Source organism: Deinococcus koreensis, from assembly GCF_002901445.1.
GTDB lineage: Bacteria > Deinococcota > Deinococci > Deinococcales > Deinococcaceae > Deinococcus > Deinococcus koreensis.
Genome location: NZ_PPPD01000003.1, coordinates 114,709 through 172,379, shown reverse-complemented (window position 1 = coordinate 172,379; position 57,671 = coordinate 114,709). Strand labels below are relative to the sequence as shown.

The following is a 57,671-nucleotide window of genomic DNA, read 5'->3' as shown; positions in this document are numbered from 1 at the left end:
ACCCGAACGAGAGCGTGCCCCTGTACGTCAAGGTGAACGTGCCCTCCGGTGAACCCACCGAAGCGCTCAACCAGTCCACCCTCAGCGTCTCCATCACCAAGACCGACACGCCCGCCGGCCCCAGCGACACCGTGGACGTGCTGGACACCGTGGCGAACCCGGCCCGCGTGACCGACACGACCCGCGTGGTGGGCGGCAAGCTCAACGCCAGCAAGTCCGTGGTCAACTGCGGCGCCGACCTGCTGTGCGCGGCTCCGGTCAGCGGCGCCGACGCCTTCCCCAACGAGTACCTGCGCTACACCCTGAGCGCCCGCAACCTCTCCGCCGACCCGCTGAGCGAGGTGCTGTTCAAGGACACCGTGCCGGCCTACACCTCGCTGTACGCCGTGGGCGGCCCGGCCAACGGCTACTACCGCATCGACGGCGGCGCCTGGATCGCCGTGAGCACCCCGCTGGGAGCGCCGCGGCCCGCCGGCACGCTGCTGGAATTCGCCGCCGACACCGACGGCGTGGCAGGCATCACGCCGAACGACACGGTGCTGGCCCCCGGCGTCTCGCTGGACTTCACCCTGACCGTCAAGGTCAACTGATCCCGGTCTGGGAGGGGCGCGGAAGCGCTCCTCCCGGAACCCTATCGCCCCCCCAGCCCCTGAACCATCCAGCCCCTGAACCCCCAACAACAGACCCACGAACAGCAGACCCCCCTTTTGCGCTTCACCCCTTTGAGCCCGGCCCACCCACAGAGTTCACCCGGCAGCCCCCTGCCCCGGCCCCGCGCCGACGCCGTCGTCCCGACCCCCCCGCCTCCGGAGGCCCGTGTGCTCGTATCCCGCCTGATCCACTCTCTTCCCGCGCTGGCCCTGGTGCTGGGCGTGCTGAACCTGGGCACGGCGCAGGCGACCGGGACTCCGGCCGGCACCGTCATCCAGAACCAGGCGGTCGTCACCGTGGCCCGCGAGGCCTACATCTCCAACCCGGTCGAGACGACCGTGAACGCCATCTGCGGGGTCAGCGTGCGGCCCGACGGCACCTTCACGCGGCCGGCCTTCCGCGTGGGCGCCGGGCCGGGCACCGACACCGTGCTGCCCTACCGGGTGACCAACACGGGCAACGCCGCGTACACCCTGGCGCTCTCGTGGCTGATCGACGGCCGCAGCACCTTCACGCCCGATCCTGCCAGCGTCCGAATCTACCGCGACAGCAACGGCGACGGACTGCAGAGTGCCGGCGACCCGCTGATCTCCAGCCTGAACCTGGACGCCGACGGCGCGGCGGACGTGCTGCTGGTGGCCCGCACGCCGCTCTCGGCGACCGGCAGCGCGTTCATGTCGCTGGTGTCGGCCTGCCCGGGCGGCGGCGCGGTCGACAACGACAACATGGCGCAGCTGCGGGTCGGGCAATTCGCCGAACTGCAGCTGGAAAAGCGGTTCACGCCCGCCACGGTGGCCCCCGGCACGACCAGCACCGTGACCCTGCGGCTGCGGAACACCGGAGCGCTGGACAGCGCCGAGGTGCTCACCGAGGACCTGCTCGCCACCCCCGAACTGCGCGGCCTGGACTTCGTGCCCGGCAGCCTAAAGATCCCCTACGGCAGCGCCGAGTACCTGAGCGCCGGCGGCAGCAGCGCCAGCGAGCCGGCCCTCGTCTCCGGCCTGCGCTGGCGGGTGGCGGGCCTGGGCTCCGGGCAGACGGCCCTGCTGAGCTTCGAGGTGCGCCCCAGCGAACGGGCCGCGCCCGGCCCGCACGTCAACGTGGCGGTCGCCAGCGGCCTGGATCTGGATGTCCCCCTGCGCGCCGAGGCCAGCCTGACCGTGCTGCCCAGCCCCCGCCTGGAACTGGGACCCGCGGGCAACGCCCCGGCCGGCCCCGGCGGCGAGGGCAGCGGCGACGACCTCCAGCGCAGGGACGACGGCGTGGTCGGCCAGCCCAGCTGCTTTCGCCAGACCCTGCACAACGCCGGCAACGTGGCCGATTCGGTCGGCCTGAGCGGCGTCATGGAGGTGGGGCTGGGCAGCGTGGCCCTGCAGACCCTCGACGGACTGCCGCTGCCCCAGCCGCTGCCGCTGGCGGCCGGCGCCTCGCTGGACTTCCTGGCCTGCGTCACGGTCACGGCCGCCGACCCCTCGGGCGGCGCCCGCATCCGCCTGATCACCAGCAGCGCGGCCGGGGCCCTGCCCAACCTAACCCGGGACGAACTGGGCCGGGTGGACGCCCGGCTCCCGGCCCTGAGCAAGACCGTGAGCCCCGAGGGCACCGTGCCGGTGGGCACTGAACTGACCTACACGCTGACCGTGCAAAACCCCTACGCCTTCGCGCTCACCGATCTGGTGCTCGAAGACCGGCTGGACGCCTTCCTGGTCTTCACGTCCGCCAGCGCGGGCGGCCGCTACGACGCCGGCACCCGCAACGTCACCTGGCACTGGCCGAGCCTGCAGCCGGGCGAGACCCTGAGGGTGCTCCTGCACGCCACCGTCGACGACAGCGCGCCCGACGACACCCTGATCTCCAACCGCTTCTCGCTGGCGGCCCGCGAGCTGAACAATCCCGTGCCCAGCCTGCCGGTGACGACCCCGGTCTTCACCAGCGCGATCCTGGTCGCCAAGAGCGTGGCCGAGGCCTCGGTGACGCTGGGCGACCGCCTGAGCTACACCCTGAAGGTGCACAACACCAGCCGGGTCGCCACGGTGCACGACGTGCGCGTGAGCGACACCCCGTCCGTGGGCCTGGCCTACCTGCCCGGCACCGCGAAGCTGGACGGCCGGCCGCTGGGCGACCCGCAGATCGCCGGGCAGACCCTGGCCTGGACACTGCCGGATCTGGCGCCCGGACAGGAGGTGGCCGTGACCTACCAGCTCCTCGTGACCCCGGACGTCAGGGCGCCGCTGGAGAACGTGGTGGTCGTCTCGGTGCGCGGCGCCCGGGGCAGCCAGGTGCTCAGCGCCCGTGCCCACGCCCGGACACGCCTGGAACCGGGAATCTTCGCGCCCACCGCGGAACTGCTGGGTCAGGTCTATGTCGATCAGAACCGCGACGGCCGCTTCCAGGCGGGCCAGGACACCCCGGTCGCGCAGGCGCGGGTGCTGCTGGCCGGGGGCCGCAGCGTGCTCACCGACGCGCAGGGCCGCTACCACTTCTCGCGGCTGCCGCAGGGCGTCTATGCGCTGCGCCTCGATCCGGCCGGCCTCTTCAACCGGCCCCGCCCCGTGCCCCAGGACGGAGGCCAGCCCGGCACCCGCAGCCTGAACCTCAGCGGCCTGACCTCCGTGGACTTCCCGCTGGAGCCCCTGACGGGCGCGGCCAGCAGCCTGCGGGAGACGGAGGTCCGGTACGGCCCCGTGACCCTGGGCAAACGCATCGCTCCGGAAGGCCTGCAGGGCGGACAGCCCGTGTACCGCGTGACCCTGACCCTGAGCAGCCCGGAGGCGCAGCCCGGCCTGCGGCTGCGTGATCCCCTGCCCGAGGGCGCCACGCTGCTGGACGGCCAGCACGACCTGGATCTGGACTTCGCCGGTGGGAGCGCCACCTTCGGCTACCGCTTCACCTATACCGGTGCCCGAGAGAATGCTGTGACAGACCCCACATTAATGTGGGGGGAGCGATGACCCCCCCCCTGTCCCGTAAGGCCCGGCTGGCCCGCTCCGCGGCGCTGACCCTGGCCCTGACCGGAAACCTGGCCCTGGCCCAGACCGTGGCCCCCACAGTGCGGCCGGCCCCCGCCCTGGACAGCGCCGCGCCCGGTGGCTCCGACGCGGCCCAGACCCCCCGGCTGACCAGCCTGGGCCAGCGCCTGAGCTGGGTCGTGGGTGACCAGACCCTGGATCTGCACGTGGCGCGCGCCGGACGGGTCACGCTGGAGCTGTACAGCCCCGGCTTCGATCCGCAGGACTACCGCAGCGCCGACAGTTACGGCGACGAGCGCTACGGCGGCGCCGACCCCGAGACCACCTTCACGCTGCTGGCCGCAGACGGCGCCGTGCTGGCCGAACGCCGCTATCCGGCCGGCGCGCACGACTGGCAGGGGCTGATCGACCAGATCCTGAGTGCCGGCCACTACCGTCTGGCGGTCAGCACCAGCGGCCTGGGCAAGAACAGCTTCGCCGTGCGGCTGGCCGCCGACGAGGCCTCGCTGAGCGCTGCACGGATGAACGTCAACGTGCGCTCGGCCGAGTGGATGCCCGCCCTGGAGCTGGACGCGCAGGCCGGTCAGACCCTGCGCCTCTACGACGGCGACGGCCCCGCCGAACTCGAGGCCCGGCTGCGTGACGACCAGGGCGGGGTCATTCCGCTCGCGGTCAGCGGGCCGCTGGCCTGGGCCGACTGGACCCTGCCCGCTGGCGGCCACTTCCGGGTGGAGCTGCGCCAGCCCGCCGGGGCGCGGCAGTACAGCAACACCGTGGGCTTCGAACTCGTGCAGGGCACCGGCCGCCTGCCGATCCTGCTGGCCCGCGCCGACACGCTGGGCACCCTCAGGCTGCGCGCCGAGGGCCTGACGGGCGAGACCCTCCAGGTGCGGGTGGGCGGGCAGACGGTGAACCTGAGCGCCGTGAGCGAGCTGCGTCTGCCCGCCGGCCGCTACCCGCTGAGCGTGGGCGCCCTGCCCGGAACGACCCTTCAGGCGCCGGCCGAGGTCGAGGTGCGCCGGGGCGAGGTGAGCGAGGCGCCCGTCGTCGCCCGGCGCGAGGCCCTGGCCCTGCGCCTGGAGCGCGTGGACGGGGGCGGTCAGGCGCTGCCGGACCGCACGGTCTGCCTGAACGACACCGTGACGCTGCGGGCGACGGCGCTCGGCACTGGCAGGGCCGACCTGAAGGTGGAGCTGCCCGCCGGCCTGGAGGCCATGGGCCCCACCGAGGTCATCAGCGAGAGCCGCGCCGACGCTCCCGCCGAGCTGCTGGTGCAGGCCCGCGCCACCCAGGCTGGCCCCCAGCCGGTGAGCGCCCGGGTCGGCGGCGCCCGCGCCACACTGAGCCTGAACACCCTGTCGGGCACCGGCGCCCTCGATCTGAGCCGTGAGCCGCTGGGCGAGGTGCAGCCCGGCCAGACCTTCCGTGTGGGCCTGACCGTCCTCAATACCGGCGACGTGCCGGCCGACTACCGCCTCACCGACGATCCCGGAGAGCTGCTGGAAGCCCTGGAACCCACGGTCTTCGCGGGCACCCTGGCTCCCGGCGAGTCCCGCGCCCTGAGCTACCGCGCCCACGTCCGGCCGGACGCGTCGGCCCTCAGCGGCGAGCTGCGGGCGGTGCTGAGCGGCCAGTGCGGCCCCGAGGTGAGCCTGGACAGCGACCTGAAGGTGGGCGTGCTCACCACCGCGCCGGACGTGGCGAACGTGGCGGCCCCGCCGTTCCCCGCGCCCGTCCCCGCCGCGCCCGCCCCCACGGCCCAGCGCCACTCGACCGTGCGGATCAGCGTACAGACGCCGGCCAGCGCGCAGTCCCTGCTGGTGGCCCAGCAGCTTCCGGCCGGCGCCACCTACCTGGCCGGCAGCAGCCGCCTCTCGGGGACGGGCGCGGGGAACGAGACCGCCCTCGCGGAGCCCACCGTCGGCCCCTCGGGAACGCTCTACTGGACGCTGGACGGAACCGCGCCCCTGACCGGCGTCCTGAGCTACGAACTGAGCCACACCGGCCCCCTGGTGGCCACGGCTGCCCCCGCCCTGCTGGCGCTCTACCCCCAGGGCCGCACGCAGCTGCTGAGCGGCACGCTCGACACGGCCGACCGCGCGGCGGCGCGTCCCCTGGGCTCGGCCGGCCCGCGGGAAAATGCCGGCCAGATCAGGCTGCCCCTGAACGGCACGGTCTACCGTGACCGCGATCAGGTGACGGTGGTCGTGGAGGGGCCGGCGGATCAGCCCCTGGAGACCCGCCTGAACGGCGAGCTGCTCCCCGACACCCTGATCGGCCGGCGCAGCGTGGATTCCCAGAGCGGGCTGGCGCGCGTCGAGTATGTGGGCGTGCGCCTGAGCGCCGGCGAGAACGTACTGGGTGCGGGCCTATCCAGGATCCGGCTGGTGCTGGCCGGTACGACCAGCGCGGTGCTCGTGCAGCCCCTGCAGATGGTCGCCGACGGCGTGACGCCGATCCAGCTGCGGGTGCGGGCCGTGGACGAGCGCGGGGTGAGCACGGCGCTGCCCTTCGTCACCCTGCGGAGCGTTCCCGAGCCCACCGTTGCGGACGCCAACCCGCGCGAGGCCGGCTACCAGCTGCGCCTCGTCGACGGCGAGGGCGTGCTGACCCTGCCGCCCCAGACCACCCCGGGCACCGTGAGTGTCGAGACCGACCTGGGCGACGGCGCCCCCCAGCGCCACCGGCTGGCCCTGACGCCCGGCCGCGCCCGGGTGGGCGTGGGGCTGCTGAGCGTGACCGTGGGGCCTGTAGATCCGTTCTCCAGCACGCCCAGCCCCTTCGGCGTGAGCGTGACCGGCCGGGCCAGCCTGGAGACCCCGCTGGGCCGGGGCCGGCTGGTGGTGGCCGCCGACTCCAGCGGCCTGCCCACCAGCCGCGACACCACGCCCGGCTACCCGCTGTACGGCGACCGCAGCAGCGAACAGACCATGTTGCAGGGCCAGGATCCCGTGGCCTTCCAGTACGACCACCCGGACTTCACGCTGGCGTACCGCCAGGGGGCCGTGCCCATCCAGACCGTGACGGTGCCGGTCTCGCCCACCGCCCTGAGCGTGGTCAGCCGTCCCGGCGACGCGCCCTTCCCGGTCACGGCGAGTGCTTTCGCCACCCTGCTGCCGCTGAACAGCCGCGAGGAGCTGATCACGCCCGACGGCACCCGTCTGATCCGGCTGCGGGGCGGCGGCATCGCGCCCGACAGCGAGACGGTCGAGGTGCTGACCACCGACTTCATCACCCACGCGGTCAGCGCGCGGCGCCTGGCGCGCGGCGCGGACTACGTGCTGGACGCCGTGGACGGCCTGCTGAGCCTGGCGACCCCGCTGAGCCGCATCGACCGCGAGCTGAACACCGTGCAGCTGCGCGTGGCCTACCGCCTGGACGGCGACGGCGAGCGCGTGCTGGCCGGCGGCGCCGAGCTGCGCGCCGGTTCCGGCCCGCTGAGCGGCAGCGTGGCCCTCGTGCAGCTGCCCGGCCAGCTCACCGCCGCCGCGCGGGTGAACTACGACACCCAGCCCTTCCACGCCACCCTGCTCACGGCCTACAGCGGGGGCCTGCTGCTCGACGCCACGGCCCGCGCCACGCTGGGGAGCACCACGGGCACCTTCGGCCTTCACCACCAGAGCGCCGGTTACGCCGGACTGAACGCCGGCGGCGCCGGCACCTACGCCAACGCGGCCCTGAGCACCGCGCTCACGGACTCGCTGCGGGCCACCGCCAGCGCGGACTACCGGGCTGCCGCCGAGGGGGCGGGGCAGGATCCGGGCGGCTCACTGGCCGCCGGGCTGGTCTACTCGAACAGACCCTTCACGGTCGGGGCCGGCCTGCGCGCCGCGCTGGGGAACCGCAGCGGCCTGAGCGCCACGGCCCTGCTGGGGTACCACGCCGCGCCCATCGATCTGGAGGTCAGCCACGATCAGCCCCTGAGCGGGGGCGCGCTGCCCACCACCACCTTCAGCGCCCGCCTGGCCCTGGGGGGCGGCGTGGCGGCGGTCGCCCGCGACGAGGTGCGCTGGGGCCAGGGCCACCGTGCCAGCGTGGGCCTGGAGTCCAGACGGGGCGCGACCAACTACGCCGCCGCCTACGAACTGCCCACCGCCGACGGCGCCGGCAACCGCGCCCGCTTCGGTGCCGACACCACCCTGAGCCTGAACCCGCGCACGGGCCTCGCCCTGAGCGGCGCCTACCTGTACTCGCTGGGCCAGGGTCAGGGTGAGCTCAACACCAGCGCCACCCTGCGCTACCAGTCGGACAGCGCCAGCGCCTCGGCCAGCGCCGACTTCTCGGTCAAGGATGGAGTGCTGAGGACGGTGCTGCGCGGCGGCGCCGCCCTGAGCCTGAATGACACGCTGACGGTGAACGCCGACGCCCTGAGCGAGTTCGGCCCGCTGCGCGGCGACCGCTTCTCGGTGGGGGCCGCCCTGCGAAACAGCGAGTGGCAGGGCCTGGCCACGCTGCGCTACAGCTCGGGCAGCCTGGCCGACGGCGCCCCCAGCCTGCTGGGCCAGACCGATCTGGAATACCATCAGCCCGATTACGCCCTGCGCGCCGGTCTGGCCGCCCGTGCCCGCCTGAACGACGCCTCCAGCCTGACCTGGCAGCCCAGCCTGGGCGCCACCTACTACCCCACCCCCCGGCTGGGCCTGGGCGCCCGGCTTCAGGCCAGCCTGCAACCGGGCACCGGCATCAACCGCTACGGCCTGGGCCTGGAGGGCAGCGTCCGGGCCCTGCCCGGCGCCTGGATCACCCTGGGCTACAACGTCCTGGGCTTCGACTCCGTGACCAGCGCCATGACCCGCCCCGGCGCCTACCTCAGGCTCGACCTCGTGCTCGACGAGCAGCCCAACACGTCAGGGAAGTAATCATGACTGGACACTCCGACCTTCCGCGCTCCGTCTGGCACGTGCTGCTCGCCTGCCTTCTGCTCGTTTCCCTGTCCTGGGGCAGCGCGGCCGACCGGGTCTTTTCGCGCCGCTACCCGCCGTTCCCCGGCCCCGGCCTGAACGCCGCCGGCAACATCGCCATCATCGGCAACTCGTCGATGACCTGCCCAACCGCAGCGGCGGGATGTACGGCTGCCCAGACGGCGGCCCCGTCCGCTGCGGCCGCCGCGACGCTGAACAACAACGGCTACACCATGACCTATATCAACCAGGGCGGCGCGCCGGGCAACGGAACGATCAATGCCAGCCAGTCAACCCTGAGCATCCCGGGCGCTTACACCGTGAAGTGGGCAGGTCTGTACTGGGGGGGCGACTCAGCCAACGCAGCACGGGGCAGCATCAAGTTCTCGCGGCCCGGATCTGTCCCCTACCGTACCCTGACCGCCACCACCCTGGACATCGCCACCACGGTCAACAAGTACCAGGGCTTCCTGGACGTGACGTCGGAGATCATTGCCGGTGGAAACGGCAGCTACACGGTGGCCGATATCCAGTCCAGTCTGACGACCGACAAGTACGCGGGCTGGTCGCTGGTCGTGGTGTACACCGAGCCCACCGAGAAGCCGCGCAACCTGGCGGTGTTCGACGGTTTGGTCTCGGTGAGCGGTGCGGCAGTCAACATCACGGTGTCACCGTTCACGACGCCTCCCACGGGCCCGGTCAACGCGCGGGTCGGCATCGTGGCCTACGAGGGCGACCGGGGCACCATCGGCGACGTGCTCAAGATGAACTCCACCGACGGCACCACCACGACCACCCTGGCGACCATGAGCGATGCCGCCCATCTGGCGACCAACTTCTTCGACTCCGGCATCTCGCTGTCTGGCAGCGACACGGCCATCACCCGCACTCCCAGCTACGCCAACAACTTCGGCTACGATATTGCCCTGCTGGACGTGCTGAATCCAGGGCTCAACACCGGAAACGCAGTTATCAAGAACAACGCCAATAGTGCGACGTTGAACCTCACCACCTCAGGCGACGTGTACGTGCCCGGCGTGGTGACCACGGCCATCGAGATCTACGCCCCCAGCGTCACCAACAACCTGACCAAGACGGTGGTCGACCTGAACGGCGGCGGTCTCGAGCCGGGCGACGTGCTGGAATACTCCATTTCGGCCGGCAATACTGGCCAGGACGGCACCAACAACCTGATCCTGACCGATCCCCTGCCCGCCGGGATCACCTTCGTGCCCGGCAGCCTCTCGGTCGCCAGCGGGGCCAATGCCGGCGCCAAGACCGACGTCACGGGCGACGACCAGGCAGACTATTCCGCGGCGACACGAACGCTCACCTTCAGGCTGGGGGTGGGAGCCAATGCTACCACCGGCGGCAACCTGGCGCCCGCCGCGACCACCAGCGTCAAGTTCAGGGCCACGGTCGACCTGAGCACCCCACGCGGCACGTCCATCAGCAACAAGGGCAGCGTGACCTTCACGTCCCAGACGCTGGGCGACGCCTTCAGCGGTGACTCGACCGTCGCCAGCGTCGTGGTGGCCCGCCCCGATCTGAGCCTGACCAAGACCCATGCGGGCAGTTTCACGGTGGGGCAGCCCGGCAGCTTCACCTTCACCGTGAACAATGCCGGGCCGGGCAAGGCCGTGGGCCCGACCACGATCACCGACGTGCTGCCCGCCGGCCTGTCGCTGCCCAACGGCCCTGTCACCCTGGGCGGAGCCAACGCCGCCGACTGGTCGTGTGGCTCGGCCAGCAACACCGTGACCTGCACCAGCCCGGCACCGCTGGCTCTGGGCGCCAGCAGCACCTTCACCCTGAACGGAGTGGTGGTTGGCGCAGCGGCCTCCCCCAGCGTGGTCAACACCGCCAGCGTCAGCACGACCGACGAGACGGCCACCGCCAACAACGGTGCCAGTGACACGGTCACGGTGCTGGCCCCGGATCTGACGATCACCAAGAGCCACACGGGCAACTTCGCCCAGACCCAGACGGGCGCCACTTACACGCTGACGGCCAGGAATACGGGCACCTCGGTAACCACGGCCGCCGTGACCGTCACCGACACCCTGCCCACGGGCCTGACCGCCACCGCCATCAGCGGCACCGGCTGGACATGCACCCTGGGCACCCTGAGCTGCACGAGGTCAGACGCTCTGGCGGCCGGATTGAGCTACCCGGTGATCACGGTCACGGTCAATGTGGCAGCCAGCGCCCCCACGAGCGTGATCAACACGGCGGCGGTCAGCGGCGGTGGCGAGGCGGTCACCACCAACAACGCGGCCAGCGATCCCACGACCATCACCGTCACGCCCCCCGATCTGACGCTCAGCAAAACACATACCGGCAGCTTCGTGGTGGACACGCCCGGCAGCTTCGCCTTCACGGTGAACAACATCGCGGCAGGCACGGCCATCGGCACCATCACCATCACAGATACGCTGCCGACCGGCCTGACCCTGCCCAACGGCGCAGTGACCCTGACCGGCGCCAATGCCGCCAACTGGTCATGTACCTCTGCCAGCAACGTCGTGACCTGCACGAGCACGGTCAATATCCTGGGGGGAGGCAGCAGCACGTTCAACCTGACCGGCATCGTGGTGGGCGCCGCCGCGCTGCCCAGCGTGACCAACTCCGCCAGCGTCAGCAACCCTGGCGAGAGCGTAACAGGCAACAACTCGACTTCAGATGTCGTCAGTGTGCTTGGCTCTGATCTGACCATCACCAAGACTCACGTGGGCAACTTCATGCAGAGCCAGGTCGGCGCGACCTATACCCTCACGGCGACGAACAGCGGCACCGGCCCGACCAGCGGCATAGTCACGGTGGTCGACACCCTGCCCACGCGCCTGAACGCCACCGCCATCAGCGGTGCGGGCTGGACGTGCACTCTGGGCACGCTCACCTGCACGCGCAGTGACGTCCTGGCGGCGGGAGCAAGCTACCCCCCGATTACCCTGACCGTCGACGTGGCGAACAACGCCCAGGCCAGCAGGATCAACACGGCGACCGTCAGCGGCGGGGGTCAGACCAACACCGCCAACGACACGGCCAGCGACCCGACCACCATCACGGCGGCGGCGTCCGATCTGACCCTCAGCAAGAGCCACAGCGGCAGCTTTACCCAGGGACAGACTGGAGCGACCTACACGCTCACGGCGACCAACGGCGGCCTCCTCGCCACCAGCGCCGCAGTCACCGTCACCGACACGCTTCCGAGCGGCCTGAGCGCCACTGCCATCAGTGGCACGGGCTGGACGTGTACCCTCGGCACGCTGAGCTGTATGCGGTCAGACACGCTGGCCGCTGGAGCGAGCTACCCGGCCATCACCGTGACGGTGGACGTGGCTGCAAATGCGGCGAGCAGCGTCACCAATACGGCCTCGGTCAGCGGGGGCGGCCAGACGAACACCGCGAACGACACGGCGAGCGATCCCACGACCATCGCCGCAGGCGGCACGCCCGACCTGACGCTGACCAAGACGCACACGGGCAGCTTCGCCCAGACGCAGACCGGCGCCACCTATACGCTGACAGCGAGGAACAGCGGCACGGCGCCGACCAGCGGCACGGTCACGGTCACGGACACGCTGCCCAGCGGCCTGAGCGCTACCGCCATCAGCGGGACGGGCTGGACATGCACCCTCGGCACGTTGAGCTGCACGAGGTCAGACGCTCTGGCCGCCGGGGCGAGCTACCCCGCGATCACGCTGACCGTGGATGTTGCGGCCACTGCCCCGACCAGCCTCACCAACACGGCCACGGTCAGCGGGGGCGGCGAGCTCACCACGACCAACAACGGGGCGAGCGACCCGACGACCGTCACGGTCACGCCCCCCGACCTGACGCTCTCGAAGAGTCATACCGGCAGCTTCACGGTCGGGCAACCCGGCAGCTTCACCTTCACGGTCAACAACGTGGCGGCGGGCACGGCTGTCAATACCCTCACCCTGACCGACACCCTGCCGGCCGGACTTACACTGCCCAACGGAGCGCTCAGCCTGACGGGCGCCAACGCGGCGAACTGGTCGTGCACCTCGGCCAGCAACGTCGTGACCTGCACGAGCAGCGTGAGCCTCCCCGGTGGGGCCAGCAGCACATTCACCCTGAGCGGCGTCGTCGTCGGCTCGGCGGCGCTGCCCAGCGTGACCAACACGGCCACGGTCAGCACCACGGGAGAGGCGGTCACGACGAACAACGCCGCCTCGGACGTGGTGACTGTGCTCGTCTCCGACCTGACGGTCACGAAGACCCACAGCGGAACCTTCTTCCAGGGGCAGACCGGCGCCACCTATACCATTACAGCGACGAACGGCGGCACGGCGCCCACCAGCGGAGCGGTCACGGTCACCGACACGCTGCCGGCCGGCCTCACGGCGACGGCGATCAGTGGCACGGGCTGGACATGTACCCTCGGCACGCTGAGCTGCACCCGTTCCGACGCTCTGGCCGCTGGAGCGAGCTACCCGGTGCTTACCGTCACGGTGAGCGTCGCGGCCACTGCCCCCACCAGTCTCACCAACACCGCCACGGTCAGCGGCGGCGCCCAGGGGAACACCGCCAACGACTCGGTCGGCGACCCGACCACCGTCGAACCGCGCTTCACCATTTCAGGCACCGTCTATAACGATGCCAGCGCCAACGGCCAGCGGGACACGGGCGAGGCTGGACTCCCCGGCGTCACCCTGACCCTGCGTGATGGCGGCGGCGCGGTGCTCCGAACCACGTCCAGCGGCGCGGGCGGCAGCTACAGCTTCCCGCTGCTGACCGCAGGCACTTACAGCGTGACCGAGACCCAGCCTGCGGGCTTCGTCAGCACCAGCCCGGACACCGTGAATCTGACCCTGACGGCGGGAGACGTCCAGAACGTGAACTTCGGGGAGTACGCGGGCGTGAAGATCACGGGTCAGGTCTTCAGGGACGACGGCTGGGGCGGGAGCGCCCCTCAGGCGAACGACGCCCGTCAGAACGGCACCGAGGCGGGGATCGGCGGCTTCACCGTCACCGCCAGCAACGGCGGCGGCGTGGTGGCGAGCGCGGTCACGGACGGGGCCGGGCGCTACACGCTGTTCCTGCCGTCCTCGGCGGGCAGCGTGACCGTGCTGGCCGCCCCGACCTCCGTCTACACGGCCACGGGAGTCAACGACGGCGCGACGGTGCTGCATCTGGCAACCTCGATCAGCGACCCGCTGGCCTCACGGGGCAGCCTGAATGTGGCGACGGCGGCGGGTTCCACACTTGGCCTCCACTTCGGGCTGGTGCCGCAGCTCGCCCTGACCCCGGACTCCGCGCAGTCGGTGGGCAGCCCCGGCAGCGTGGTCTACCGCCAGCGCCTGAGCCCCGGCACGCCCGGCACCCTGACCCTGAATGTCGCCCCCACGAACGCCACCTTCAGCTACGCGTTGTGGCACGACGTGGACGGCAACGGCGTGATCGACCCCACCACCGACACCCTGCTGGGCACGGGCGGCACCCTGAGTCTGACCAGCACCTCGCCCCGCAAGCCCGACGGCACCCTGGCCGACCTTCAGCTGCTGCTGTCCGTGAGCGCGCCGGCCGGCGTGGCCTCCGGACTGACCGACCCGGCCAGACTCACGGTGACCCAGGTGTTCGCCAACCTCTCTCCCCTGATCCGCACCGCCAGCGTGACCGACACGACCACGACCGGATCGGGCGGCCTGAAGCTCACGAAATTCGTGCGCAACGTGACGGCCGGCACGGGGTTCAGCCCGACCAGCGCCGAGGGGCAGACCGGCGACACGCTGGAATACTGCATCGACTACCAGAATCTGGGCACCAGCCTGCTGCAGACGGCCGTCCTGACCGATCCGGTGCCGTTCTTCACGGCGGCCCTGGATGACTACGCCGTGGGGGCGGGCATCCGACACGTGCCGGGCATCCTGGCCGTGGCGGGCGCCACCAGCACGCCCGGGAGCGCCGTCGACAACCTCACGAGCGCGGCCGACGCCGACGCCGGCACGCTGACGCCGCGCCTGCTGACCGTGCGGCTCGGAGACCTGGGAGGCGGTGGCCGCGGCACCGTCTGTTACCGGGTCAGCGTGCAGTAAGTCCCCGCCCGTCCGTCTCCTCCACTCCGCGCAGGCCGGGACGACCCCGGGCCTGCGCGGGCGTGCCTGGGTTCACCGACCTCCCATCAGACCTGGATATCCGGCCCGATCCCATCGCCCTCGGCGAAGCGTTCGTAGCGCAGCGGCGAGAGGTCGATGAACGGAGTCTCACCGACGGCGAGCTGCGCCACCACCCGGCCGATGGCGGCGGCCTGCATGACGCCGTGCCCGGAGAAGCCGCAGGCGTTGATCCAGCCCTCGGCGCCGGGCAGGCGGCCCACGATGGGCTCCTCGTCGGGGGTGAGTTCGTAGTAGCCCCACCAGCTGGCTCGGCGATCCAGGGCGGCCGCCTCCAGCCACGGAAAGCGCCCCAGGGCGGCCTCCAGGGTCGGTTCCAGCCAGTCCCAGTCCATCCCCTCGCGCCAGCCGGTGTCGCGGGGATCGGCCCGGCCCAGGATCAGCCGCTCGCCCTCGGAGCGCAGGTAGACGCCGCTCGCCAGATCGAAGACCATCGGCACCGGGCGGGGCAGCTTCAGGGGCGCGGTCGTGAAGACCATGCGGCGCGCCGGCCACACGGGAATGTCCAGACCCGCGAGGGTGCCGATCCCACCCGACCACGCGCCGGCCGCGTTGAGGAGAAGAGGCGCCTCGACCCGGCCCGTGGGGTGGCTCACCTCCCAGTGGCCCTGGCGGCGTCGGATACCGGTCACCGGAGTGTCCAGCAGGAAGAGGGCACCCTGGGAGCGGGCCCGGCGCACGTACTCGGAGGTCAGGCTGTGGGCGTCCACCCGGCCGTCGAGCGCGCAGTGGCTGCAGCCGCCCAGGCCATCCGGGACGAAGGGAACGTGGGCCTGGGCCTCCTGCGGGGTCAGCCGCCGGGTGGGCACACCGAGGCGGCGCTGCAGCTCCACGGCGGCGCGGTGACGCTCCCAGCCGGCGTGGGGCACCAGCATCAGGTAGCCCTCGGCGCGGTAGCCGGACTCGGGCATGGCCGCGTATTCGGCGATGCTCTCGCGGGCCAGCAGGATGTTGGTCTCGTTGCCGAACTGGTGGCGCACGCCCGCCACGCTCCGCCCGGTTGAGCCGCCCGCCGGCGAACCCCGCTCGATCACCACGACCTTCAGGCCGCGCTCGGCCAGCCGCCAGGCGCACGCCGCGCCGATGATGCCGGCCCCGATCACCACGATGTCGGCCCGCATGGGGCCGCCGGGGGGCCTCACGCGAGGTCGGGCTCGACCACCGGGAAGCCGGCGACCGGGAAGGTGTCCACGTTGGCCGAGCGCTGCTGCACCAGCACGCCGCCGTCGACCGCCAGGAACTGCCCGGTGATGTACGCGGCGTCGTCGGAGGCCAGGAACAGCGCCGCGCCGGTCATGTCGTCGGCCACGCCGTAGCGGCCCAGGGGCACGGTCTGCTCGCGCTCGCGCAGCTGCTCCTGGGTCAGGCCGTAAGTGTTGATGAACCCCGGCACCACCCCGTTGACCCGGATGCCGTAGGGCGCGAGGTCGAGCGCCATGGCGCGGGTCATCGCCTCGATGCCGCCCTTGGTGGCGTCGTAGGCCACGTTGCCCCGGTGCGCCCGCGTGGCGCCGCCCGAGGACGTGCTGATGATCACCCCGCGCCGCCGCCGGGCCATGATCCGGGCGGCCCGGTGCGAGCACAGGAAGACGCTGCCCAGGTTGACCGCCACGATGCGCGTCCACCAGGCCTCGTCGCCGTCCAGGAAATGGCGGGTGGTGTCGATCAGGCCGGCGTTGTTGTAGAGGACGTCCACATGGCCCAGGGTCTGCTCGGTGGCGCTGAACATGGCGTCCACCTGCGGAGCACTGGAGACGTCGGCCGGCGCGGCCAGGGCCTGTCCGCCGGCCGCCTTGATCTCGTCCACGACTGCCTGGACAGCTCCTGCATCCAAGTCGTTGACGGCCACCCGCGCGCCCTCGGCGGCGAAACGCAGGGCCACCGCGCGGCCGATGCCGCCGGCCGCGCCCGTGACCAGCACGACCTTGTTCTCGAATCTTCTCGTATTGATGTTCATGGGAGTCCTCCAGGGGTGCGCCGACCGAGCGGCTGATGCCAGCGCCAGGCCCACACGTCCGGCGGGCCCGACAGGTCGGGAATGAGATGAACCGATTGTCCGGGGCGCAGCTGCGCGGCCAGCGGCAGGTCGAGCGGGTGGATCACGGCGGGCTTGCTGTAGCCCCCCAGGCGCCCCCGGTCGGCCAGCAGCACGATAGGGTCGCCCGCGGGCGTGACCTGCACGGCGCCCAGCGGCGTGGCCTCGCTGATGACCTGTCCGCCGGGCACGGGCGGGCCGGAGAGGCGCAGGCCCATGCGGTCGAGGCCGGTGATGCGGAAGGGTGCGCGGCCGAGCGCCTGCAGGGCGTCCAGGGTCGCCTGTGGGCCGGGCAGCAGGCGCAGGCGAACGGCGCCCGGCATGGTGCACGGCTCGTCCTCAGTCGGCGTGGCGGCGGGCACCGGCTCCGCCGCCCGCCCCGGCACCTCCAGCCCCAGCACGTCGCCGGCCTGCAGCGCACGCCCGACCCGGCCCAGCAGATCCACACTGCTGCTCCCCAGGAAGGGCGAGGTCTCCAGCCCGCCGGCCAATGCCAGATAGGCGCGCGCCCCGCTGGACGTGGAGCGGAACTCCAGCGTCTCCCCCGCCCGCAGCCCGAAGGGCTGATCCAGCCGCCAGCCCAGGGGCGCCAGACCGAAGCCGGAGACCGCCACCCGGACGTCGCGCAGGGCCGTGAGCCTCGGGCCGCGCAGGGTCAGCTCCAGCAGTGGAGTGCCGGGGGCGTTGCCGACCAGCCGGTTGGCCCGCCCCGCGGCCCACTCGTCGAGGAAGCCGCTGCGGGCCAGCCCGTGGTGGCCCTGGCGCATGCGGCCGGCGTCCATGAGCAGGTCGAGCAGCCCGGCGCGCTCGACCCGCAGCGCCGGGAACTGGGGCGAGCGGGGCCACAGTTCCCGGATGGCCGGCAGCTCGGGCGCCGGGCCATCGGCCGGCACGAAGCGCACCCGGTCGCCCGGCGCCAGCGTGAAGGGCTCCGGCCGGTGGGGGTCGTACACGGTGCTCAGCAGCGTGCCGATCAGGTTCCAGCCCCCCGGCGACGGCAGCGGATACACGCAGGTCTGGGCCGCCGCGATGGCCACGGCGTTGAAGGGCACCGCAGGCCGCGGCGTGGCGCGGCGCGGCAGCTGCAGGGACTCGTGCACCTCGCCCATGAAGGGAAAGCCCGGCGTGAAGCCCACGGCGTACACGTGGTACTCGCGCCCGCTGTGCCGCCGGACGACCTCCGCCTCGTCCAGGCCGGTTCGGGCGGCGACGTCGGCCAGATCCATCCCGTCGTAGCGCACGGGCAGCTCGAGCGCGCGGCCCGTCCACGCCGGCCCGTCGTCCAGACCGCGCAGGTGGCGGCCCACCCAGGCCCGCACCTCGTCCGGGGCCACCTGGGCGGCATCGAACTCCACATACAGGTTGACGTAGCCGGGGCACAGGTCGGTCACCCCCGGCGGCAGATCCTGCCGCAGCGCCCGGTGGAGGGCGTGCAGGCGGGCGTTCTGTGTCAGGTCGAGGCGATCCGCGAACTGGACATAGAAGCCGCTGGGGAGGGACAGGCCGCCGAGATCAGCGGCGGAGTGGCCGCGCGTTCCCTCCATTCAGCGTCCTGACCGGGCAGGGCACCCAAGCGGCAATGCTGGCGGGCAGCTCACCGCTGTGCCTGCGGCCCGCTCGCGGGTGGGACGGGAAAGGCGCGCACCGTGATGCCCGCCTCTTCCAGCGCGGCCCGGATCGCCCGGGCGATCTCCACCGCGTTCGGGTTGTCTCCGTGAATGCACAGCGTGTCCACCTCGAACCCGAAGTGGCCGCCGTCCAGGGCCTCGATCCGGCCCTCCCGCACCATCATCACGGCGCGCCGCGCGGCTTCCCGGGGGTCGTGGATGCTGGAGCCGGACATGGAGCGCGGAGCCAGCCGGCCGTCCCGCAGGTATGCACGCTCGGGAAAGGTCTCCAGCACCACGGGAACCCCGAGTCGCCGGGCCTCGGTCTCCAGCAGGGTGGCGGGCAGCACGACCAGCGGCAGGGTCGGATCGGCATCGTGCGTGGCGTGGGCGATGGCGGCGGCCGTCGGGGCGTGCGTCCAGGCGCGGGTCGAGAGCGCGCCGTGGGCCTTGACGTGCCGCAGCGCCACCCCCTGCGCCCGGCACATCCCCGCCAGCGCCGAGACCTGGTACAGCACGTCGGCGTAGACCTGCTCGGGCGCGGCCTCCAGGATGCGCCGCCCGAAGCCCGGCAGGTCGGGGTAACTCGGGTGCGCCCCCACGCCCAGGCCATGCTGCGCGGCGCGCCGGACGGCGGCCTGCATGGTCAGGGGATCGCCCGCGTGGAAGCCGCAGGCGATGTTCACGCTGCTCAGGTACGGAAACAGGCCCTCGTCGTCGCCCATGACCCAGGCGCCGTAGGACTCGCCTGCGTCGGCATTGAGGTCGATGGAGGTCTTCATCTGGGGTGTTCATTCTAAGCGCGTCGGCGCGTGCCCGGTGGGCGCGTGACTGGATGTCCGGCGAGACGGGTGCCTAGCGGGCCTCCACGCCAGATTCAGGTTGTACACAGCTTTACACACACACATGTGGACGTTCCTGGGGCGAATCGGCAGGAGCCGCTTGTCCTCCCCACGCGTCGAATGATCGCACCGCTCCGAAGGGAGGGCACCTCTGTCCGGGCCTCTCTGCAGACCACCACACACCCGACCCTCCGGAACGCCCGACTCTCTTTCCCCGATCAGCCGACGTCCAGCACGATCTTGCCCACGGTTCGTCCGGTTTCGAGGGCGCGGTGGGCCTCGGCCACCTCTTCGAGCGGATAGGTCTGGGACACATGGGGCCGCAGCCGGCCCGCCTCGACGAGCTTGCCCAGCAGCTCCAGATGCGCGCGGGACGGGTAAACGAGGATGCGCTCGGCCCGCACGCCCCACCGCTCCGCCTCCTCCGCAGACGGCTGACCGGCAATCGAGATCAGCGTGCCCCCCCTGCGGAGCACCCCGAAGGAGCGGGGCAGGGTGTCGCCGCCCACGGTGTCCAGCACGGCGTCCACTCCGCGCACCTGCTCTTCGAAAGGCCGGGCGCGGTAGTCCACGATCTCGTCGGCGCCCAGCGACCGCACGAAGTCGAGGTTCCGGCCCGAGGCCGTGGCGATCACGCGGGCTCCCCGCACCTTAGCGAGCTGCACAGCGAGGTGGCCGACGCCCCCGGCGGCCGCGTGGATCAGCACGGTCTGGCCTCGGCGCAGATCCATGCGCTCGAAGGCCTGATGGGCGGTGAGCGGCGCCAGGGTCAGGGCCGCCGCCTCTCGGGGACTGAGCGTGGCTGGCTTGTGGGCCACATCGCCCACGGGCGCCGTGACGAACTGGGCGTAGGCCCGGCCTTCCTGCGGGAACCGCACCATGCCGTAGACCGCGTCGCCCACCCGGAAGTCCGTGACGCCCGCTCCCAGGGCGTCGACCACTCCGCACACGTCCCAGCCGAGCACCACCGGGAAGGTCTTGAACGGCCCGTTCCGGCGCCATTTGAAATCCACGGGGTTGACGCTCACGGCCTGCACCCGCAGCCGCACTTCGCCCGGTGCCGGTTCCGGGGTGGGCAGCTCGGCGGGCGTGAGGACGTCGGGGTCGCCGTAGTGCTCGATGATCATTGCCTTCATGGATGTCCTCCGGGGGGCCGGGCTCGGGCCTGGGACGGTGGCCCCCGCCGGGTCAGGCCGCCGGCAGCGTGAAGTGGATGGTGGTGCCCGGGCCGTCGTGGGGATCGATCCAGATCCGGCCGCCGTGCCGCTCGATGATCTTCTTGCAGACCGCCAGGCCGATCCCGTTGCCGCCGTCCATGCCCCGGCTCTGGAGGCGCTTGAACATCACGAACACCTGTTCGGCGTGCTCGGGGGCCAGACCGATCCCGTTGTCGCTCAGGGTGAAGCGCACCTGCTCGCCGTCCAGCCCAGGACTCATCCGGTCAGGACTCGGTCGCTCGGCGCTCAGGTGGACGCGCAGCGGCGCGGGCGACCGGAACTTGATGGCGTTGCCCAGCAGGTTGGTCAGCAGCTGCCAGATCTGCCCCTCGTTGGCCTGCACCGTGGGCAGGACATCACAGCTCCAGCGGGCGTCGGGCGGCCAGGGCAGGGTGGGGGTCAGATCGGCCCACAGCGCGGCCACGTCCAGCGGGGCCAGTTCCGCCTGGACACTGACGCGGGCCAGGGCCAGCACGTCGCGCACCAGGGCCCGGGCACGGACGACCTGATCGCCGATCTGTCCCAGGTAGCCGTCGGCGCGGGCGTCCAGCGTGCCCTGGTAGCGGTGACGCAGGACGTCGGCATAGACCCCGATGGTTCTGAGCGGCTCCTGCAGGTCGTGGGAGGCCACGAAGGCGAACTGCGCGAGGTCGCGGTTGCTGGCCTCCAGGGCGGCGTTCTTCTGCTCCAGCTCACGCTGGCTGCGCTCCAGACGGGCGTTGAGTTCGCTCAGCGCGGCGCGGCTGGCCTCCAGTTCGCGGGTGCGCTCCTCCACGCGCTCCTCCAGAGTGCGGTTGAGGGCCGTGACCTCCAGTTCAGCGAGGCGGCGCTGGCTGATGTCCTCGTGGATGACCATGTACAGCGGCTGGCCGCCCTGCAGGGCGCTCACCCTGGCCCGGAAGTACTGGGGCCGCTGCGGCGTGTGGCAGGGATACTCCGTCTCGAAGTACTGGAGGTCGCCGGCGATGACGGCCCGGATGCCCTGGGCCACCGCCCGGCTCACGTCGCTCCCCTCGCCCTCGGCCGCGTCGCAGATGGCCAGATAGTTGCGGCCGACATCGTCGCCCCCGCCGTTGGCCCCGGCGAAGGCCACCCAGCCCTCGTTGACCTCCAGGATGGTGCCCTCGGCGTCCAGGATGGCGATGCTGAAGAGCAGGGAGTCGAGGGCGGCCAGGGAAAAGGTGCGCTCCCGGACGGCGCCGGGCGTCACCCCACACCCGGGCAGAGCGGACAGACTTCGGGTGGGCCGGGCATCTGCGATAAATTATGCCCATGACCCGCCCGCCCTTCAACCTGCTCCTCGTCGAGGATGAGCTGGCCGACGCCCTGATGTTCCAGGAAATGATCGAGGACACCTCGCCGGGTATGCACCTGCACCATGTGGTCAACGGCCACGAAGCCATGCGCTTCCTGCGCCGCGAAACCGGGTACGAGGAGGCCCCGCGCCCCGACCTGATCGTGCTCGACCTGAACATGCCCGTCATGAGCGGGCACGAGTTTCTGGAGCAGGCCAAGGGGCTGGAGTCGATCCGCAGCATCCCGGTGCTGGTGCTGTCCACCTCCGACGCCGCCGAGGACATCCACCGCTCCTACGACTTCCAGGCCAGCGGGTACGTGATCAAGCCCGGCACCTACGCGGAATACGTGAAGGTCATGACGACCATCCAGGCCTACTGGCAGGGCGTGGTGAGCCTGCCCAAGCTGGCCGACCTGGCCGACACCGCCCGCTGAGCGCGCCGCACCGGGCGGCGGGGAGCAGCGGGGGCGTCGCGCCGTTCAGTGCAGCGTGACCCGCAGCGGCGGGCTGCGGCGGGACGCCTTCTGCAGATACATGCGCTGGTCGCTGAGTCTCACCACGTCCCCCTGGGTGCTGGCTTCGTCCGGGTAGGTGGCCAGGCCAAAGCTGACCGCAGCGTGGGGAAAGCCACTCCGGCGCACCTCGGCCATGCCCCGCTGCAGGCCGAGCTGCAGGGCCCCGACGGCCTGCCCCGAGAGCTGAGGCGCGATCAGCGCGAACTCGTCTCCGCCGATGCGGTACAGCCGGCCATGCGGCGCGAACTGCTCCTGCAGGGCGTGGCTCACCGCGCGCAGCAGGGCGTCGCCCTGGTCATGGCCCTGGGCGTCGTTCAGGCCCTTCAGGCCGTCGAGATCCATGGACAGGACGCCGAGCAGGTGCCCGTGTCGCTCGGCCTGCACGAGCGCGGACTCCAGATCCGCCTCGAAGGCCCGGCGGTTGGCGAGCCCGGTCAGCGCGTCGGTAAAGGCCGCCACCTGCAGCGTCCGGATTTCATCGCGGGCCTGGGCATAGCGGGATTCCAGCGCCCGGTGCTCGGCGAGCAGTTGCGTGTCCTGGGCGGCCGGGACACCCGCCAGGCCGTTCTCGCTGTCGGCAGCGGCCCCCGAACGAACCAGGATGTCGAGCACCTGATCGTCTCCAGCCCCCAGTGAGCGCAGGGGCAAGGCGCCCGACTCGTGGAGGGACATCAGGGCCGCAATGATCTCCGGCTGGAACTGCCGCCCGGACTGGCGCTGCAGTTCGGCGAGCACCTCCGGCGTCGTCCAGGGGCGCTTGTACGGCCGCTGGTGGGAGAGCGCGTCGTAGACATCGGCCACCGCCACGATGCGGGCGCTCAGGGGAATGGCGGCGCCGATGAGTCTTGCCGGGTAACCGCCCCCGGCCCAGTGCTCGTGGTGAGACAGCGCGATCTCCTGGGCCATCTGCAGCAGGCGCGAGTCGCCCCCCGACAGGATCTGGCTGCCGATCAGGGTGTGGGCCTTCATCCGCTCGAATTCGTCGGAGGTGAGCCGGTCGGGCTTGAGCAGGATCAGGTCGGAAATACCGATCTTGCCCACATCGTGCAGCCGGGCGGCGAGGCGCAGCAGAGCGACCTCGTCGGCACACAGGCCCAGCTGGGCGCCGAGCAGGGCGGCCACCTGGCCCACGCGCAGCGTATGTTCGCCGGTCACGTCGTCCCGGAACTCGGCCGCGTTGGCCAGGCGGGTGAGCACCTCGACCTGGGCGCGGGCCAGCTCACGGGTGCGGCGCTCGACCCGCGCCTCGGCCTCCTCGTAGGCGCGCTGGGTGGTTTCCGTCCGCATCCGGTACAGCTCGGCCTCATGGTGAGCCCGCTCCACATCGAACTGCACGGTCAGCTGCCGGGTCTGCCGCTCGCGCTGTTCTCCGGCCAGGGTCTGGGTCAGCGCCTGCTGGGCACGCAGATGCACGACCGTCTGGCGCAGGTCGCCGGCCCGCTCGTGCGCCTGTGCCAGCAGCCGGTGGGCCTCCACCACCGCGCGGTGCTGCTCGCCCTGCTGGGCCAGGGGGAGGGCCAGATCGAGCTGTTCGATGGCCTGAAAGATCTCGCCGCGGCGCAGGTAGGTCTCGCCCAGGCCCAGTCGGGCGTCTACCTCGCCGGCCGGGTCGCCGAGTTCGCTGGCGATCGCGAGGGCCTGGCGGTGGTGTTCCAGGGCACGCGGTAAATCTCCCAGCACACACTCCGCCTGACCCAGCCCGTGATGGGCGCAGCCCTGCAGGTAGCGCTGCCCGACCTCGCCCGCCAGCTCCAGCGCCCGCGTGAACAGCGTGCGGGCCTCCTCATGCTTGGCGAGATGGAACGCGGCCCCGGCCAGGTTGTTCAGGCTGTACAGCTCGACCAGTCGGTTGCCCCCGGTTCGCCCCAGGTCGTAGGCCCTCCGGTGGTGGTCATAAGCCTGCGCCAGGTCGTCGATGTCCTCGTACACGTGGGCGATGGTCATCAGGCACTGGGCCGAGAGCACCGGGTCATTCAGATCGGCCAGCAGTTCGAAGGCCCGTTGCAGAGCCAGCAACGCCTCACCATGCTGCAACTGACTCAGATGCACCTGGCCGATGTTGTTCAGCACCTGCGCCGTCCCAGCGACGTCGCCCAGGTCTTCTCTCAGCGACAGCGCCATCCTGAAGCACTCCAGGGACGGCGCCGCCTGCCCACTCATCTGCAGCAGGACGGCCTGCTGGTTCAGGGCCTCCGCTTCGAGGGGCACGCTCCCGGCGGCGCGGGCCAGTTCCAGAGCCAGGGTCAGATGTTCACTGGCCCTGGCGGGTTCCCCGAGTTCCCGGCTCACCTTGCCCAGGGTAATGAGGCTGGCCGCCTGACCGGCCGCGTTTCCGCACCGCCGATAGATCGCGGCCGCGACCTCCAGTTCCTCCTGTGCTTCCTGAAACTGCGCGAGCCGGTGCAGGGCCTGTCCCACGCCCAGCCGGGCCTGAGCTTCTCCCAGTGGCTCACTGGCGACCGTAACCCTGAGGGCCTCCGTGGAGAGTTCCAGAGCGCGGCCGGGATCGGAGGGCAGCAGCGCTGCCGCTGCGGACAACAGTCCATCCAGATGGGCCCGCTGAGGCAGGGGCAAGGTGGGCGGGGGGGACAGTATGGTCATCAGGACTCCTCCCGGTGGGAGAGACGCGCCCTCTTCAGGGCCGGACGGCCGCTTCGATAAAGGCACCGATGTTCAGGCGCCGGCCCAGCTCATCCCTGTAGGGCTGGTTGAGCCTGCTGACATCGTCCCCACTCTTGACCAGCTGATCGGTCAGTTCCTGCGCTTTGACCTTCAGCGGCTGCCCAAGGGCCAGGGCCAGTGAACCGGAGACCATCGGCGCGGCCATCGAGGTGCCGCTCCAGGAAGACACCAGATTGCCGGGTACCGGGCCGAAAACCTGCTCGCCCGGCGCCGTGACCTCCAGTTCCCTCCCGTAGGTCGAGAAGCTGGACTTGCGATCCTGTGCGTCCACACTGCCCACACCCAGGGACAGAGCGCCGAGCCGGCCCCCTTCCTGACCATAGCGGGCCGGGTACGTGATGTGCCGGTCTCCGGAATTGCCCGACGAGGCCACCACATAGACGCCCTGCTCGGTGGCGTAGTTGATCATGCGCTTGAGCACCCCGGTTTTCTGAACTGAGCCCAGCGAGAGGTTGATGACCTGGGCCCCATGCTCCACGGCCCAGTCGATGGCCTGCACCACGGAAGTGGTGTCTCCGCTGCCGTCCGGGCGGAGCGCCCGGATAGGCATGATGCGGGCGTGCGGAGCGACCTGCAGGACGATCCCGGCGACGTTGGTACCGTGGCCGTAGAGGGCGTCATCAAACGTGCCCTCCTCCTGCGGGTCAGCATCCTGCCCGACAAAGTCCCAGCGCTGTGAGGCGGGCACGAGCGAAGCCTGGAACGCTTCGTGTCCCTGGTCGAGACCGGTATCGATGATCGCGACCGTGACCCCTTCGCCGAGACGCGGCGCAAGCGCCCAGGCCCCCTTCAGGTTGGTCTGCTTCCAGAGCGCAGAATTCTCGCTCAGACCACCGACAACACCAGCTCCCCCGCCCCAGAAGTAGGCCCGACCTCCACCCCAGAAATACGCCCGGCCTCCACCCCAGAAGTAGGCCCGGCCGCTGGCCGCCACGCCCGGCGCGTTCCAGGCGCTCGTGGCGCCGCCTCCAGTGATCATCCCCAGGTTGTCCTCGACCTGTGCGCCGCCTACAGCCTGCGCGTGCAGACCAGCCTGAGCCCCGCCCGTCAGTCCGAGAACAGCGAAGCCAGCCTCAGGACGCCAGACCAGCACCTGTCCGTGGGAGGCCTCCTCTACCGACGCACGGGTATCGCCCGCCCGCAGGGTCACGGTCGCTGTGGAAGCGAAACTGGGGGCTGCCTGGAGGGGGCCCTGCACCTGGCTGCATCCGGCCAGCAGAAGGAGCGTCAGGGAGGCGAGGCTGAACCTGAAATTCGAGGTGAGTGACATGGAAGGCTCCTTTGCTGCAGATCGCGGGGCGGGCCAGGCGTGGCGTGAGGCGCCAGAAAGACACGGCGCACCCTAAGGGGCAGGCGGCCCGACCAATGGGACGCCGAGAACGCGCCTGGGGCGAAGTTCTTCCCGAGTGTGCCGATGCACTGTGACTGCCCTGTGACTCGGATGCCAGGACGGCTACGCCCCCGCCGGGGGTCGTGGAGATCGCTCCAGCGGGCTTTATCAAGTCTTAAGTCATATTCAAGTCACAAAAAGAGCGTGCCAGCCGACGTGAACGGCCGGTCAGAAATTCGGGAGCCGTGCCAGAGGGCAGTGGTGGTGATTTCGCCGAAGCTGATCCAGGCCTTGCTCAGAACCCGGACGGGCCAGCTTCGTCGGCCTCCTGACGTCCGGTATGTCCCGACGGGGCGTGACAGGGCCGTCTCCACGCCTCGCTTTTGGAAGAGGATCTGCTCAAAGCAATGCAACGACGTGACCCGGAGTCCAGAGGCGAACGCTGATCCTTCGGTTCTCCAATCGAACCAGCAGGCTCGCCGGGCACCGACGGTGAGAGGCACAGAACCAGTTCTGGCCGGACTTCCTACACTTCTACCTTCAGGCGGGCCGGCTGATCCGTGATCTCGAAGAACTCCCCGTGGGCCATCAGGGTAATCTGCCCGAAGTGTTCCAGCAGCTCGCGGTAGGCGGCGGCCACCGGGCGGGGCTGGCGGTTCAGGTCGTAGAGGCCACAGGCGTTGACGGTGCCGCGCTGCTCGGCCAGCTGGATGTCCCAGTCGATCTGGTCGATCAGGCTGTACCACGTGAAGCCCAGCACCGGCACGCCCTCCTGGCGCATGCTGAGCACGTTCATCCACTGTTTCCAGAGCCAGGCCGGCGCCTGTTCGGGGTCGAAGACGTTGGTCTCGGTGTGGAACACGGGCTTGCGGTAGCGCTCGTAGTAGGCGCGGGTGATCTGCGACCAGCCCAGCACGTCTTCGGCGATACAGACCGTGCCGTCGGGCTTCACGATCTTCTCGTTGCGGCCGTAATAGTCGTTGCCCATGATCTGGTGGCCCGGCGGCTCCCCGGCCATGAACCACTGGTATTCCTCGCGGGTCAGGCCGTTGTCCATCATGTACAGGCAGATGTCGGCGTCGGGCGGCACGGAATAGAGCAGGTCGAAGGCCAGGAAGCGCAGGCGGTTCTGCAGCGCGATCTCGGGGCGCCGGCGGGTGCTGGCGTCGTGCAGGAACTCGGCGCTCTCGCTCTGCACGATGATCGCGTCGGGCCGCACGCGGGCGATGGCGTGGCAGGCCAGGATGTTGGCGGCCGTGGCGTGCTTGAGCGCCGTGACGAAGCCGATCTCGCTCTTGAGCTGCTCGTTCCACAGGCCGTCGCGGCCGCTCGCCCGGGCGGTCACGTAGATCTCGTTCACCGGCGTGTAGTAGCGCACCCAGGGATACCGCCGGGCCACCGCCTCGACATAGGCGGCGAAGTGCACCGGCAGCTCGGGGTTCTGGAAGTTGCCCAGCCAGTCGGGCACCCCGAAGTGCAACAGGTCGAGGATCGGCGTGATGCCCAGGCGGCGCAGCTCGGCCATGGCCTGATCGGCGAATTCCCAGTCGTAGTGCCCCGGCCCCAAATGGACGCGGTGGTAGGGCAGGCCGTAGCGCAGGAAGCGCAGGCCCAGTTCCTTCACCAGCCGCAGGTCGTCGCGCCAGCGCTCGTAATGCCCGCATTCCTCCAGCTGGTCGCGCCGCACGCGGCCGCCCTGGATGGTGGGGTAGGAGCACTCGATCCCGGTGGCGAACATGAAGTTGCTGGCCTGGGCGCTGGGCAGGCCCGAGCCGTCGTGGCCCTGGGCGCCGCCGAATTCGTCCCCGGCGGCGGGGCCGCCCCCCTGACGCTGCTGGATGATGTCGAGAAAACTCGTGCTCATGTCTGCTCCAGGGCGCCCCGATCACAAGCACTCTCACCCTTTCGGCGGGCCGCCAGGAAGCCATCGGCGGTGCGCAGGGAGAGAGCCATGATCGTCAGGGCGGGGTTGACGCTCAGTGCGCTGGGAAAGGTCGAATTGTCGCTGATGTAGAGGTTCTCCAGGTCGTGGGCGCGGCCGTCGGGGCGCACCACGCTGCGGCGGGGGTCACGGCCCATGCGCGCCGTGCCGATCACGTGGGCCGAGCGCTCGAGCGTCCACAAACCGCTCGCTCCGGCGGCCGTCCAGAGGTCGGTCATCAGGCGGGTGGCGTGGGCGTTCATGCGGCGCTCGTTCTCGCCCCACGAGAAGTGGATGCGCGGTTTGGGCAGGCCGCGGCCGTCGGGTTCGTCCGAGAGTTCCAGGAAGTTGCCGGGCTGCGGCAGACAGTCGCCCAGAACGTTGATGCCGGCGGTGTGCCGGTAGCCGCGCATGTGCGAGGTCAGCGCCGCGCCCCAGGTGCCGGTACCGCGCGCGAACTGCGAGGCGTAGGTCACGGGCATCACACCGATGCTCTGCACGAGGTAACCGCCCGCGAAGTCCGCGCCCTCCGGGCGGTGGGTGTCCTCGGAGATCAGGGCGCCGGGGATGCCCTTGTGGGGCCGCACCTCCTCCTCCACCTGCCCCCACAGCTGGGTGCCCACGTGGGCCATGAAGTTGCGCCCGACCTGCCCGCTGGAGTTCGCCAGCCCGAGCCGCAGCAGCAGCCGGGGGGTCTCGATGGCGCCCGCCGCCAGAAAGACCGCCCCTGCCCGCACGCGGCGTTCCTGGCCACCCTGCCGGTACACCACGCCGGTCACGCGGTCGCCGCGCCGCTCCAGATCGGTCACGAAGCAGCCAGCGCGGATCTCGGCGCCGTGGCGGGTGGCCAGCGGCAGGAAGGTCACGTCCATGCTGGCCTTGGCCCCCACCGAGCAGCCGGCCTGACAGAACCCCCGGTTGGTGCAGGCGGGCCGCAGGCCGTAGCCCTCCTGCTCCTGCGGGCGGCTGAGCGCGGCGTTGGGAGCGGGCGAGGTGCGCAGGCCGACCGCCTCGGCCCCCCGCTGCATGAGCTGGGCCGCGCCGTTCAGGGGCAGCGGCGGGTGGGCGTAGCCCTGGCGGCGCGGCGGCCCCCAGGGATAGGTGGCCGGGCCGGACACGCCCAGAAAGCCCTCCAGCTCGTCGAAGTACCCCTCCAGCTTCGAAAACGCCAGCGGCCAGTCCTCGCCCACCCCGAAGGTGCGGCGTAGGTGGAAGTCGTCGGGCTGGGGGCGGGGCACGTAGGCGGTGTAGTGCAGGGTCGAGCCGCCCACGCCGCAGCCGGAATTGTTGTTGCCGAACGGGAGGGGGTTGGCCCCGGCCGAGAGCCGCTCGTCGCGCCAGAAGAGCCCGGCCTGGGCGCGTTCGTCGGTGGGCATGGCCTCTGGCGGGTGGGCCTCGCCCGCTTCCAGCGCGAGCACGCGCAGCCCCGCCTGAGCCAGCCGGGCCAGCAGCGGTGCGCCGCCCGCGCCCGTCCCGATCACCACGGCGTCGAAGTCCTGGCGCCCTGAACCGTGCGGCCCGCTGTCCTGCCGCCCCATGTCCCTCAAGTCAGCCATGACGCTCCGGACTGGGAGCGGCCCCGCCCACCTGTGGCTCCCACTCTTCGCGTTCGTCCAGCCCGATGCGCGTCCAGCCGGGAGCGTCGGCGAAGGGCGCCACCCCCAGGCTCACCTGCACGAGCGGATGACTGTAGTACACCTCGGTCAGCTCGGCCAGCAGATCCTCGAAGGCGTGGGGCAAGCGCTCCTGCAGGCGGCGGAGGTGTGCGTCCTGGCCCTCGCTGGGCTGATTCACGAAATCTACCGGTAGCACGTCCAGCAGCTCTTTCAGCGCCTCCAGGTCGGGCGGCGTGTCGTCGTAGCGCCAGCCGTCGCCCAGGCCACTCGCCAGTCGGTGATCCACCGCTCCCGCCAGGTCGGGCTCACCGGGAACGAACAGCGCGGGATCAGGGGGCACTAGGCGCCGGGCCACCGCCTGCAGCCGGCTGAACTCGTCGGCCTGCAGGGCACGCGGCTCGTGTCGTGCCTCTAGCCGCTCCTCCAGCACCTGCCGGGTAGGACTGGTGACGTGCGGGGACTTCAGGAGTTCGGCCAGGGTGGCCCCGGCGCCTTGTGGGTCGCGGCTCACGCGTCGCTCGACAGCTTGCCGCCCGTGACGTGCAGCAGGGAGCCCATCACGAACGAGCTGTCGGCGCTGGCCAGGAACACGTAGGCGGGGGCCAGCTCCTCGGGCTGTCCGGGGCGGCCCAGCGCGACCTCGTGGCCGAACTGCTGCACCTCCTCCAGCGGCATGGTGCCGGGGATGTTGGGTGTCCAGACCGGCCCCGGCACCACGGCGTTGATGCGGATGCCGTTGCCCAGCTTGCCGAACTGCAGGGCCAGCGCGCGGGTCAGGGCGTGGATGGCCCCCTTGGAGGCGCAGTAGTCCACCAGCAGCTCATTGCCGGTCTGCCCGACGATCGAGCCGGTATTGATGATCGCGTCGCCCTCCGACAGGTGCGGCAGCGCGGCCTGGATCATGAAGACGTAGCCGAAGAGGTTGGTCTCCAGCGTGCGCCGCAGCTGCTCCTCCCCGATGTCCAGGATGCTGGTCTGGGTTTTCTGGTAGGCGGCGTTGTTCACCAGGACGTTCAGGCCACCGTATTCCTGCACCGTGCGCTCCACGGCGTCCGAGCAGGCGGCCTTCCTCCGGACATCGGCCCGGATCACGAGGCACGACCCGCCCCGGGCCTCGACCATCGCGCGGGTGTCCTCGGCATCGGCGTCGTTCTCGTTGTAGACGATAGCGACCTGGGCGCCCTCGAGCGCATAGGCCAGCGCGACCGCGCGCCCGATGCCGCTGTCGCCGCCGGTGATCAGGGCGACCTTGCCGCGCAGCTTGCCGGCCGCCCGGTACTCGCTCAGCTCCGTCTGCGGCGCGATCGTCATCTCGGACTGCCTGGCCGGGTAGGGCAGCAGCTGGGCGTCTTTAAAGTCCTCCGCCTTCGGTCGCTCGGTCATCAGGCCTGCAGTGTCGGGGCCGGCTGGCGCGCTGTTTGTCGGCGATCCCACCGGCCCGCGCAGGCTCAAGGAACGCCCAAGGGTCAGGCCCGGAACGAGATACCCCGTCCGGGCCTGACTCTTGGGTCGGGCTGCGCTTCAGATTCTTAGAGGAGTGAGATCAGGCGCGAATCCGACATTCAGTCGCTGCTCTGAGGAGTGCCGGTTGGGCGGGCGTCCTGCGTCCCGGACAGGGTTCCTTGCGCTGCGCCCTGCACGCGGGGATCGACGACCAGCACCTCGTAGCGCAGTTCCACAGGCGTCTGCCGGGTCTCCAGCACGCTGCGCTTCCCGATGCGGACTTCCTCGACCACGAAGGGCTCGGTGGTCACCACGGTCTGCTCGTCGTAGAGCACCACCTCGCGCGACTCGCCCGGCTGGAGCAGGTCGTCCCCGATATAGACGGCCGGGCCACCCGCGCTGACCTCGATGTGCAGCACCTCGCGGCGCAGTTCGGTGGTGACCGTTTCCTGACGGGTCTGCACCTCGCGGCGCACCGTCACCTGGCCCCGCGGACTCCGCTCGCGCTTGACCTCGACCATCTCCTCGCGCAGTTCCAGCGTGCCCAGCAGGGTGACGTCCGGCGAGTTCCAGTCGGCCTCGGTCGCGGCCCTGACCAGTCCCTCGGACAGGCCCGGCAGATCGGCATTGTTCTGAGTCATGTTCCTCCTTCTATTTCCAGATATTCAATCGGAGACGGGGACGGCTCGCACCGCCCCCGCCTGAAGATGTCGAACAGGCCTCAGCGGCGGTCGATCTTGCCGTCCAGGGGATCTGCGGCGTCCTTCACAGCGTCCACACCGCGTTCCAGCGCGTTGCGACCGTCCTGCCCGGCGGCCATCTGGCCGTTGACTTCACCGCTGACCGCCACTTCTCCGGTGCGGGTCACGTCCAGCACCTCACGGCCCACGGTGTCGCTGATGGTCTGCTGCTGGGTCTCGGTGCGCTTGCCGATCTCGACCTCTTCGGTCACGTAGGCCTGCTTCTGGGCGGTGGCCCGCTCGGCCTCCAGATCCACCCGGATGGTCTCGGTGGCGGCGCCCAGCGTGACGTTGCCCTCGACCGGCCGGGGCTCGCTCACCGCGCGGCGCTCGATGACCACTTCCTCGTGCGAGACGTCCACGTTGACGTTCTCGGTGCGGGTCTCGACGCGCTTGCCGACCTCCACGCTGCCGGCCACGTACTTCTCCTTGTTGACCAGCAGGCGCTCTTCCAGCAGCTGCAGGCGCTGGGGCGTGGTGAACATCTTCTCGTCGCTGTAGTGGTCGGCGGCGCGGGGCGTGGCCGAGGCGGCCGCCGGCGCCACGTAGGCGTCGCCGGTCAGCGTGCGGATGTCGGAGACCTGGGCCTCGTCGTTGTAGTCCATGCCCGGCTCGTAGGCGGTCATGCCCTTGACCTGATCCTTGGTCAGGCTGTCGAGGTACACGCCGTCGTCTTCCATGCGGGCCATGCCCACGGGCACCACCACTTCACGGCTGGTGAACCAGGAACCCACCTCCACGACGATGTAGCGGATCTTGCCGCCATCCTCGGCCAGCAGCTCACGGACGGTGCCGATCTTCTCGCCGCCGCTGCCGTAGACGGCCTGGCCGATGACAGCCTCGTGGGTACCGGACAGATCGTAGTTGCGGTCGCGGACAAGATCGGACAGAGGGGTCATTTTCGTCATAGGAACTCCTTGAAAACAGGTGATCTGGCACCGGGTCGTAATGTTGTGGGCCGTGATCGAAAGTGTGGGGAGTCGATGCCCCCCGTACCTGCGGAAAGGATGAAGTTCTTAAAGTTGTGAGGCTCACTTAACAGCCCATGAACTTAAAGGAAGCAGTCCATGAAGCGCTCAGAGGCCCCCACCTCAAAGGTGTCCCGCACACTGGGCCTCATGACTTCCGGCACCTACTCCAACGACCCCCTCGCCAATCAGAACGCCAGTGAGCGTCTGCTCAACGAGGCCAACTCCCGTCCCCGCATCAGCTGGCGCGGCATCTTCGCCGGCGTCGTCGCCGGTATCGCCGTACAGGTCGCGCTGAGCCTTCTGGGAGTGGCCATCGGCGCGGGCACCATCGACACCGCCGGCGGCCTGGCCCTGAGCGCCGTGATCTGGGGCGCGCTGAGCCTGCTTATCAGCTCGTTCCTGGCGGGCTACACCGCCGTGCGCGCCGGCAACCAGGCCCTGGTCACGCGCGGCCAGTTCACGGGCCTGCTGACCGGCTTCCTGATGATGCTGGCGCTGACCCTGGTGCTGTCCAACGTGGTGCGCGGGCTGGTCGGCACTGCCAGCAACGTGATCGGCAGCGTGGCGACCGGCGCGGCCAACGCCGCCACGGCGGCCGGCTCCGCCGCCGCCGCCAATCCCGGCACCCAGGACGCTGCGCAGTCGCTGCTCGGTTCGCTCAACGCCGATACCATCGGCCAGATCATCGGCGAGGCCAGCCCCGGCCTCAGCGAGGAGCAGTCTACGGCCGCCGCCCGCGTGGTCAGCGGCATCATCACGCGCGCCGGCAACGACCTCGGCGAGAACCTGGGCAATGTCTCGAACGTCAGCGACTTCGTGACCAACCGGGTCAACAACATCCAGAATGCGCTGAGCGGCCCTGAATTCGTGACCCGTCTGACCCGCCAGGGCCTGACCCAGCAGCAGGCGCAGGCCACCCAGACCGCCATCGTGGCTCAGGCCAAGAGGGTGCAGCAGCAGGCCACCGACGCGGCGGAAGCGGCGGCGCGTATCGCCCGTCAGGCCGCCACCACCGCCGCCTGGGCCAGCCTGCTGGCCGCCGGCCTGATCATCGGCGCCTCGGTGCTGGGCGGCCACCGCGCCGCGAGCACCCGCGAGAAGATCCGCGACGCCGCCCAGAAGAGCTGAGGGCGCCGGAGACCGCATCGGAATACGAGAGTGCAGCGCCCCAGACGATTGGTCTGGGGCGCTCTCGTGAGAAGTCACGAGCAGGCCTATAGAGGGGACACCGCATGGATCACGCAGAAGGAACGTTGAGACGCTTTCGGGGAGAAGTGATGGCTGGCGTGGAGCAGACAGAGCCGGTGGAGGGGAATCAGCCCTGGGCGGCCAAGCCGGCTGCTCCCGCTGAGCTTCCACAGGTCGGGGCCGAGCCGGCGGCTGCAGCTGAGGCCGAGGTTCAGCCTCCTCCTCCGGCCTTCTCGTCATTCGTGCTGGGGGGCTTCGAGTGCTCGACCCACCGCCGACCCTCGGGCCGCCGCATCGACATCATCGACGCCACCGCCCACGACCGGCTGGCCCGGCAGGACTACGAGCGGCTGCGGGCCAGCGGGCTGGGCGGGGCCCGCGACGGCCTGCGCTGGCACCTGATCGAGACGGCGCCGGGACACTACGACTTCCGCAGCGCCCAGCTGCAGGTTGAGGCGGCGCGAGGGAGCGGCCTGACAGTGATCTGGGATCTGCTGCACTACGGCGTGCCCGATCACGTGGATGTCTTCGCCCCGGACTTCCCGCAGACCTTCGCCGCCTTCGCCCATGCCGCGACCACCTGGCTGCGGGCCCACACCCAGGGCGAACTGTGGCTGTGCCCGGTCAACGAGATCTCCTTCTTCGCCTGGGGCGGGGGCGACGTGGGGTATCTGCCGCCCTTCGCCCGGGGCCGGGGCCCGACCCTCAAGGCCAACCTCGTGCGCGCGGCCATCGCGGCGATGGACGCGGCCCGCGCGGTCGATCCGGCGGTGCGCTTCGTCCACGCCGAGCCGCTGATCCAGGTGACGCCCCACCCGGAGCGCCCCGACGAGGCCCACCACGCCCGGATCGTCCACGACTCCCAGTACGAGGCGCTGGACATGTTGATGGGCCGCGTCCGGCCCGAGCTGGGCGGCGCCCCACACTACGTGGACGTGGTGGGGGTGAACTATTACCCCTACAACCAGTGGCGGCACCACGGCGACCACGGCCAGCGCGAGGTGCTGCCCCTGGGCCACCCGGACGCGCGCCCCCTGGCCTCGCTGCTGGGCGAGGTGTATGCCCGCTTCGGCCGGCCGCTGCTGATCGCCGAGACGGGCACAGAGGACGAGGCGCGGGCGCCCTGGTTCGAGGAGGTGGCGACCCAGGCCCTGCGGGCCGCGCGGGCCGGCGTGCCGGTGCTGGGAGTCTGCCTGTATCCCGTGGTGAACCACCCGGGCTGGGACGACGACCGCCACTGCCACAACGGCCTGTGGGACTACCCGGATGAACTGGGTCACCGCGCGGCCTACGGCCCCCTGGCCGACGCCGTGACGCGGGTGCTGCGGGCCGCCGCCCGGGCCGAGGGCGAGCCCGCCGAGGAGGTAGCGCCCACGCCGCCGGACGCCCGCACCGCGCTGGACAGCGCCCGCGCCCGCTTCCGGCAGGCGCTGGAGACGATCGAGGCCGAGGCCGACGCCCGGGGCGCCGACGGCGCCTTCCCGGCCGCGTCGTTCGCCGCGCTGCGGGACGCCGGGCTGCTCACAGTCACGCTGCCCCCACCAGACGGCGGCGACGGGCTCGCAGGCCCCGGACTGCTGGAACTGCTGCGCTCGGTCGGGCGGGCCAGCCTGAGCGTCGGCCGCGTCTACGAGGGCCATCTCAATGCCCTGGAGCTGATCGCCCGCTACGGCACCCCGGAGCAGCGCACGCAGGCAGCCCAGGACGCCGGCCACGGTGAACTGTTCGGCGTGTGGAACACCGAGGAGGCGCCGGGCGTGGCCCTGGTCAGTCGGCCCGACGGGGGCTGGACACTGAGCGGCGCCAAGGCCTTCACCTCCGGGGCCGGGTTCGTGGGCCGGGCGCTGGTGCCGGCCGAGCTGCCCGGCGGCCAGGGGCGCACGATGGTGCTGCTGCGTGGCCCGGTGCCCCCCGAACGCTTCGATCCCGCCTTCTGGACGCCGCTGGGGATGCGCGCCACGCTCAGCCTGCGCGCCGACCTCACGGGCCTGCCGGTGGAGCCCGGCGACCTGATCGGCCCACCCGGCGCCTACTACGCCCAGCCCGAGTTCGGCGGCGGCGCCCTGCGTTTCCTGGCGGTGCAGCTGGGCGGCGCCGACGCGCTGCTGGAGGCCGGCTGCAGCGCGCTGCGCCAGATCGGCCGGGCCGGCGACGACGTGCAGCGCCTGCGCTTCGCCGAACTGGCCGCCGGACTGGAGGCCGCCTGGCAGACCGTGCTCCAGGGCGGGCGGCTGCTGGCCCAGTCCCGGTTGGCCCACCTCCAGCGGGAACCGTCCCAGGGGAGCGAGGCCACGCTGGCCTATATCCACCTCGCGCGGATGGTCACCGAGGACGCCTGCCTGCGCTGCGCCGAGGGCATCGAGCGGGCCGTGGGCGCCCGCGGGCTGCTGCAGCCGGGCATCACCCGCCGCCTGCTCGACCTGCGGATGTACCTGCGCCAGCCGGCTCCCGACGCCGCCCGGCTGGCCCTGGGCCGCCACGTGCTGGAAGGGCCGGGCTGGCCCGACGCGGGTTGGAGCCTGACCGGGGACACCCTGTGAGCGCGCGGATCACGCGGGAGACGCGGACACACGTCCAGATCCAGCCGGACGAGGTGAAGCTGCTCGACCCCCGCACCCTGCCGGGCCCGGTCTGGGTGGTCTCCCCTCACCCGGACGACGAGGCGCTGGGCTGCGGGGCCCTGATCGCGGCGCTGACCACGCTGGGGCAGGACGTCTGGGCGCTGCTGGTGAGCGACGGCGCGGCCTCCCATCCGGGGTCGCGGGCCTTCCCGCCCTCCCGGCTGAGCGCGCTGCGCCTGAGCGAGTGGCGCGCCGGGCTGGCCGAGCTGGGGGTGCCCCCCGAGCACACGCAGACGCTGAACCTGCCCGACGGAGCGCTCGACCGCTGCGACCCGGCGGTGATCCGGCCCCGGCTGCAGGCGGCGTTCGCCGGGGCGCCGCCGCGCACCCTGCTGCTGCCCTGGCGGCGTGACCCCCACCCGGATCACCGCGCCTGCTGGACGCTGCTCATGGCCGCGCGCCCGGCGGGATGCCGGGTGCTGGGCTACAGCGTGTGGCTCACCGAACGGGGCACCCCGGACGACTGGCCGCCCGCCGACGAGGCCCGGCCCTGGGCCTTCGAGATCGGCGGGGCCGCCGCCCGCAAGAGCCGGGCGATCTCCGCCCACGCCTCTCAGCTCGGCCTGATCCAGGACGACCCGGGCGGCTTCACGCTCGCCGAGGCCATGGTCGCGCGGGCGGTGCGTGGCCCGGAGCGGCTGTTCGAGCCCCTGGAATCGGGTGGAACCGCTGAGTCCCTGTCGCGCCAGGACGGGGCCCCGTGACCCTACCCGACGACTACTTCGAGGACGTGTACCGCGCCAACGCCGACCCCTGGCAGTTCGAGACCAGCGCCTACGAGGCGGCCAAGTACGAGCGCACCCTGGCCGCCCTGCCCCGGGCCCACTACGGGCGGGGGCTGGAGGTCGGCTGCTCGATCGGGGTGCTCACCTCCCGGCTGGCCGGGCGGGTGGAGCAGCTGCTCAGCCTGGACGTCAACGACCGGGCCCTCAGCGCGGCCCGCGCCCGCAACGCGGCCCATCCCCACGTCCGCTTCGAGCGGCGCCGCCTGCCCGGCGGCCTGCCCCCCGAGTCCTTCGACCTGATCGTGCTCTCCGAGGTGCTGTACTACCTCTCGCCGGAGGATCAGCAGAGGGCGCTGGACGAGGTGCTGGCCCGCCTGGCGCCGGGCGGGACGGTGATTCTGGTGCACTGGACACCGCCCGTTCACGACTATCCGCAGACCGGCGATCAGGTTCACGAGGCCGCGCTCCTCCGCTTCGGGCAAACGCTGAAGTACCTCCACGGCGAGCGGCACGGCGACGGGCGGCAGGGCTACCGGCTGGATGTCTGGGTTGAGCCCTCATGAGACCGGCTCTCCGGCAAGGGGCTCTGGCACAGGAGGCCAGCCTCGCCAGAAGCCGTGCCTTCGCTGGAACCGATGTCCCGGCCGGGCGTGCCGGAAGCCTGCGGCTGAGTCTGTGGCGCGGGCATGGGACGTGACCGGAGACCGGTGACCGTCTCCCCTGGAGACACCTCCGCCAGGGCCTGGCGCAACGCCCGCAGGGCCTGGGTCACGGGCTCGGCGGGATAGCGCTCCCTCCACAGCCCGCCCTGCTCGCGGGCCCGGTGGGCGTGGTGCAGCGCCAGCCCCAGACGCGGGGCCTCCAGGGCGTCCCGCAGGGCCTGCTCGGGCAGCATCCAGTGGTGGCCGATCCGGGCCAGCATCGGCCCAGACTGCCTGATGCCGGACTGCTCAGTGCCTGTATGTCGGGTGCCCGCGTGCCCATACACGGCCCGGAGCGCCGCCTCGGCCCGCGCCAGTGCGGCGACCTCTGCGGCACCGGGCACCGTCCAGCACTCCGGGCCGTTCTGCCACTCCTGCAATTGCGTGGAAAGCCCCACGGGCACCCGGCCGCTCAGGCGGGCACTGGTATAGGCCCGTGCCTGAAGCGTGTGGCGCAGGGGCAGGTCGGCGTGCCTCAGCGCCTGCACCAGCGCGACGTCCTCCAGGCAGGGCACCTCGGGCAGGCCGCCCACCGCCCGGTACGCCCAGACGTGCAGGGCGAGGCTGGCCCCGAAGTGCTGCCAGTGCCTGGGCCAGGGATCGTGCGGATCGGGGTCGAGCCGGGCCGTGAGCTGCGTGGCGGCCCAGCGGTACGCGCAGTCGAGCAGATGGGTGTGGCGGATGGGTGCGCTCAGGCGGGCACGCTCCCCCGGATCGAGCATCAGCCGGCCCGCCGAGGCCGCCGAGCAGCGCAGCGGCGCGAGCAGCCCCGCCAGCCAGTCCGGGTGCGTCAGGGTGTCGGCGTCGGTGGAAACGATGATCCCCTGCTCCCCGGCGAGGTCGGCGGCCAGATCCAGGGCCAGCCGGCGCGCGCCGCCGACATTGGCCTGCGGCAGCGCGAGCGTGACCTCATGGACGTGAAGGTCGAGTCCGGCGGGCCGAGTGCGGCGCCCCACCTCGGCGGTTTCGTCGCGGCAATTGTTGGCCAGCAGGAGAACTGAGAAGGGGGGCAATGGCCCCCGCTGCGCCGCGAGCGCATGCAGGGCCCGCGAGATGCGCATGGCCTCGTCCCGTGCGGGCAGGGCGATCACGATCTGCGGGGGGGGTGGGGGGGCCACGGGCCGCCCAGGATAGCGGGCGGCTCGCCTGCCGTCTTGAGCCTGGCTTACAGCCGACTAGACGTGTTTCCCGCCCGTGAGTGGCTCTGTGTGTGAGGGGTGGCAGGAACGCAGGCCCTCCAGGGCGCACATTTCTGAGCGGAACCGACTCCGGGGCCGTCCCAGGGACACAAAAGCGTGAAGAACTCTTGAACATTTTCTCTGCTCAGCCGTTAGTTCCATTGAGAAGCGTGAAATGAAGCTGACGCCGGCTGGATCTATAGTCGGGATCAGTTGGGCCCCGCCGCCCGCTTCCTACCCCCCCAAGTCATTCCATACCGCCCGGATCCGGGAGGAGGCCTGTTCGTGTCAATCGCTTTTTTCCCCCAGCACTCCCCCGTCCCCGCCCTGCTGGTACTCTCCCATCTGCGCTGGGACTTCGTGTTTCAGCGGCCCCAGCATCTGCTGACCCGCGCCGTGCGCGAGCGTCCGGTGTACTACATCGAGGAACCGGTCTTCGGCGAGTGGGACGACTCCCTGGAGGTCAGGGCCGACGCCTCTGGCGTGCAGGTGCTCCGGCCCCACATCCAGGCCGGCCACCCGGCCGCGCAGTCGCAGGCCCGCACGGCGGCGCTGCTGGAGCGCTTCGTTCAGGAAGAGGGCCTGCAGGAATACGACCTGTGGGTCTACACCCCGATGGAGCTGCCGGTGGCCGACCGCCTGAACCCGCGCCTGACCGTGTACGACTGCATGGACGAGTTGGCCAACTTCCGCGGCGCCCCGCCCGAGCTGAGGCAGCGCGAGGCCGACCTGATGGAGCGCGCCGACCTGATCTTCACGGGCGGCCACCGCTTGTACGAGTCCAAGCGGCGGCACCACCCGGATGCCCACGCCTTTCCGTCCAGCGTCGATGCCCGGCACTTCGCGCAGGCCCGGCTGGGGCCGGCCGATCCGGCCGATCAGCAGGACATCCCGCATCCCCGTCTGGGCTTCGCCGGGGTCATCGACGAGCGGCTGGATATCGGCCTGCTCAGCGAACTGGCGAGCACTCACCCCGAGTGGCAGTTCGTCCTGATCGGGCCGGTGGTCAAGATCGACCCGGCCAGCCTGCCGCGCCTGGACAACGTGCACTTCCTGGGCATGAAGTCCTACACCGACCTGCCCTCCTACCTGGCCCACTGGGACGTGGCCCTGATGCCGTTCGCCCGCAACGAGGCCACGGAGTTCATCAGCCCCACCAAGACGCCCGAATATCTGGCGGCCGGGCTGCCGGTGGTCTCCACGGGCATCCATGACGTGATTCGTCCGTACGGCGACAAGGAGCTGGTGCGGATCGCCGAGGGCGCCGGGGCCTTCGGGGCCGCCTGCGCCGCCGCGCTGGCCGAAGCCGGCACGCCCGCGGCCGAGCAGCGCCTGGCGCGCGCCGACGCCTTCCTGGCCACGCAATCGTGGGACAGGACGTGGCAGGCCATGCAGGCCCACCTGGCCCGCGCTGCCCAGCGCCACTCCGATGAGGCCCGGCGTCTGGCCCAGGGCTTTGCGGCGGCCGCCGATGACTGAGCCCCGCACCCTGCCCCAGGACACGCCTGAGAACATGATGCAAGCCCCCCTGGAGGCCAACGACATGCAGACCGGATGGCTCGACTCGGCCACCGCGGGCTTCGACTACCTGATCGTGGGCGCGGGCTTCGCCGGCTCCGTCCTCGCCGAGCGGCTCGCCCGCGACGCCGGCAAACGCGTGCTGGTCGTGGATCGGCGTCCCCACATCGGGGGCAACGCTTACGATCGCTACGACGATGCCGGGGTGCTCATCCACCCCTACGGCCCGCACATCTTCCATACCAACAGCCGCGACGTGTTCGACTACCTGTCGCGCTTCACGGCGTGGCGGCCCTACCAGCACCGGGTACTCGCCAGCGTGGACGGCCAGCTCCTGCCCATCCCGATCAACGTCGATACCGTCAACCGCCTGTACGGCCTGAACCTCACCGCCTTCCAGGTCGAGGAGTTCTTCGCGTCGGTGGCGGAGCCGGTCGAGAAAGTGAAGACCAGTGAGGACGTAGTGGTGAGCAAGGTCGGCCGCGACCTCTACAACAAGTTCTTCCGCGGCTACACCCGCAAGCAGTGGGGCCTCGACCCCAGCGAGCTGGACGCCTCCGTCACGGCGCGCGTGCCGACCCGCACCAACCGCGACGACCGCTACTTCGCTGACACCTACCAGGCCATGCCGATGCACGGCTACACCCGGATGTTCGAGGCGATGCTCGATCACCCGAACATCAAGGTGATGCTGAACACCGACTACCGCGAGATCCAGGACTTCATCCCCTGGCAGCACATGATCTACACCGGCCCGGTCGACGCCTTCTTCGACTACCGCTACGGGAAGCTGCCTTACCGTAGTCTGGAATTCGTGCACGAGACCCACGCCACCGAGCAGTTCCAGGCCGTGGGCACCGTGAACTACCCCAACGACTACGCCTATACCCGGATCAGCGAGTTCAAGCACATCACGGGACAGACACACGCGCAGACCAGCGTGGTGTACGAATACCCCCGCGCCGAGGGCGATCCCTACTACCCGGTGCCGCGCCCCGAGAACGCCGAGCTGTACCGCCGCTACGCCCAGGACGTCCAGAACACCCCCAACGTGACCTTCGTGGGCCGGCTGGCGACCTACCGCTACTACAACATGGATCAGGTGGTGGCCCAGGCGCTGGCGACCTATCAGAAGCTCCTGGGCGGCGCTGCCGCCGAGACCGCCGACACCCGGAGCGAGGTCGGCAGCCGCTGACGATCCGGGGACGAGAGACATCGTCAACGAGACCATGCGTGCCTGATCCCTCAGCGCACGCATGTTCGTTGTTCTCTCCTGTGGTTGTCGGATGGCGGGCTCACCATGCCCAGATGTGCCTTGATGTCTCATGTTGATCAGAACGGGGGCATGTGAAATCAGCTCAGGAGGAGCGACAGCACTCGTCAGTCTGCCGCTCCTCCCGGTTCCTGTCGGCGGATGGTGCTGTTCAGCCGTTCACCACGTCGCCACCGTTGGGGTGGAGCACCTGTCCGGTGATGTAGGTGCTGTCCTCGGAGGCCAGGAAGACGTAGCTGGGCGCGACCTCCGAGGGCTGCCCGACCCGCTCCAGTGGCGTGTTCTCCCCGTGAGCCTGCACACGCTCCGCATCGAAGGTGCTGGGAATCAGCGGCGTCCAGATCGGCCCCGGCGCCACGGCGTTCACGCGGATGCCCTGTTCGGCCAGGTTGCCGCTCAGGCTGCGCGTGAAGGCCACGATGGCCCCCTTGGTGCTTGAATAGTCGAGCAGCTGCGGGCTTCCCTTGTAGGCGGTCACGCTGGTCGTGTTGATGATCGCGTCGCCGCGCTGGAGATGGGGCGTGGCGGCCTGCACCAGATAGAACATGGCGAAGATGTTGGTGCGGAACGTGCGTTCCAGCTGCTCCGGGGTGATCTCGCTGATGGTGTCCTGGGGGTGCTGTTCGGCGGCGTTATTGACCAGGATGTTGAGACCCCCGAGTTCCCTGACGGTGCGCGCCACGGCGTCACGGCAGAACTCCACGTCGCCGATGTCGCCGGCGATCAGCAGCCCCCGGCGACCCTCGGCCTGCACCATCTTCAGGGTGTCCTGGGCGTCCTGGTGCTCGTCGAGATAGAGAATGGCCACATCGGCGCCTTCCCGGGCGAAGTGGACGGCGACCGCACGCCCGATGCCACTGTCGCCCCCGGTAATCAGGGCGACTTTGCCTTCCAGTTTGCCGCTGCCCCGGTAGCCCTCGCGGATCACGACCGGCGCCATGCTCATCTGGGCTTCGCTGCCGGGCTGCTGCTCCTGGGTCTCGGCGGGGGGCTTGGTGGGAAGTTCGGACGTCGGAGCGGTTTCGGGCTGACCTGAAGTCGACATGCTGGGTACCTCGCTGCTGGATTGGAAGGTGAGGAGACCGCCGTAGCGGCACTTTTCGCCGTCGCAGGGCAGTGTGACGGCCCACCGGTTCAGACAGTCGAGAATTGGCTCAATCCGGGTTTATCTGCGTCCGCGTAGGCGTCCAGTGACGTGGCCGCGGCTTCGACCCCGGAGGTTCAGGCCCGAGCGTTCAAGCTCGGGGGCGGCAACCGATGAAAGAGGAACTGCCTCTGGCGCGACCTGGAGGCACCTCCTCTTTTGTCCGGGGCACTCCGAACCGGCAGCGAGCCATCAGGCCGAGCGGCGGACGCCCGCCTGGACGAGAGCAGCCTCGGGATCTGAGCCCCCGGCTCGCCTGTCTGTCCTGACACTCTGCAGAATCAGGTCATGACCCCCGAGCCTCCGCCGCCCCGGCTCCCCACCGGACTGCCTCTTACACCGGACAGGACAGTCAGGTGGCCTGACCGTGTCCGACCCACTGGCGGGCCGACCAGGCCTGGTGGTACTGCTCAGGCACCGGATCGTCCCACTCGGTCTCCAGCCCGCTACGGGGGTGGCCCCGGGACAGGGAAAACACGGCGGCGGTGATCAGGGCAGCGAGTTCAATGCACACAGCGGTGAGCAGCAGGGTCATGACACATCTCCTCTAAAGGCCCGTGGGCCTGTGGGGGGATTGGCTTCAAAGGGGGATGCGTCAGACATCCTTTATCAGACAGGGGTGGACGCCGCCATCATGACTCATCGAACCCCTGCCGCGCCACTCCTCGGTACAGACAGCCGGCCACAGCGATGACCCGGCCGACGGGGGGAGCTGCCACCCCATCAGGCGAAGCTCCACTCAAGGGAGGCTGAAGAGAGTCTGCATGGGCCTTTTCCCGGCGGAGGCGTAGGGTCGGAGCTATGGAATCTACGTCGGCATCGGTGAGAGTCTGGCAGCTTCTGGTGGCCAGCGGGTGCGAGCAGCTGAACACGGCGCGGGTGCTGGACTCCGGCCTCACGCTGCACTGCGTCGAGATCCGTCAGGGGGGCCGGACGCTGGCCCTCGGAGAAGACCCCATCATCCGGGTCGCCCTGCTGCGGGCGATGCTGGAAGCCGTGCAGGTGGCCCAGCTGCCCCCTCAGGGCACTTGCTCCCAGCAGTCGAACCAGATCGCACCCACCGATGACCGGCTGGACTCGCCGCAGGTGTGGCAGCGTGACCCCCTGGACGCGTCAGGCTCAGCGTTCTCTCTGCACGGCTGAGGGAGGCATTCTCCACCTTTTCCAGGAATGGAAGATGGCGGCGCCCGATCCAGACGCCGCCACTTCAGCCACGGTTTTCATCCCTTGCCGGGAACAGGGGTCACCGGCACGCCCACCAGGCTCATCCAGACTCAGCGGACGGCAGCAGTCTCCGCCTGACCCTGAGCGGGCTCCTGCTCCTCGACGACCGTCAGGCGTACCGTGACGTCGCCGCGCAGGGCCCGGCTGTAGGGGCAGACCTTGTGGGCCTCGTCGACCATATGCCGCGCCTGCTCAGGACTCAGGCCCGGCAGGACGATCTGCAGCTCGATCTCCAGCACGTACCCCAGGTCGTCGCTCCGCAGCCCGACGATCCCGGTCACGCGGGACGAGCCGAAGCTCACCTTGTCCCGGCGCGCCACGACCCCGATGGCGCTCTGGAAGCAGGCCGCGTACCCGGCCGCGAGCAGCTGCTCGGGGTTGGTGCCTACGCCGCCGTCTCCGCCGATCTCCTGCGGCACGCTGAGTTTGACCGCCAGGTGGTGGTCGGGCGACTCGATATACCCCGCACGGCCGCCGTGGGCGGTGGCGCGGGTCTGGAACAGCAGCTTGGGCTGGCTTTCGGCACTCATGGCCCCACCGTAGGCGAGGCCGCCGTGCCAGACGGTCAGCACGATCACCGTGTCAAGGTTGGGCCAACAGTGGGCACGACTTCCAGGGCCGGCCTGCGCCAGTGCGGGCCGATGGTCACCGGGTCGCCGTGAGCTGAGACTGGGATGCTTCGCCGTTTTCAACACGCGGCCTCGAACCTGCAGCCCACGCTGTCGTTCCTCCCAGACTCCACATTTACCCCATCTGGCCGCAAAGGTTAAGAACTCGCGGGCAGCTCCACGACGAGATCTCTGGGCGGTGGAGGGCAGGAGGCCGCCCGGTTTCTAGGGCACAGATCCGTGACCCCCAATCCGGTTGGCCGAAGGGCCCTCACGAGCCACGGCAGGCTCCAGACCGTCGCGTACTGAGCCTTTCGGCTCGATCTCGAGAGCCTCCCCTGCCGGAAATTGCGATGAGCAGAGTATGTGAACTTGATAACCCACGGTCAGCTATCCAGGGGGTTCAATCTTTTACCTGAGATGAATGAGAGTGCGATGTGGAATGATCACACCCGTACTGGGGGGGGGTCAGACAACTCCAATTGCAATCCAACCTTTCATCCTTCACACTGCGGGGTAGACATCCCCCCCGGTATTGAATCGCTCCACGCATCGACACCCTGGTGTCCCGATGCTGCATTCGGAAGTTTCGCCGCAGCCGTCGCTCATCTCTCTACCATCTCGTTATCATGAAGGAGACCACTGTGAAGACCCGTACCCGCACCTCCCTGACGGCAGCCGCCCTGGCCCTGAGTGTCCTGCTCGCCTCCTGCGGCACCACCTCGACGCCCCAGGTGGCCCGCACGACTTCAGGCCCCGACGCGGTGCTGACGGTGAAGAATCCCGGCTCCGCCAGCGACGCGCAACTCGAAGCGCAGTACAACGGTATCCTGATTACCCGCACGCCTGATTTTGCCCTGCTGGGCGTCAGCGGCGCGAAGTCGAACCTGCGGTCGCTGGGCGCCAGCACCGACGTCGATCGAAACGTCAACGTCTTCCGGGTCGGCAAGGGCCAGCCCGCTTCGGGCACCGTCTCTGGAAACGGTTCGGTCGGGCTCTGGGGCTGGGGCTCCGTGGGCCTGTGGGGCTGGGGTTCGGTCGGCCTGTGGGGCTGGGGCTCCGTGGGGCTGTGGGGCTGGGGTTCGGTCGGGCTCTGGGGCTCGGGCTCGGTGGGCCTGTGGGGCAACGCCGTCTTCCAGCCGGTGCCGCAGAACACGGCCACCTGGCGCCAGATCGGCCTCGACTCCGTCCAGAGCGCCGGGCGGGCCACCGGCGAGGGCATCACGGTGGCGATTCTGGACACCGGCGTCGATCTGACGCACCCGGCCTACGTGGGGATGTTGACCGATCCCAGCACCTGGCGGGACTTCGTGGCGAACGACGACACCCCGCAGGATGAAGGGGAACTGGGCACCGGACTGACGGGCCACGGCACGGAAGTGGCGGGCATCATCGCCCAGATCGCCCCCGGTGTGAAGCTCATGCCGCTGCGGGTGCTGAACCAGAGCGGCAGCGGGGACGTCTCGTCGGTGAGCGCGGCCATCGTCTGGGCCGTGAACCACGGAGCCAACGTCATCAACCTGAGCCTGGGGGCCGACGCGCCCGTCTCGGCCGTCACGCAGGCCATCAACTACGCGAACAAGAAGGGTGTGGTCGTCGCCGCCGCTGCCGGCAACAGGGGCACCGAGGGCCTGGACTACCCGGCCGCCCAGTTCTCCACTATGCCGATGAACCTGGCCGTGGGCAGCGTCAACTCCGCCGACACCAAGAGCAGTTTCTCCCAGTACGGCGCCGCGCTGGAACTCCTGGCGCCGGGCGAAGGGGTGTACGGCCCCGCCCCGCAGAGCCGACTGGCCGCGTGGAGCGGCACCAGCATGAGCACGCCCATGGTGTCGGCTGGTCTGGCGCTGGGCATGGGCCTGGGTGCGACCGGCCAGCAGACGGCGGCCGCCCTGACCACCGCCGCCAGCAAGGTCAACACCGTGAGCGACAATGCCCCCTACTCCGGCAAGCTCGGCAGCGGGCGCCTGAATCTCGACGCCGCCCTGAGCGCCCTGGGACGCTGACCTCTCCCCGGCGGCTCAGTGTCCCTGCACTTCATGGGGACGCTGAGCCGCTGTGTGAGGATTCTGCAAGTCACCCTCACCTAAAATGCCGGCGTGTTGAGCGAGCCCCACCGTTCATCGGCGCCGGTGAGCGCTCCAGATCCCGTCGCCCCGCCCAGCGAGGCACTGGTCGCCGTCGATCCTGTCGTCAGCCACGCCCGGGCCTCCGGCGTGCGGATGGTGGCGTCTCCCTCAGTGCCAGCAGGGTACCCGCCGGCTCCCCTGCTGGCGCAGGCCGACCTGCAGGCCGCCGAAGCCGCCCTGAGGGCTGGACAGGCCCGAACCGCGCTCACGTTTCTCGACGCCGCGGCCGCGACGCTTCCCGTGACTGACCTGCTGGCCCGCTCGCACCATCTGCGCGCCCAGGCGCTGCTGATGTCCGGTGAGACCGACGAGGCCCAGCGGTACCTCGCGATGGCGATCCGGGTGGCGGTGCGGGCCGGACAGGCCGATGTCCAGGCTGAGGCGCTGAACCTCCGGGCCCAGATCGAACATGGACGCGGGGACAGCCTGCTGGCCCTGGCCACCCTGGAGACCGCCCAGCGGCTGCGCGCCGAGCATGGGGACGTCGCGGGCGAGATCCGATCCGCCTGCAACCGCGCGCTGATCCAGATCGCCCTGGGTCAGCACGCCGAGGCCCTGGAGATCCTGCAGTGGGCCCTGCAGCGGCTGCCCGGCAGCCAGACCCCGCTGGTGAGCGACCTGTACGTCCACAGCAACCTGGGGCTGCTGCTCGAGGGCATGGAGAGGCTGGACGAGGCCGCCGGGCACTACCTGCACGCCCGGGATTCGGCGCTGGCGGCAGACGATCTCGCCGCGCACGCCACCATGTCCCTGAACGCCGGGGAGATCTTCCGCAAGCTGGGCCGGCCCGACGCCGCCGATCTGCTGGGCGCCGCGCTCAGGGCCGCAGACGACCTGGGCCTGCCCAGGGTTCGGGCGGGCGCCCTGCACAGCCTCGGCCTGCTGCACTCGGGTCTGGGGGACCACGACGCGGCCGACCGTTACCTCCTGCAGGCCGAGGAACTCGCGCAGACGAGCAGTGATCTCGACGCCCATCTGGAAGCCACGCTGGGCCGCGCCAAGAACTGGCTGGCCAGCGGGCGCCGCGACCTGGCCCAGCGTGGCCTCCACCACGCCCTGAAGCTCGCCACCGAGGGCACCCGGCCCCAGGCCGCCTACGACGCGCACCTGCTGCTGGCCGACGCCCACGAGGGCGACGATCCCCGGGCCAGCTTGCACCATCTGCGGCAGGCCACCGCGCTGGAACGCGACCAGCGGGCGCTGGCGCTGGCACAGCAGGCCCAGGCACTGGCCCGGGACGCCCGGCTGAACAGCGCCCGGCTGGACGCCGAGCACGAACGCCAGCTCCGAACCATCAGCGACCAGGCCCGGATGGACGCCGAGGCCAAGGTGCAGGCGCAGGTGGAGGAGCTGGAGCGTGGACGGCTGCGCGACAGTGTCACCGGCCTGCCCAACCGGCTGCTGCTGCGGGTGCTGATCGGCCAGGACATCCGTGAACAGAGACCCCACTCCCTGGTGATCCTCGACTTCGACCGCTTCCGGGGCATCACCGACACGCTGGGTGAGGCGGCCAGCGACGAACTGCTGCGGCAGGTGGCCGGGCGGCTGGAAGGGCTGCTGGGCAGCGGAGAGACCCTGGCCCGCGTCAGCAGCGACGTGTTCGCCGTGCTGATCAGGGGCGAGCACGAGAGCGCCGTGCTCAACCGCCGGGCCCGGCAGTTCATGGACGCCTTCACGTCCGAGTTCAGCGTGGGCAGCGCCGAGGTGGTGATCTCGGCCAGTATCGGGGTCGCCCACTTTCCCCAGCACGCCCGCGACGCCGACGACCTGCTGCGCGCCGCGCATGTGGCGGCCCGCGAGGCCACGGAGGGCGGCGGCATCCAGGTGTATTCCCCTCACCTGCCCAGCGCCGGGGGCCGGAGCGCGGTGCTGAGCATGGAAAGCGGTCTGGCCCGCGCCCTCGAACGGCGCGAATTCGAGCTGCACTTCCAGCCGCTGGTGGACGCCGCGGGTGGACAGGTGGTGACGGCCGAGGCGCTGCTTCGCTGGAACAGTGCCGCGCTGGGCCGACGCTCTCCGGCGGAGTTCATTCCGCTGCTGGAGCGCAGTGGCCTGATCGTGCCGGTCGGCGACTGGGTGCTGCGCGAGGCCTGCCGTCAAGCGGCGGCCTGGGACGGGGTACGGGTGGCGGTGAACCTCTCGGCCCGGCAGTTCATGGGGGGCGGCCTGGCCGAGAGCGTCCGCCGCGCGCTGGCAGAGAGCGGACTGCCGGCGGAGCGGCTGGAACTGGAGATCACGGAGAGCCTGATGATGCAGTCTCCGGAGCGGGCCGTGCGCCTGCTGAGCGAGCTGAAGCGAACGGGCGTACGCGTGGTGCTCGACGACTTCGGCACAGGTTTCTCGAACCTCAGTTACCTGCACACCTTTCCGCTCGACGGCCTGAAGATCGACCGGAGTTTCGTGGTGGCGCTGGGTCAGAGCGAGCGGGCCGGATCGATCATCGCGGCCATCGTGCAGATGGGCCACGCGCTGGGCCTGGACGTAGTGGCCGAGGGCATCGAGACCAGCGAACAGCATGGCGCGCTGCGGCGCCTGGGCGTGCCGGTGCTGCAGGGCTACCTGTTCGGCCGTCCCCAGGCCCGGTGGCGTCCCTGAAGACGTTGCTCTGAAGGGCGTGGATTGACCCACCCGACCTGAAGATCCGGGGCGCCGGCCAGTCTGCGGAGACTCCGCTCCGACGCTCTGCCATCTCACCGGTGATCCAGCTCCACCAGCTGCCGCGCTTCAGGGAGCGGCTTGAGGGCCCGGTACATCGACCACCAGACGGTCAGCTCATCCATGACCGGGCGTAGCGTCTGCCCCCGTTCCGTCAGGGAGTAGAACACGGCCGTCGACTCTCCCTGGCGCCTCAGATAGCCGGCCTCGGTCAATTCCTGAAGGCGGTGGAGCAGGCTTCGGCGGCTCACCAGGCGCACCTGCTCGCTCAGGTCGCGCACCCGCAGCGGAGCGGCCATCAGGGCATAAATGATGGCCAGTGATCCCGTGCGCTGGAGCAACACGTAATCGGCGTGGCCCTGCCCGGCCGCACGCCGCTGCCCCCACAGCTCCATCTGCCTGAGCACGCTGAAACTGGCCCGCCCGGCGGGCAACAGGGCGTACAGCTTGCCTTCACGTGTCACCAGTTGCCAGCGTTGCAGGTCGCGCAGGCGGGCCGACAAGGTGCCCGAACTGGCGATGCCTGTCTGTCCGAGCAGGGCGCTGAAGCTCTGCGGGCCCTCGATCAGCGCCAGCAGCAGATGCGCCACGTACTTTGTCTGAAAAATCGACAGCACCAGGGCCATGTCCACGGTCGGCTGATCCGCGCTCGATGGCCGGCCCGTGGGGCGTTCCTTATCCGGGGAGTGGGCGCCGCTTAAGCCCCTGGGCATGGTCTCACCGGGTCAGTCTACTGTCGAAAGTGGTCGGCCGACCGCAGATTTGAGAGCGTCAGTGAGGACGGTTCGGGGTCTCACTCCACTTCCTCCGTTCCACGCAGAAGTTCGACCCGATAGCCATCCCCCATGTCGGCTGACGCCGGCTTGCCCGCAGTCCCGGTGAGCAGTGACCCCGGCACCAGTTCCAGCGCCCGGACGATCTCCGGCCATACGCCCAGACGATCGAGTTCTCGCCGGTAGTGGTAACAGGTCTGCCAGGGTGCGTACTGCCTGGGCACGGCCCGCCAGGGGCAGGAGGTGAGGAACTGCCAGACCACCCCCGTCATGACGCTCTGACGGTCAGCGAACGGCCGACCTCGCGGGCTGGGGAGAGGCAGCAGACGTTCGATCCCACGCCATTCACGATCCGTGAGCTGGTGGGTCGGCGCGGCAGGGCTGGAGACGGGAAGAGGCATCATGAGGGGTTGTCGGTCATTAGGACTGACCGTGATGCAGAATTTACACCATTTTCAACCACCGCTCTCATCGACCGGAGACTGCCGTTGGCTCGGCGACTCGAAGCCTCTTTCCAGCGTGACCAAACGCATTCAGACGGTCTTCCTCCATCCGAAGCTTTGAGATCCTCCGACTGAATCGGCGTGCTATGCCCGCTTGGCGACAGCTTGAATTCACGCCTGCACTCGCCAGTGCACTTTCCGCGCGCCCTGGAGGAACAGTTGTCAGTCTCCAACCCTTTCGCAGCCGGCGGTGCACATAGTGCAGGATTGGGCTCGGGCCGCGCGCCAGGTCAGGTGCGGAGGCAAAAGCTCCGGGTGCTGCCTGCATCCAATCTCTCCAAGCTGGGCGACAGATCCGAAACCCACGGTGTACCGAGGAGTCGTGGACTGTTCGCCTCAACGCCAGCCAAATCATCCGCGCATGCGCCTAAGCTGATGGAAATTTTTGCTGTCCAGCACGGGGTTTTCATTTAGGCAACGTCATGATACGCCGACGACACACCTGAGCGATTGCCGCATACGGGAAGATCGTCCAGGGACGACACACTTGAGTGAAGCAGTCTGGCCACCGACGACACACCTGAGCGATTTACATCTCCTGGCGACGACACACCTGAGCGATCCTGCCCCTGGGGAGTACGACACACCTGAGCGATTGCGAGTCCATGTATCGAGTGGGACAGCGTTCGTGGCCTCTAATAGTGTGGAGGGTGCCGGCCTTCTCCCCCTCCGAGGCTGGATTAGAACCCCAAACCCAGCCTGGGGACAGCCCACAGTCAACCAACGACACACCTGAGCGAAACACCCTCTACACCGACGACATACCTGAGCGATCAGCCTCTTTTCCCGACGACATACCTGAGCGATCAGCCAGCTGTTCCCGACGACACACCTGAGCGATTGCCCTCTGCCTGGACGACATACCTGAGCGATCAGGCACGACACACCTGAGCGAACACCGACGACCTACCTGAGCGATCCGCGCAGTGAGGAACGACACACCTGAGCGATCTACACTCCCTGGCGACGACACACCTGAGCGATCGTGCACGACACACCTGAGCGATCATGCCGGAATCCTTCGTCCAGACCGTCACGGGGGCTCTCCCACTTGATGATGATCATCAATGTAGTTATTCAGTTCTTTTCTTTTCAGTAACCGTTAGAATTCATCAATCAAGGGGGCGACGTGACCACAAAGCTCACCCGGTTCGACGAGCTGAACCTGTCGCGCCTCAATCTCATCTCCGCTGTCGATCAGGCGGACGTCAACGAATGGGACGTCACCTTCGAATCGCAGGGCCGGGTGGTGCGGGTGCAGTGCGAAGCGCTTCCGAAATACGCCGTGCCACACGGTCTGGACAGCGACGTCACGGCGGCCCTGCTCAATCTCTACATCGAGCTGGGGGAGCCGGAGGATGGGCGGTTCTCGGTGAGTGCCACCACCCTGCTCAAGCTCTGCGGCTGGCACAACACCGGGAAGTACCACGCGACGCTACGGAACTGTCTGGAGCGGCTGCACACCTCGTCCTACAGCGTCAGCGGGGGCTGGCGGGATCACCCGAAAGGACGCTGGACGCACGCCAAATTCCATTTCATCGAATCGCTCGATTTCAGCAGCGGCGACCGAACGGGCGGCTTCGACGAGCGCACCATCATTTCCGGCCGTCTCGCCGACTCCATCGTGGCGAGCATCCGCAGCGGCTACGTCAAGCCGCTGGACTCGGAATTCATGCTGTCGTTGTCGCGTCCCCGCACGCGGGCGCTGTACCGGATCTTGGACGGCGCCCGCTTCGATCCGCAGCACCCGGAGGAGCCCCTCGACACGCTGGAGGTCAGCCTGATCGGGTGGGCGGATCAGTGCAAGATTCCCAGCACTATTCCCGGCAACATCCGCCGCGCTCTGGAATCTCCCCACGCAGAGCTGGTCAAACGCGGTTACCTGCGTGCCGTGACCCTGACAGGGCGCGGTAAGGATCAGATGATCCGCTACGAGTTCGTACGGGAGTTCACGCCCATGGACGCGGTGCTCTCGCGCCGCTTTCGCACCTACGGGGTGGCCGACGGGGTGGCGCGCCGGCTCGTCCGGGAGCACGGCCGGGAGTTCCTGATCGCCAGTATGGATCGCTTCGACGTGCTGGTGCGTGACGCCGTGCTGGTGATCCGCAAGACCAAGGCGGCCGCGCTTATGCACCTGATCGCTCATCCGGACGAGTATCCCTATCCGGTAGCGGGCGCAAAGGCGGCCTCCGCTGGAGGCGCACCGGCCGCGAAGGTCAAAACGGCCAAGGCCGACCGCATGGAGCCGCTTCTGGAACTGCCGACCCTGGCGGATGAATTCAGGGATCTGCCTGCGGAGCAGGTGGCGGAGAAAGCCATCAACCGCCTCAACTTCCACTACCGTCGCCTGCTGGATGTCAGCGATCTGGACGCGCTGCGTCAGGCCCTGCTGGATGGCGAGGTCGACGTGGTCAAACTGCTTGAAGATGCTGTGGCGGCGGTGGCCAAACTGCAGAAAGAAGAGTTTGCACGGGAACTTAAATGGCGCCTGGGCCAGCGCTGAGGCGTGGTAAGCCCGTTAGATAAGTTCAGATGCTGGAGGAGTCGAAAATGTAGGTCGTGGGCGAAAGCTGGGCAGTCCGTTGCGAAACAACACCCGCTCACTCCCACAGGCCACAATCGCACCAGAGGCTTCAGGCGGCTCTGTAGAAACAATTGGGGACTCCTCGACCCCATACCGGCGACCCAGGGCTCCTGAGCCCCTGGGCGGGCCAGGAAAGGCATCAACCGGGCTCCTGGTGGCCTCCCTCTCCCCTCCCCTACTGAGCATCCCCTCTCACCATCCGAAGTAACGCCCTTCGGGTGAAGTCGCCTGACTCTGGTGAGCACAGGCGGGCTCGCCCAGAATATTACCCGGAACGCTCCCGGCGAACCTGCTGCAGTTCCTGTACCCACCGCTCGTGCGCGCCCGGCTCGCGCAGCACGACCCGGATGGCCGCCTCCAGCGCCTCGTCCACATTGACCCGTCGCCAGCCGAGGTCGTCGGCCACGTCGATCAGGCTGCGGGTCAGGTCACGGTGGAGTGCCAGGGGAACGCGCCCTGCCAGTGTCTTGTCCTCGCCGCGACCGGCCTGTGCCTCTGGCGTTGGAGTGGCAGTGGAGGCAGCGGACGGAGTGGACGCAACGGGGGCTGGGGCCGGCTCGACCTGTGGCTCCTCCCGGGTCTGCCGGAGCTGCTGCAGACTGCTCAGGATGTCGCTCATGCGCGGCCCGCCAGCACGCGCTTCAGGGCTTCGTCCGTGACCTCGCGGTAATCTCTCCAGCACTTGGCCGCGATGTCACTCTTGACGTCCTTGACCAGAACCGCCGCATTCGCGGCGTCCCGGAAGGCTTCCGAGAGCCGGACGCTGGCGTCCATGACAGGTACGCCGAGGCGCTGCAGTCCTTTGCGTGCTTGGATCACCTTCATACCTCCGGGACGAACCATGGTGAGCAGGGCCACGTAGCGGTCGAGTGGAATCTGGCCGCCCTTGAGCACCTCGGCCGTCTGGGCAGCGCCGTCCAGACCGTTGATATCCGGGCTGGTGGGCAGCAGCGTCAGATCAGCGGTGCGGGCGAACTCCAGCAGCTCGGTGTTCCCTGGCCCGCCCTCGGTGTCCAGGATGACCGCATCGTAGTCACGGGCGCGGGCGAGCGCCGTGACGGCCGCCACCGTGAAGGGCAGATGGCCGCCCCGCGCCCAGGCGGTGCTGGTGCGGATACGGTCGCCGTCTGCCAGCAGGACACGTTGTCCGGCCTCGGCCAGCACCCCGGCGATATGGATACTCGTGGTGGTTTTGGCGATGCCGCCTTTGAGGCCCGCGACGGCGATGACCAGAGGCCCTGTGGACGAAGAAGTCATTTCGTCCACAAATTAACACACTAGCGCACGAATCTGCAAAATCACTTACGCACAAAGAAATATGTATGTGAAAACATGAATCAAAAAACATACAAATTCACAAACTTAATAAGTAACATACTTACACACACACAAAATGATTACTACACATGCTTACTAATAAACGTGTTAGCCTGTGTACAACCTAACAGATGGCATTCAGGCTGGAAATTCTACGTCCAGGACGTGATCCGGATCAACGCAGCAGTAGCAGGCCGGTGAGTTCGGGAGCCAGGTAGTGTTCTCTCCGCAGGACAGCCTGCACGATCCGGAGCAGGCTGCGTCCACCTACACCCTTGAGCACATAGCCCTGTGCGCCGGCCGCCAGCGCCGCGTTCACGTCGTCCTCGGCGGCGGAGAAGGTCAGCATAATGATCCGGATATCCGGGAACGTGGCGCGGATGGCCCGGGCCGCACACAGGCCATTGCCCGGCATGGTGATGTCGAGCAGCATCAGGTCGGGCTGCAGGTCGCGCGCCAGCCGCAGGGCGTCGTCGGCACACTTCCCCTGACCCAGGATCTGCACTGCAGGGTCGACCCGCAGGGCCGACGCCGTCGCTTCCCGGAAGCGGCTGTGGTCGTCCACCAGCACCAGTCCGGCCGCGCCGCGCCGCACCCGCACGGATTCGGGCTCCAGGCCGGCCGCGGACGGCTCCAGCAGGGGGGAGTTAGGCACCGGCCTCGTCTCCCCTGGAGGTGAATTCGGGGATGGGCAGGAGTACCTGAACGCGCGTGCCCTGACCGGGCGAACTGACCACCTGAAAACTGCCCCCCAGACTCTCCGCCCGTTCCCGCATTCCCAGCAGGCCCAGGTGTTCGCCGCGTTCCAGCGTGCCCTGCTTCTGGAATCCTGGCCCCTAGTCGCTGATCTCAAGCCGCACCTGATGGGCCTCAACCCACAGGCCGACGCGCTGGCCCACCGCTCCCGCGTGTTTGAACGCGTTCGTGAGGGACTCCTGGGCCAGCCGGTAGACCGTGATCTTCAGGGGCAGGGGCATCTCCTCCCCGTCCCCGTCGGTCAGCAGTTCCACGTCGCTGCCGGTGCGGCGCTGGTGGGCCAGGATCACGCGCCCGAGGGTTTCGGTCAGCGAGAGGTGATGCAGTTCCGGGAGGCACATCCCGCCGGAGATGGCGCGCATTTCCAGCAGGGCGTGCTGGATGGCCCCGTGGATGACCTCCAGCTCTGTGTTCACCTCCTCCCGGCGGGCAGGGGAGACCTCACCGACCACGTCCAACTCCAGGCTGTCGAGTTTCATGAGCGCGAACCCCAGTTCCTGGGCCGGGCCGTCGTGCAGCTCCGCGCTCAGGCGGCGCAGGAAGCGCTCGTTGAGGGTGGCGCTGCGGGTGGCCGCCCGCACCAGTCGCTGGCGCAGCCCCTCGTTCTGATCCAGCAGCCCGTGGAGGCTGAGCACCTTCCCCTGCAACTCGGCCCGCTGCTGCTCGATGATGTCCCGGCCGCGCTCCAGCTCAAGGGTGCGCTGCACGACGGTGGCCTCGGCCTGTTCACGGGCCTCGCGCTCGACCCGGGTTCGCAGGCGGTGGACCTCAGTTTCGTGCTGGGCGCGTTCCAGATCGAACTGGATGCTCAGCTGCCGGGTTCGGCGCTCGCCCTCCTCGTTGAACAGCAGCTTCTCGACGCGGTGGAACTCCCGGAAATGCCTCAGCGCCTCGGCTTGGTCGCCCAGCTCGATCAGCGTGTCGGCCAGCAGCTCTAGAGCCTCGGCCTCGGTCTTCATGCGGCCGCTGCGCCGCGCGATGTCCAGGCTTCTGGAGAAGGCGTCGATGGCCTGGCTCCGCTCCTCCGTCTGCCGGAAGACCCGGCCGAGGTTCAGCAGGGCGTCCATCTCGCTCTCCGCGTCCTCAGTCTCCTGGGCGCGGCGGATGACCACCCGGTGGAGATCCAGGGCGCCGGCACTGTACCCGAGATCCGCCCAAACTTGCCCCAGCCCGTCGAGCGCCGCGATTTCGACCTTGACCTGGCCGGGGCGCTTATGGGCGTAGCCCAGGTTCACCGTGCAGATGGCTTCCAGGGGCCTGTTATCCAGGGTGGAGAGGATGTCCAGGGCCTGCTCGCAGGTGTTCAGGGCGCGCAGGTCATCGCCCATGTTCTCGTAGAGCAGGCCCACGTTGATCAGGCAGTGCACCGCCCGCTGCTCGTCGCCCAGCCGCCGGGCGAGGTGCATGGCCTCTGCGGTGTCCTTGAGGGCCCGTGCGTATTCCCCACACAGGTGCAGAACGCCGGCCCGATGGTTGAGCGCGTCGCCCTGCAGGGCCTCGTTCTCGCAGGCCAGCGAGAGTTCCAGGGCATGATCGAACCGCTCCAGCGCGCGCATGGGCTCGCCCAGATCCCGGTAGACCTTGCCCTGGGCGATACAGGTCTGGGCCGGCAGGGATGGGGACTGCTCGTGCAAGGCCTGCACCTGGGCCTGATATAGCAGCCCCAGCGCCGTATAGAACTCGGCCCGACTGGCGGCGTCCTGACCCCGCGCCAGCAGTTCGGCGGCAGGCTCGGGCCCGTTCGCGGCGGCTTCGGGGCCTGCTCAGCCTGGCGCGCCACATCGCCATCAGCCAGCGCCTGCCGAAGCGCCGGCATGTGACGCCGCTGCTGATCGAGCACTGCGAGAGTCAGCTCGGGCTGTTCGCCCTGACCCGGTGCTGGGCGGGTTGAGGGGTG

General features: G+C 69.8%; 40 protein-coding genes (1 of these 40 running past the window's edge). 15 read left to right on the top strand and 25 right to left on the bottom strand.

The features are described 5' to 3' along the window. From CVO96_RS19110 to CVO96_RS19095, 4 genes are all read left to right on the top strand, one after another. Window positions 1–590: the end of a beta strand repeat-containing protein gene (locus tag CVO96_RS19110; RefSeq protein WP_103314051.1), read on the top strand. 2,287 nt of this gene lie to the left of the window's left edge; the window shows 590 of its 2,877 coding nt (coding positions 2,288–2,877); the start codon falls outside the window, past its left edge; it ends in the stop codon at window positions 588–590. Window positions 591–818: 228 nt separating this feature from the next. Continuing rightward, window positions 819–3,602 carry a DUF11 domain-containing protein gene (locus tag CVO96_RS19105; protein WP_103314050.1) on the top strand — a complete coding sequence of 928 codons (2,784 nt, stop codon included), beginning with the start codon at window positions 819–821 and terminating at the stop codon, window positions 3,600–3,602. Continuing rightward, window positions 3,599–8,479, top strand: a complete 4,881-nt coding sequence (locus CVO96_RS19100; protein ID WP_103314049.1) for a DUF11 domain-containing protein — start codon at window positions 3,599–3,601, stop codon at window positions 8,477–8,479. The genes CVO96_RS19105 and CVO96_RS19100 overlap by 4 nt, the downstream gene beginning before the upstream one ends. Window positions 8,480–8,481: 2 nt before the next feature. Then, window positions 8,482–14,583 (top strand): beta strand repeat-containing protein, encoded by a 6,102-nt coding sequence (locus CVO96_RS19095; RefSeq protein ID WP_103314048.1) that lies wholly within the window; start codon window positions 8,482–8,484, stop codon window positions 14,581–14,583. An 86-nt stretch (window positions 14,584–14,669) separates the two neighbouring features. Here the strand turns inward: CVO96_RS19095 and CVO96_RS19090 are convergent, their stop codons facing one another. The 6 genes from CVO96_RS19090 to CVO96_RS19065 all read right to left on the bottom strand — a co-directional run bounded on the left by CVO96_RS19090 (window position 14,670) and on the right by CVO96_RS19065 (window position 21,572). Further along, window positions 14,670–15,782, bottom strand: coding sequence for an NAD(P)/FAD-dependent oxidoreductase (locus CVO96_RS19090; RefSeq protein ID WP_103314047.1), 1,113 nt, complete (start codon window positions 15,780–15,782; stop codon window positions 14,670–14,672). Window positions 15,783–15,799: 17 nt separating this feature from the next. After that, window positions 15,800–16,618, bottom strand: a complete 819-nt coding sequence (locus CVO96_RS19085) for an SDR family NAD(P)-dependent oxidoreductase (RefSeq protein WP_103314046.1) — start codon at window positions 16,616–16,618, stop codon at window positions 15,800–15,802. Beyond that, window positions 16,615–18,240, bottom strand: a complete 1,626-nt coding sequence (pxpB, locus tag CVO96_RS19080) for a 5-oxoprolinase subunit PxpB (RefSeq protein ID WP_103314045.1) — start codon at window positions 18,238–18,240, stop codon at window positions 16,615–16,617. Before pxpB ends, CVO96_RS19085 begins: the two co-directional genes overlap by 4 nt. Window positions 18,241–18,290: 50 nt before the next feature. Then, a complete protein-coding gene (locus CVO96_RS19075; RefSeq protein WP_103314044.1) occupies window positions 18,291–19,085 on the bottom strand; it encodes a LamB/YcsF family protein in 795 nt (264 codons plus the stop codon). A 278-nt stretch (window positions 19,086–19,363) separates the two neighbouring features. Then, window positions 19,364–20,281, bottom strand: coding sequence for an NADP-dependent oxidoreductase (locus CVO96_RS19070; RefSeq protein ID WP_103314043.1), 918 nt, complete (start codon window positions 20,279–20,281; stop codon window positions 19,364–19,366). Between the two features lie 52 nt (window positions 20,282–20,333). Next, the gene (locus CVO96_RS19065) at window positions 20,334–21,572 is read right to left on the bottom strand and encodes a PAS domain-containing sensor histidine kinase (RefSeq protein ID WP_103314042.1); all 1,239 of its coding nucleotides are present in this window, start codon (window positions 21,570–21,572) and stop codon (window positions 20,334–20,336) included. Window positions 21,573–21,634: 62 nt separating this feature from the next. Between CVO96_RS19065 and CVO96_RS19060 the strand changes: the two genes are divergently transcribed. Next, window positions 21,635–22,093, top strand: a complete 459-nt coding sequence (locus CVO96_RS19060) for a response regulator (protein ID WP_103314106.1) — start codon at window positions 21,635–21,637, stop codon at window positions 22,091–22,093. Between the two features lie 45 nt (window positions 22,094–22,138). Here the strand turns inward: CVO96_RS19060 and CVO96_RS19055 are convergent, their stop codons facing one another. The 8 genes from CVO96_RS19055 to CVO96_RS19020 form a co-directional block, all read right to left on the bottom strand. Then, on the bottom strand, window positions 22,139–24,775 hold the full coding sequence (locus CVO96_RS19055; protein WP_103314041.1) for a tetratricopeptide repeat protein: 2,637 nt from the start codon (window positions 24,773–24,775) through the stop codon (window positions 22,139–22,141). A gap of 34 nt (window positions 24,776–24,809) precedes the next feature. After that, window positions 24,810–26,126 carry a S8 family serine peptidase gene (locus CVO96_RS19050; RefSeq protein WP_103314040.1) on the bottom strand — a complete coding sequence of 439 codons (1,317 nt, stop codon included), beginning with the start codon at window positions 26,124–26,126 and terminating at the stop codon, window positions 24,810–24,812. A 586-nt stretch (window positions 26,127–26,712) separates the two neighbouring features. Continuing rightward, on the bottom strand, window positions 26,713–28,050 hold the full coding sequence (locus tag CVO96_RS19045) for a family 1 glycosylhydrolase (RefSeq protein WP_103314039.1): 1,338 nt from the start codon (window positions 28,048–28,050) through the stop codon (window positions 26,713–26,715). Then, on the bottom strand, window positions 28,047–29,663 hold the full coding sequence (locus tag CVO96_RS19040; RefSeq protein ID WP_243398517.1) for a GMC family oxidoreductase: 1,617 nt from the start codon (window positions 29,661–29,663) through the stop codon (window positions 28,047–28,049). The genes CVO96_RS19045 and CVO96_RS19040 overlap by 4 nt, the downstream gene beginning before the upstream one ends. Next, window positions 29,656–30,234: a hypothetical protein gene (locus CVO96_RS19035; RefSeq protein WP_103314037.1), complete on the bottom strand. Its 579-nt coding sequence runs from the start codon at window positions 30,232–30,234 to the stop codon at window positions 29,656–29,658. Before CVO96_RS19035 ends, CVO96_RS19040 begins: the two co-directional genes overlap by 8 nt. Continuing rightward, complete coding sequence (locus CVO96_RS19030; RefSeq protein ID WP_103314036.1) at window positions 30,231–31,106, bottom strand: SDR family oxidoreductase; 876 nt, start codon at window positions 31,104–31,106, stop codon at window positions 30,231–30,233. The genes CVO96_RS19035 and CVO96_RS19030 overlap by 4 nt, the downstream gene beginning before the upstream one ends. A gap of 179 nt (window positions 31,107–31,285) precedes the next feature. After that, complete coding sequence (locus tag CVO96_RS19025; RefSeq protein WP_103314035.1) at window positions 31,286–31,807, bottom strand: YsnF/AvaK domain-containing protein; 522 nt, start codon at window positions 31,805–31,807, stop codon at window positions 31,286–31,288. An 80-nt stretch (window positions 31,808–31,887) separates the two neighbouring features. Then, window positions 31,888–32,814: a PRC and DUF2382 domain-containing protein gene (locus CVO96_RS19020; RefSeq protein ID WP_103314034.1), complete on the bottom strand. Its 927-nt coding sequence runs from the start codon at window positions 32,812–32,814 to the stop codon at window positions 31,888–31,890. 210 nt (window positions 32,815–33,024) lie between these two features. Between CVO96_RS19020 and CVO96_RS19015 the strand changes: the two genes are divergently transcribed. The 4 genes from CVO96_RS19015 to CVO96_RS19000 all read left to right on the top strand — a co-directional run bounded on the left by CVO96_RS19015 (window position 33,025) and on the right by CVO96_RS19000 (window position 37,974). After that, complete coding sequence (locus CVO96_RS19015; protein WP_133161862.1) at window positions 33,025–34,005, top strand: hypothetical protein; 981 nt, start codon at window positions 33,025–33,027, stop codon at window positions 34,003–34,005. Window positions 34,006–34,154: 149 nt separating this feature from the next. Beyond that, the gene (locus CVO96_RS19010; protein WP_103314032.1) at window positions 34,155–36,605 is read left to right on the top strand and encodes an acyl-CoA dehydrogenase family protein; all 2,451 of its coding nucleotides are present in this window, start codon (window positions 34,155–34,157) and stop codon (window positions 36,603–36,605) included. Beyond that, window positions 36,602–37,390, top strand: a complete 789-nt coding sequence (locus tag CVO96_RS19005) for a PIG-L deacetylase family protein (RefSeq protein ID WP_243398516.1) — start codon at window positions 36,602–36,604, stop codon at window positions 37,388–37,390. The genes CVO96_RS19010 and CVO96_RS19005 overlap by 4 nt, the downstream gene beginning before the upstream one ends. Next, window positions 37,387–37,974 (top strand): class I SAM-dependent DNA methyltransferase, encoded by a 588-nt coding sequence (locus tag CVO96_RS19000; RefSeq protein ID WP_103314031.1) that lies wholly within the window; start codon window positions 37,387–37,389, stop codon window positions 37,972–37,974. The genes CVO96_RS19005 and CVO96_RS19000 overlap by 4 nt, the downstream gene beginning before the upstream one ends. On the opposite strand, the gene CVO96_RS18995 is transcribed toward CVO96_RS19000, so the two are convergent. After that, on the bottom strand, window positions 37,941–39,230 hold the full coding sequence (locus CVO96_RS18995; RefSeq protein ID WP_243398515.1) for a glycosyltransferase family 2 protein: 1,290 nt from the start codon (window positions 39,228–39,230) through the stop codon (window positions 37,941–37,943). The genes CVO96_RS19000 and CVO96_RS18995 overlap by 34 nt on opposite strands. Before the next feature lie 345 nt (window positions 39,231–39,575). Between CVO96_RS18995 and CVO96_RS18990 the strand changes: the two genes are divergently transcribed. Both CVO96_RS18990 and glf read left to right on the top strand, forming a co-directional pair. Next, window positions 39,576–40,769 carry a glycosyltransferase family 1 protein gene (locus tag CVO96_RS18990; protein WP_243398514.1) on the top strand — a complete coding sequence of 398 codons (1,194 nt, stop codon included), beginning with the start codon at window positions 39,576–39,578 and terminating at the stop codon, window positions 40,767–40,769. Window positions 40,770–40,833: 64 nt separating this feature from the next. Further along, window positions 40,834–42,003: a UDP-galactopyranose mutase gene (gene glf, locus CVO96_RS18985; protein WP_243398522.1), complete on the top strand. Its 1,170-nt coding sequence runs from the start codon at window positions 40,834–40,836 to the stop codon at window positions 42,001–42,003. A 229-nt stretch (window positions 42,004–42,232) separates the two neighbouring features. Here glf and CVO96_RS18980 read toward each other — a convergent pair whose 3' ends face one another. Both CVO96_RS18980 and CVO96_RS18975 read right to left on the bottom strand, forming a co-directional pair. Continuing rightward, a complete protein-coding gene (locus CVO96_RS18980) occupies window positions 42,233–43,126 on the bottom strand; it encodes an SDR family oxidoreductase (protein WP_103314030.1) in 894 nt (297 codons plus the stop codon). Between the two features lie 451 nt (window positions 43,127–43,577). After that, window positions 43,578–43,760: a hypothetical protein gene (locus tag CVO96_RS18975; protein ID WP_103314029.1), complete on the bottom strand. Its 183-nt coding sequence runs from the start codon at window positions 43,758–43,760 to the stop codon at window positions 43,578–43,580. A 266-nt stretch (window positions 43,761–44,026) separates the two neighbouring features. On the opposite strand from CVO96_RS18975, the gene CVO96_RS18970 reads away from it, so the two are divergent. Beyond that, window positions 44,027–44,368, top strand: coding sequence for a hypothetical protein (locus CVO96_RS18970; RefSeq protein WP_133161861.1), 342 nt, complete (start codon window positions 44,027–44,029; stop codon window positions 44,366–44,368). Between the two features lie 131 nt (window positions 44,369–44,499). On the opposite strand, the gene CVO96_RS18965 is transcribed toward CVO96_RS18970, so the two are convergent. Continuing rightward, window positions 44,500–45,027: an organic hydroperoxide resistance protein gene (locus CVO96_RS18965; protein WP_341476192.1), complete on the bottom strand. Its 528-nt coding sequence runs from the start codon at window positions 45,025–45,027 to the stop codon at window positions 44,500–44,502. A gap of 659 nt (window positions 45,028–45,686) precedes the next feature. On the opposite strand from CVO96_RS18965, the gene CVO96_RS18960 reads away from it, so the two are divergent. Continuing rightward, a complete protein-coding gene (locus tag CVO96_RS18960; RefSeq protein WP_133161860.1) occupies window positions 45,687–47,063 on the top strand; it encodes a S8 family serine peptidase in 1,377 nt (458 codons plus the stop codon). Between the two features lie 93 nt (window positions 47,064–47,156). Continuing rightward, window positions 47,157–49,781: an EAL domain-containing protein gene (locus tag CVO96_RS18955; protein ID WP_133161859.1), complete on the top strand. Its 2,625-nt coding sequence runs from the start codon at window positions 47,157–47,159 to the stop codon at window positions 49,779–49,781. A gap of 95 nt (window positions 49,782–49,876) precedes the next feature. Here CVO96_RS18955 and CVO96_RS18950 read toward each other — a convergent pair whose 3' ends face one another. Both CVO96_RS18950 and CVO96_RS21725 read right to left on the bottom strand, forming a co-directional pair. Then, window positions 49,877–50,554, bottom strand: coding sequence for a winged helix-turn-helix transcriptional regulator (locus tag CVO96_RS18950; RefSeq protein ID WP_103314025.1), 678 nt, complete (start codon window positions 50,552–50,554; stop codon window positions 49,877–49,879). Between the two features lie 80 nt (window positions 50,555–50,634). Then, a complete protein-coding gene (locus CVO96_RS21725; protein ID WP_423739385.1) occupies window positions 50,635–51,015 on the bottom strand; it encodes a transposase in 381 nt (126 codons plus the stop codon). A gap of 1,231 nt (window positions 51,016–52,246) precedes the next feature. Here CVO96_RS21725 and CVO96_RS18940 point away from each other — a divergent pair. Continuing rightward, window positions 52,247–53,620, top strand: coding sequence for a replication initiator protein A (locus tag CVO96_RS18940; RefSeq protein ID WP_103314023.1), 1,374 nt, complete (start codon window positions 52,247–52,249; stop codon window positions 53,618–53,620). A 346-nt stretch (window positions 53,621–53,966) separates the two neighbouring features. Here the strand turns inward: CVO96_RS18940 and CVO96_RS18935 are convergent, their stop codons facing one another. From CVO96_RS18935 to CVO96_RS18920, 5 genes are all read right to left on the bottom strand, one after another. Further along, window positions 53,967–54,320, bottom strand: a complete 354-nt coding sequence (locus CVO96_RS18935) for a hypothetical protein (protein WP_103314022.1) — start codon at window positions 54,318–54,320, stop codon at window positions 53,967–53,969. Continuing rightward, entirely contained in the window at window positions 54,317–54,958 is a 642-nt protein-coding gene (locus CVO96_RS18930; RefSeq protein WP_103314021.1) for a ParA family protein, read from the bottom strand. Before CVO96_RS18930 ends, CVO96_RS18935 begins: the two co-directional genes overlap by 4 nt. Before the next feature lie 235 nt (window positions 54,959–55,193). Beyond that, on the bottom strand, window positions 55,194–55,673 hold the full coding sequence (locus CVO96_RS18925) for a response regulator (RefSeq protein WP_165795443.1): 480 nt from the start codon (window positions 55,671–55,673) through the stop codon (window positions 55,194–55,196). Next, a complete protein-coding gene (locus CVO96_RS21720) occupies window positions 55,666–55,827 on the bottom strand; it encodes an ATP-binding protein (RefSeq protein WP_423739384.1) in 162 nt (53 codons plus the stop codon). The genes CVO96_RS18925 and CVO96_RS21720 overlap by 8 nt, the downstream gene beginning before the upstream one ends. A gap of 27 nt (window positions 55,828–55,854) precedes the next feature. Then, the gene (locus CVO96_RS18920; RefSeq protein WP_103314019.1) at window positions 55,855–57,408 is read right to left on the bottom strand and encodes a tetratricopeptide repeat-containing sensor histidine kinase; all 1,554 of its coding nucleotides are present in this window, start codon (window positions 57,406–57,408) and stop codon (window positions 55,855–55,857) included. Window positions 57,409–57,671 lie beyond the last annotated feature (263 nt).

What these genes read in the sequence shown, in the direction of transcription:
- pxpB (WP_103314045.1), bottom strand. Translation starts at nt 18,240, where the DNA reads ATGGAGGGAACGCGCGGCCACTCCGCCGCTGATCTCGGCGGCCTGTCC.
- glf (WP_243398522.1), top strand. Translation starts at nt 40,834, where the DNA reads ATGCAGACCGGATGGCTCGACTCGGCCACCGCGGGCTTCGACTACCTG.
- CVO96_RS19085 (WP_103314046.1), bottom strand. Translation starts at nt 16,618, where the DNA reads ATGAACATCAATACGAGAAGATTCGAGAACAAGGTCGTGCTGGTCACG.
- CVO96_RS19050 (WP_103314040.1), bottom strand. Translation starts at nt 26,126, where the DNA reads ATGTCACTCACCTCGAATTTCAGGTTCAGCCTCGCCTCCCTGACGCTC.
- CVO96_RS19015 (WP_133161862.1), top strand. Translation starts at nt 33,025, where the DNA reads ATGACTTCCGGCACCTACTCCAACGACCCCCTCGCCAATCAGAACGCC.
- CVO96_RS18975 (WP_103314029.1), bottom strand. Translation starts at nt 43,760, where the DNA reads ATGACCCTGCTGCTCACCGCTGTGTGCATTGAACTCGCTGCCCTGATC.
- CVO96_RS19010 (WP_103314032.1), top strand. Translation starts at nt 34,155, where the DNA reads ATGGCTGGCGTGGAGCAGACAGAGCCGGTGGAGGGGAATCAGCCCTGG.
- CVO96_RS19020 (WP_103314034.1), bottom strand. Translation starts at nt 32,814, where the DNA reads ATGACGAAAATGACCCCTCTGTCCGATCTTGTCCGCGACCGCAACTAC.
- CVO96_RS19070 (WP_103314043.1), bottom strand. Translation starts at nt 20,281, where the DNA reads ATGAAGGCAATGATCATCGAGCACTACGGCGACCCCGACGTCCTCACG.
- CVO96_RS19060 (WP_103314106.1), top strand. Translation starts at nt 21,635, where the DNA reads ATGACCCGCCCGCCCTTCAACCTGCTCCTCGTCGAGGATGAGCTGGCC.
- CVO96_RS19100 (WP_103314049.1), top strand. Translation starts at nt 3,599, where the DNA reads ATGACCCCCCCCCTGTCCCGTAAGGCCCGGCTGGCCCGCTCCGCGGCG.
- CVO96_RS19030 (WP_103314036.1), bottom strand. Translation starts at nt 31,106, where the DNA reads ATGACCGAGCGACCGAAGGCGGAGGACTTTAAAGACGCCCAGCTGCTG.
- CVO96_RS18980 (WP_103314030.1), bottom strand. Translation starts at nt 43,126, where the DNA reads ATGTCGACTTCAGGTCAGCCCGAAACCGCTCCGACGTCCGAACTTCCC.
- CVO96_RS21725 (WP_423739385.1), bottom strand. Translation starts at nt 51,015, where the DNA reads ATGCCTCTTCCCGTCTCCAGCCCTGCCGCGCCGACCCACCAGCTCACG.
- CVO96_RS18960 (WP_133161860.1), top strand. Translation starts at nt 45,687, where the DNA reads ATGAAGGAGACCACTGTGAAGACCCGTACCCGCACCTCCCTGACGGCA.
- CVO96_RS19095 (WP_103314048.1), top strand. Translation starts at nt 8,482, where the DNA reads ATGACTGGACACTCCGACCTTCCGCGCTCCGTCTGGCACGTGCTGCTC.
- CVO96_RS18970 (WP_133161861.1), top strand. Translation starts at nt 44,027, where the DNA reads ATGGAATCTACGTCGGCATCGGTGAGAGTCTGGCAGCTTCTGGTGGCC.
- CVO96_RS19055 (WP_103314041.1), bottom strand. Translation starts at nt 24,775, where the DNA reads ATGACCATACTGTCCCCCCCGCCCACCTTGCCCCTGCCTCAGCGGGCC.
- CVO96_RS19075 (WP_103314044.1), bottom strand. Translation starts at nt 19,085, where the DNA reads ATGAAGACCTCCATCGACCTCAATGCCGACGCAGGCGAGTCCTACGGC.
- CVO96_RS18930 (WP_103314021.1), bottom strand. Translation starts at nt 54,958, where the DNA reads ATGACTTCTTCGTCCACAGGGCCTCTGGTCATCGCCGTCGCGGGCCTC.
- CVO96_RS19045 (WP_103314039.1), bottom strand. Translation starts at nt 28,050, where the DNA reads ATGAGCACGAGTTTTCTCGACATCATCCAGCAGCGTCAGGGGGGCGGC.
- CVO96_RS18935 (WP_103314022.1), bottom strand. Translation starts at nt 54,320, where the DNA reads ATGAGCGACATCCTGAGCAGTCTGCAGCAGCTCCGGCAGACCCGGGAG.
- CVO96_RS19025 (WP_103314035.1), bottom strand. Translation starts at nt 31,807, where the DNA reads ATGACTCAGAACAATGCCGATCTGCCGGGCCTGTCCGAGGGACTGGTC.
- CVO96_RS18950 (WP_103314025.1), bottom strand. Translation starts at nt 50,554, where the DNA reads ATGCCCAGGGGCTTAAGCGGCGCCCACTCCCCGGATAAGGAACGCCCC.
- CVO96_RS19040 (WP_243398517.1), bottom strand. Translation starts at nt 29,663, where the DNA reads ATGGCTGACTTGAGGGACATGGGGCGGCAGGACAGCGGGCCGCACGGT.
- CVO96_RS19090 (WP_103314047.1), bottom strand. Translation starts at nt 15,782, where the DNA reads ATGCGGGCCGACATCGTGGTGATCGGGGCCGGCATCATCGGCGCGGCG.